A 55,664-nucleotide genomic window follows, 5' to 3' on the forward strand; every position below is an offset into this window, starting at 1 on the left:
CAGGGCAGTGGTCTCCATGGGATTTGCCTCCTCGTGCGTTGTGGATAGAGCAGTTGGACGAAGCGCGGCTCAGGTGATCGCTACGCCGATGAGCGTGCCGGCGGCGACGGTGCCGGCACCGGCCGCGACGCCCCACCAGAAGCCGGGGGCCTCGAGCGACTCGAGCTCCTCGACGAGAGCGGTGGTCTCGTTCATGGTTTTCCCTCCTTTCGGGCGTGCTGGGGGAGCTCACGGCGGGACCGCCGTGAGACGTTCTGTGGGGAGATGCCGCCGCGGGGCGGCGGGAGGTCAGGTGGCGGAGACCGTGACGTCTTCGCGGGCCACCTGACGGGCGGCGAGCACGAGCCCGAGCGCGCACCATGCGGCGAAGAGCAGGTAGCCGGCACCGGCCGACAGGTGCTCGGTCGCAGGGTCGTGCACGATCGCGGACTGGGCGCCGCCGGGGAGCCACTTGCCGATCGCGGGCAGGTACTGGATGACGGCGGCCTCGACCATGATCGAGTAGAGCGTCACAGCCGCCACGGCCACCATCTGGTTACGGATCAGCCCGCCCAGCGCGACGCCCCAGACCGCGGAGAACGCGCCGAGCGTGAGCGTTCCGAGGGTCATCTGCAGCATCGGGCCGCTCCAGAGGCCCACCGAGACCCCGTGCGAGGACAGCACCGGGACGCCGATGCCGAGGGCGACGGCCTGCCCCACGGCGGTGAACACCAGCCCGATCGGCACCGCGACGACCGCTTTCGCCAGCAGCCAGCTGCTCCGCGAGGGTGTCGCGATCAGGGACGTCCCCATCGTGCGGTAGCGGCGCTCGCTGGCGACCGACAGCACCCCCACGAGGGTGGCCATCAGCCCGGCGCTGAAGCCGAAGCTCAGCACCGTCAGCCGGCCGGCCTCGCTCGCGATCTCCTGGCCGTTCGGCTGGCCGATCGTCGCCGCGACCATCCCCGTCATCACCGCGGAGAGCAGCGCCCCGGCGAGGCCGAGCCAGAGCACCGTCCTCGTCGTGCGCACCCGGGCGACCTCCGCGGCCACCGCCAGGCGCAGCGCGCCGGGAGGCGCTCCTGCACGGCGTCGGGGCCCGGTGCGGTCGATGTCGTCCGGAGCGAGCGAGAGTGTGGTCACGAGGCCCTCCTCGAGCCGGCGGTGACGTCCTGGTAGAGCTGCTCCAGGCCGCCCTCCACGTCGAGCGTCGCGGCGCGGTCGCCGCTCCAGAGAACGGTGCGGTCGAGGACGACGACCTCGTCGACGACCTGCTCGAGCTCGCCGAGCAGGTGGCTGCTCACCAGGACGGTGGCGCCTCCCGCCGCGGCCGAGCGCAGCTGCTCGCGCAGCCACAGGATGCCGTCGGGGTCGAGCCCGTTGGTCGGCTCGTCCAGGACCAGCACAGCCGGCTCCGGCAGCAGGGCCGCGGCCAGCGCCAGGCGCTGGCGCATCCCGAACGAGTAGGTCTTGACCTTCTTGCGGCCGGCGCTGCCGAGCCCGACCTCCTCGAGCAGCGGGCGTACCCGGGCCGCGGGCGCCCCGAGCGCGGCAGCCTGCACCAGCAGGTGGCCCTCGCCGGTCCGGGCCGGGTGGGCACCCGGCTCGAGCGAGGCCCCCACCGTGCCCGGGGAGAGCTCGGTGACGGAGCGGCCGCCGATGGTGGCGTGCCCGGAGTCCGGCGCCGCCAGCCCGAGCAGGATGCGCAGGGCCGTGGTCTTGCCGGCGCCGTTGCGGCCGACGAAGCCCGTGACCTGCCCGGCCCGTGCGGTGAAGCTGACGTCCGCGAGGACGGGCCGGCCGGCGTACGCCTTGCTGACGCCGTCGAAGGCGATGTCGTGGCCGGTCACCGGGACCTCATCGACAGCGCGATCCCGACGCCGGCGCCGACGGCGAGCGCGAAGACCGCGATCACGACGACGGTCTGGGTGGCGATGGAGCCGCCGCGGACGGCGGCCAGGCTGCCACCGGCGACGACCACCAGGAGCATCGAGCAGATCGTCGCGAGCGCGGTGCTGGTTGTCGAGCTCATGGGGTCTCCCTTCGAGGTTCTCGTGCAGCTCCGGTCGGCCCGGTCTTGCGAGGCCTTCTCGTCGTCGGCCCCGCTTGCTGCACGAGAAGACTCCCCCGGCCCCGACAGCCCTGTCGATGGGTTCGACCTGTCACCAAGGTGCCTGGCAGCGAGTGTCCAGGGGATGCCCTTCCCGGCCTGCCGGCGCTACGCTCGGGCCATGACGCGCACGCAGCAGCAGTGGTGGTGCCGCCTCTAGGCGGCCTGCGCGTCCTCGTCCCAGCAGACCGCCCCGTCCGGGCGTCGTCCGCTGTGCCTTCCCCGTCGCCCGGGCCTTCCTCCCCCGGAGCCCGCCGTGACCGCTCTCGCCGACCACTTGGTCAGCGCTCGCACGCTCGACGAGTACCTCGCCATGTTCGCCCTGTCACCCGCCGACCTTCCCGGCCGGCACGTCCTCGACTGCCCCGGTGGCGCGGCGAGCTTCACCGCCGAGGCGTCCGCGCTCGGTGCGCACGCCGTGGCGGCCGACCCCGCCTATGTGATGCCGCCCGGCGACCTCGCGGTGCGCGCACTGGACGACGCCAGGCGGGGCGCGGACCACGTGGCGGCGAGCTCGTCGCGCTACGACTGGGAGCAGCTCCGGTCCCCGGAAGCCCACTTCGCCTCCCGGGTGGCCGCCGTCGGGCGCTTCGCCTGGGACCGGCGCACGCACCCGACGCGCTACGTGCCGGGCACCCTTCCCGAACTTCAGTTCCCCGATTCCTCGTTCGACCTCGTGCTGAGCTCCCACCTGCTCTTCACCTACGGCGACAGGCTCTCCCCCGACTTCCACGCCTCCTCCCTGCGCGAGCTGCTGCGGGTCTGCCGACCGGGCGGGAGCGTCCGTGTCTACCCGCTGCTCGAGCACTCCGGCGCACCGATGGCCGCGACGCCCGGGCTGCTGGACTGGCTGGGCGCCGTCGGCGTCGACGTGTCGCTGGTGCCGGTGCCGTACCGGTTCCTGCGCGGCGCGGACCGTGCGCTGGTGCTGCGGACGAAGTGACGTCCGCAGCCTACGCTCGTACCGTGGACACGTCCGGCCTGCCCGCCGCCTGGAGGGACGTGGTGCGCGCGCTCGGCGCGACGGCACCCGATGCGTACGTCGAGGCGGCCGGGCAGCGACTGCTGTCGGCGTACGCGGAGCCGCACCGGGCCTATCACGACACCGTGCACCTGGCCGAGGTCCTCACCCGCCTCGACGAGCTGGCGGTCGAGGCGGGCGACGCCGACGTCGTGCGGCTGGCCGCGTGGCTCCACGACGCGGTCTACGACCTGGAGCCCGGCGCGGAGGAGCGCAGCGCCCTGCTCGCGGAGGAGATGCTGCCCGGCCTGGGGCTCCCCGGGACGACCGTTGCCGAGGTGGCGCGGCTCGTCCGGCTGACCACCTCGCACGAGCCCGCACCCGACGACCTCGACGGCAGCGCGCTGGCCGACGCGGATCTGGCCGTCCTCGCGGCGCCCGATGCGCGTTACAGGCAATACGTTGCTGGTGTCCGTGCGGAGTACTCGCGGTACGACGACGTGGCCTTCGCCCACGGGCGTGCCGAGGTGCTGCGCGCCCTGCTCGCACGGCCCGCGCTCTTCCGGACCCGTACGGGCCGGCAGTGGGAGCAGGCTGCCCGGGCCAACGTCGATCGGGAGCTGCGGGAGCTGGCCGCCGGGGGGTAGGCGACCCGAGCCGGCTACGACCGCGACTGCCCGCGCTGCCGGCCGCGCTCGGCCAACGGCTTGCGCAGCCCGGAAGCGCGCAGCCGGACGATCAGCTCCCGCCCGCTCACCGGCTCCGCCCCGAGCTCGATCGCGCGCTCGCGCAGCTCGGCCGGGACGTCGTAGTGGTCGCCCTGGAACGCGCGCCGCGGGATCTCGAGCCGCTCGGCGAAGGCGTGCAGCTCCTCGTACGACTCGTCACTCACCAGGTGCGCCCAGAGCCGGTCCCTCCAGGGCCAGTTCGCGGGGTCGACGAGCACGGACACCCCCCCAGCGTAGAAGGCAGAATGTGCCGGTGACCGACCCGCTGCTCGCCGCCCGGGCGCTCCTGCTGCACGACCTCGCCGCCCGCGGCACCGCGGAGGAGGACGTTCTCGCCCTCGTCGAGGACGTGATCGAGGGACGGCGCTGGTGGGTCGGGACCTGGCCGCAGGGGGCCGAGTTCGTGGCCGGCCAGCTCGCGCAGGACCTGCAGGACCGGCTGCTCGACGAGGCCGGGCGGCGCTGGCCCGGCTGCCCGCTGCACGAGGAGGAGCACGAGCTGCGGGTGGAGCCCGAGCTCGGTCCCGACCCGCACTGGGTGTGCGCGGACGCGGGCGCGGTCGTCGCCCCGCTCGGCGCCCTCTGACGCGCCGCCCTGCCCCGCCCCGCAGCCGGGCCCCGTCCCTCACCCGCTTCCGTGCTCAGCGGGGGTGTGCGTGGGCGGCGCTGTGAGGCGCGTGGGCAGCGCGCCGCGGAAGGGGCGTACGGGCGGCCCTCCGACGCCCACGTCGACGGCGAACACGCGCCCCGCGTCCGGCTCGGCCGCGAGCTGCTCCGGTGACAGGCCCTGGCGGGTCGTGGTGACGAAGAGCGTCGTCCCTGGCCCGAAGCACGGCGCCGTCGGCTGGGACACGGGCATGGCCACCACCGCGAGCACGCGCCCGGACGGGTCGTAGCGACGGACCTCGCCGCCGCCGTACAACGCCGCCCAGACCGTCCCCTCGTCGTCGACCGTGATGCCGTCGGCCGGCGGGCCGTCCCCGAAGTCCACCACGACGCGCGGGTCGCCCAGGCTGCCGCCCTCGACGTCGAACGGGTACGCCCGCAGCACCTTGTGCCCGCTGTCGGCGTGGTACATCGTCCTGCCGTCCGGGCTCCAGCCGAAGCCGTTCGGGACGGTGAAGCCGTCCCCGACGATCTGCACCGACCCGTCCAGGTCGCAGCGGGCCAGCCGGCCCGCCCCGGCCCGCTCGTCGTACGCCATCGTCCCGGCCCAGAGCCGGCCGGCGGGGTCGCAGGCCGCGTCGTTCATGCGCACGTCGCGCCCGGCCTCGGGTTGGGCCAGCTCGCGTACGCCTCCCTCCGCCGACAGCCAGCTGAGCCCCGTCCCGGCCGCCAGCAGCCAGCCGCCGTCGGGCGACTCCGCCGGGGCCGCCGCGCCGAGCGGCACGTCCAGCCGGTGCTCGGCGAGCGTACGCAGCCGGCCGCCCTCCCAGCCGGCCCGCCGCAGCGTTCCCGCCGGGATGTCCACCCAGAGCAGCTCGCTGCGGGCCGCGTCCCAGCGCGGCCCCTCTCCCAGCTCGGCCACCTCGGCAGAGACGGGGTCGGGCCGCGTTGAGGCCGGCGGGGGCGCGTCGGTCGTCATGCCCACCAGCGTCCCCTTCCGTGGGCGAGGTAGTCGGCCCTGGAGCCACCGGGCCGGGACGGCGTGCCCCGCCCGCATGCCCGCTCCACCCCGTGCACCGGTGATCTAGAAGGTGAGGCATCCTGTCCTGCACCCGGCGGAGGGAGGAACCGCACAAATGACGCGCGGAGCTCTGGTCCCTGCGCGGCCGCACGGCTGAGCAGCGGCTCGCGATGCCCCACCGGAAGCGCCACGGCGACGACCCCGTCGAGCGTGCGGCCAGGGCCGCCCTCTGCGACGCCCTGCTCGCCGGCGACGAGCCGCAGGCAGAGGCGGCGGCGATGCTCCTGCTGCGGCGCGGCTGCCCCCTCGCGAGCCTCTACTCCGAGGTCGTGCAGCCGCTGCTCGAGGAGATCGGGGAGGGGTGGGCCAGGGGGGAGGTGTCCGTCGCCGAGGAGCACCGCGCCAGCACGACGGTCCGGGGCCTCGTCATCCGGCTGCGGGCCCACACCACCGCGGCGGCGCCGACCCGCGCGGGTCGGGCGGTGCTGCTGCCCGCGCCGGCCGAGACGCACCTGCTCGGCCTGTCGATGCTCGAGCACGTCCTGCTGGACGCGGGGTGGCGGGTCGACGTGCTCGACCCGCTGCCCGCGCACGAGCTCGGCGCCTACGTCCGCGCCCGAGGAGACGTCAAGGTCGTCGGGCTGGGCGCCTCGACACGGCGGGACAGCCGCGAGCTGACCCGGCTCGTCCTGCAGGTGCGCGGCGAGCTTCCGGACGTCCCGGTCCTGCTCGGCGGCGGCGCGGTCCGCGCGGACCCAGGGCTGCCGGCGCGGGTCGGCGCCGACGGTGGCGCCCGCACCCTGACCGACGCGGTTCAGGTCGTCGAGAAGCTGACCAACCCGCTGACGCCGCGCGAGCTCGACGTGCTCGCCGGAGTGAGCGCGGGCTGCTCGAACAACGAGATCGCCGCCGACATGGGGATCGCGCCGAGCACCGTCAAGTCACACCTGGAGCGGGTCTACACGAAGACCGGGTCCCGCGACCGCGCGGCCGCCGTCGCCACGGCGATGCGCCGGGGCTGGCTGAGGTGACGGCGCCGGTCGGCAGGCGACCGTCAGTCCTCGTCCTCATGCATCCTCCGGTCCGCGGCGTCGAGGAGGGCCGACGGGGTGTCACCGTCGTCGGGGAAGGTGGCGATGCCGGCCGCGGCACCGATCCTGACGCTTCCTGCGCCCGGCAGCTGGATCTCGCGGTCGAGCGCCGAGGTGATCTGGTCGGCGGCCCGGCGGGCGGGAGCAGCGTCGTGCAGCGGCAGGCGAGCCAGGACCGCGACGAACTCGTCGCCGCTGATGCGCGCCAACAGGTCCCCGGCCCGCAGGGTGGCCCGCATGCGACGTGCGGCCTCACGGAGCACGCGGTCACCGGCCGCGTGCCCGCGCGAGTCGTTGACCTGCTTGAACCCGTCGAGGTCCACGAACAGGACGGCCACGCCGTCGCCACGGCGCCGGGCGCGGGCCAGCTCGTGCTCCAGGTGGTCCAGGAGCTGGACCCGGTTGGCGAGCCCGGTGAGCGGGTCGTGGTAGGCGAGGTACGCCGCCCGCTCCTCGCGCTCGACCCGCTCGCTCACGTCGACCTGGTTGCCGATGAAGTGGGTGAGGGCCCCGTCCGGGTCGCGCACCGGCGAGATCGTGATCTCGTTCCAGAACGTCGATCCGTCGCGGCGGTAGTTCAGCAACGTGGCTCGGACCGGGCGGCCGGCAGCGAGCTGGCGGGCGATGGGGCGCACCTGGGTGCGGTCCGTGAGCGGCCCCTGCAGGATGCGGCAGTTGCGGCCGAGCACCTCCTCCGGGACGTAGCCCGTCATGGCCAGGAAGGCGGAGTTCACGTACACGAGCGGCAGGTCGCGCTGACGCGCGTCGGCGATGACGATGCCGTTGGACGCGGTGTCGATGGCGCGCAGCAACAGGCCCGGCAGGTCCTGCGGTGGGACACGCGCGGGGGCGCCGGGCACCGTCCGCGGCCGTGACGGCACGGGCTTGGGCACGGCAGCGGGGCTGCTGCGCACCTTGGCGAGCAGCAGCGCCGCGGCGTCGAGGACCCGCGCCCGATCGTGCGTGAGCACGAAGGCGAACCGCCGCTCCCCGTCCGGGCCCGGGTCGAGCTCGCGGGCGGCGATCGAGGCCGCGTAGTGCGGCGCAACGATCGCCACGACCCACTCCTCGGCCAGCGGGTCCCCCGGGGACAGCGCCGTCCCGCGCACGCCCGGCATCGGCTCGTCCGGCATGCCCGGCCCGAGCAGTGCGGTGAACGCCGTCACGTGGGCGACGGCCTCGTACCGTCGGCGCGTACCGTTCGTCAGCGCGGCCGCATGCTGGAACGACGCGAGCACCACCGTGAGGTCGTCCAGCAGCAGGGCCTGCCGCTCGAGCTGGCGGGAGATCGCCGCGAGCAGCGGGATCCCGGCCACTCCCGCCGTGCTCGTCGCGCTCAGCAGCCCGAAGGGGGTCCCCGTCGGGAGGCGGTGCGTGCCGACCGGGAGCGGCAACGGGTGGTCCGCCGCGGCCGGCTCGGCGGCGGGCCGACCGAACCGCCACCCCTGGCCCAGGCGTGCGCTCGTGGCCAGTGCCCGCTCGAGATGGCCCTCGGTCTCGATGCCCTCGGCCAGGATGAGGGCACCGGTGCGCTCGGCCTGCGCGTGCACCGCGTTGATCGTGGCGGCGAAGCCGAGCGAGGGCTGCTGCCGCACCAGGGCCAGGTCGAGCTTGATGACGTCCGGGGCGAGGAACGGCATGAGCGCAAGGGCCGCGGGCTCGGCCCCCACGTCGTCCAGGGCCACACCCCAGCCGCAGTCGCGCGCCCTGCGCACGCCCGCGAGCAGCTGCCCCGGGCGTTCCAGCAGGTCTCGCTCGGTCACCTCGACCACGACGCGGACGGTGGGCGGGACCAGCTCGGCGAGCTCGGTCAGGCAGGCGGCGCTCAGCTCGGCGAGGGTCCCGGGCTCCACGTTGACGAACAGGCTCAGCGGCTGCGGCACCAGCCGGGTCGCCGCGAGCGCGGCGCGCAGGCAGCGCTCGTCGAGCTCGCGTACCGCTGCAGGACCGATCGCCGCCGCTCGGGCGAACATCGCCTGCGGCGCGACCAGCCCCCCTTCGGCCCGGCCCCGGGCCAGGGCCTCGACCGCGACGACCCGGTTGTCCCGCAGGTCGACGATGGGCTGGAAGACCGGCACGACATCGAGGAGCGCGTCCTGTGGCCCGCTCTGCTCGTCGCCGCGGTGCATGAGCTGTGGCTCCCCCCCGCCGGCCCGCGCAAAACGCCGGACCCCGCCGGGACAGGACAGGCGTGCCGGCGAGGGGCCGTCAGGCAGTGGCTCGGGCACCACCACCCGATCGGCCGAGGGCGCCTACACCAGCACTGAAGTCCCGGGCCCGCCGAACGGCGGAGGCCGCGCTCCCGGCCGCAAGCGGCGCCTACCCCGTAGACCGCACCTTAAGAGGCCCCGTACGGCGGGTGCACCACCGCCGTTGTTGTCGGGCTGTCGAGAAATCCGCCTACATCGCGGGTTTGAGGCGTCGATCCCTCTTCTGCCGCGCCCGACAGGAGCGCGCCCCAGCCCCGGGGACCCACTCCCGCGGCTCGTCACGTCGAAGGAGTAGGGATGCCCCTCACCAAGAACAGTGCGTCGACCGGGGTCCCGGCACCGCGCTCGGCCCCCGTGGCCACCCGCAAGGACGCGCGCGAGTCCGAGGACGCCCGTCGCCGCGCCCGCTCCGTCGCCAAGCAGCAGCAGGCCGCCGAGCGGATCGCCGCGGCGACCACCGAGCTCGCCGCCCAGACCGCGCAGTCGACCGAGGCGTCGCGGCAGCTGCGCGAGGCCATGCAGCAGATCGCCGCGGGCGCCGAGGAGGCCTCGGGCGCGACGCAGGAGTCGCTCGCGGCGACGAACCAGGTCGTCGGCCGCATCCGCACGCAGCAGACCACCAGCAAGCTGGTGCAGGACACCACGACGAAGCTCCAGTCGCTGCTCGAGGACACCGCGGGGGGGATCGCCGGCCTCGTGAGCAACGTGGGCGAGGCCTCCCAGCGGCAGACCGCCTCCGTCGCCATGATCAGCGAGCTGGAGAAGCAGGCCGAGGAGATCGGCCAGATCGTGTCGGCCGTGGCCCGGATCGCGGACCAGACCAACCTGCTCGCGCTCAACGCCGCGATCGAGGCGGCCCGCGCCCGTCAGCACGGCAAGGGCTTCGCCGTGGTGGCGGACGAGGTGCGCACCCTTGCCGAGACCTCCGAGCGCAGCGCGAGCGAGATCCGTGAGCTCATCGACGCCATCCGCACCGGCGTGAACAGCGTCGCCGAGGGCGTCCAGGCGTCCGCGGAGACGTCGCGCGGCGAGGTCGAGAAGGGCAAGGAGATCACGGCGCAGCTCGCGCAGATCGCCGCGGACATGACCGTCATCCTCGAGGGCGCGACCGAGATCGCGACCGCGGCCGGGCAGGCCGAGCGTGCCTCGCAGGACGCCCAGCTGCGCGCGGAGGAGATCGCCGCCGCCGCCGAGCAGCAGTCCGCCGCCGCGGAGGAGTCCCTGCAGACCGTCGAGCAGCAGGGTGCCGCCCTGCAGCAGAGCGAGAAGGCCTCCGAGGAGCTCTCCGAGGTCGCGGACGAGCTGCGCACCAGCGCCGACATCGGCAAGAGCGCCGAGGAGGTGGCCTCCACCGCGGAGGAGCTGTCGGCCGCCGTCGAGGAGATCAACCGCGCAGCTGCTCAGATCTCCACCGCGATCGGGCAGATCAGCACCGGCGCGCAGACCGCCGCGGCCAAGTCGCAGGAGGCCGCCAGCGCGCTCAACCAGATCGAGCAGGGCGCACAGCTCGCCGAGTCGCGTGCCGGCACGTCCGTCGAGAAGGCGAGCACGATGATCGAGCTGCTCGCCGCCAACAAGAGCGCGGTCGACGCCATGATCGAGGCCATCAGCACCGCCGCCGCCTCGGCGAAGGACAGCGTGAAGCAGGTCGTCGAGCTCGAGGTGGTCAGCCGGAAGATCGACAAGATCGTCGACGCGATCGGCAACGTCGCGATCCAGACCAACATGCTGGCCGTCAACGGGTCGGTGGAGTCGGCCCGCGCCGGGGAGTACGGCAAGGGCTTCGCGGTCGTCAGCACCGACATCCGCAACCTGGCCCGGGACTCGGCCGACAACGCCGAGCGCATCAAGGACCTCGTGAAGGAGGTCCAGGACCGGATCACGGCCGTCCGCAACGACCTCGAGGACACGTCGCGGTCCGCCCTCGCCGAGGTCGAGCGGGCGAAGGCGACGACCGCCCGGCTCGTCGAGATCGAGCGTGACATGGGCCTGGTGCGCAACGGCAACGAGGAGGTCCGCGCAGCCTCGCAGGAGATCGCCTCCGCCCTCGCGCAGGTCAAGACCGCTCTCGACCAGATCGCGGCCGCGGCCAACCAGGCCGACTCGCTCACGGGCCAGGCGGCCGCCGCCGCCCGCCAGCAGAGCACCGGCGCCGAGGAGCTCGCGGTCGCCATCGAGGAGATCGCCGCGCTGGCCGACGAGCTGCAGAACGCCTGACCACGCTGAACTACGACGAAGGGCTGGTGCCATGAGCATCACCGAAGTGGGCTTCGTGGTCGAAGACACGGTGCCCGGCTCGCCCGTCGCCGCTCCTTCCGAGGACGCCGACGGCGAGCCGGACACCGGCCGGGACTACGTGACGTTCGAGATGCAGGGCGAGATGTACGCCCTGGAGATGGAGCGCGTCCAGGAGATCATCCGGATGCCGGAGCTGGTCCGGGTGCCGCTGGGCCCGTCCGCGTTGGAGGGACTCGCGAACCTGCGCGGCCGGGTGCTCCCGGTCGTGAGCCTGCGCAGCTGCTGCGGGCTCCAGGGCAGCGATCACACCGAGGCCACGCGCGTGGTCGTCGTGGAGTCGGCCGGCGCGACGCTCGGCTTCGTGGTCGACCGGGTCGCCGCGGTCATCTCCGTCGAGGACGAGCAGGTCGAGAGCGCGGAGGCCGTCCAGTCGACGCTCCGCTCGGACCTCTTGGCTGCGGTCCTCAAGGCCGGTGACGGCCGCATGACGACAGTGCTGGACGTCGAGCACCTCGTCGCGACCGAGTTCGCGGCTCTCGGCCGGCACACGTCCGCCGCGTCCACGAGCGCGGGCGCCTGGTCCCCGGGCGAGACCGCTGGGGAGGAGGAGTCGACCGACACCCTCGAGCTGGTGAGCTTCGCCGTCGACGGGCAGGAGTACGCGCTGCCCATCGACCGCGTGCAGGAGATCGTGCAGGCTCCGGAGCGGGTGACGGCCGTGCCGAACGCGGTGCGCCGCGTGCTCGGGGTCATGGACCTGCGCGGCGGGCTGCTGCCCGTGGTCAGCCTGCGCAGCGTGTTCGGGCTTCCCGTCACCGAGCTCGAGCCGCACAACCGCATCGTGGTCATCACGGTGGAGCGGGAGGGCCGCGAGTCCCTCGTCGGCGTGGTGATGGACACGGTCCGCGAGGTGCTCCGCGTCCCGATGGAGCTCGTCGGCGCCCTGCCGCACGTGGTCTCCGGCGGTGGGCGGCGTACCGAGGTGCAGGCGGTGTGCCGGCTGGAGGAGGGGCGCCGCCTGGTGTCCGTCCTGTCGGCCGACGCGCTCGTCGACGACCGCGCGATGCAGGCCGTGGACGAGCTGGCCGGTGACGCCGCGCAGATCCGTGAGAGGGAGGACCAGATGGCCGACGACGGCCGCGGCGACGACGAGCTCCTCGTCGTCTTCCGCCTCGAGGGCGAGGAGTACTGCGTCGACGTCGACGCGGTGCAGGAGATCATCCGCGTCCCGGAGACGCTCGTGCGGGTGCCGAAGACGCTCGACTTCGTCGAGGGCCTGGTGAACCTGCGCGGTGCCGTGCTCCCCGTGGTCGACCTGCGCACCCGGCTCGGGCTGCACAGGCTGCCCCGCGACGAGCGGCAGCGCATCGTCGTGCTCATCATCGGCGGCGTCCGCACCGGCTTCGTGGTCGACTCGGTCGCCGAGGTGGCGAAGGTCGGCGGCGGGCAGCTGGAGCCCGCTCCCGAGCTCTCCGACGAGCAGGCCCGCGTCGTGACCCGTGTCGCCAACCTCCCCGGCCAGGGGCGCATGCTCCTCGTCCTCGAGCCAGACGAGCTGCTCGGGGCGGAGCAGGTCGCACTCCTGGCCGAGGAGGTGCCGGCAGCCGGAGCTGCGGCATGAGCGCCGGCACCAAGGTGCTCGTCGTCGACGACTCGGCGCTGATGCGCAAGGCGCTCAAGTCGATGCTCGCGGACGCCGGCGGCTTCGAGGTGCACCTGGCCCGCAACGGCGAGGACGCCCTCGAGCAGATCCCGCGCCTCGAGCCCGACGTGGTGACGCTCGACGTCAACATGCCGGTCATGGACGGGCTCACGTGCCTTGCCGAGATCATGCGCGAGCACCCGCTGCCCGTCGTCATGGTCTCCTCGCTCACCGAGCGCGGGGCCCTCGTGACGCTCGAGGCCCTCGAGCTCGGCGCGGTGGACTACGTCGAGAAGCCCGGCGGCACCGTCTCGCTCAACATGCGGGACGCGGCGGACGAGCTGGTCGACAAGGTCCGGCGGGCGGCCCGGGCGCGCATGCGGGCGGGCGGCCTGGCCGCCCGCCTGCGTCGGGCCCGGGAGGAGTCGTACGCAGCGGCCTCCGCCCCGCGCGCGGCACCGGGGCGTGGGGCGGGCGTCGCGTCGGCTGCGGGAGCGGCCGACCTGGTCGTGATCGGGGCGAGCACGGGCGGGCCCGCACTGCTCTCCGAGCTGCTCGCGCAGCTGCCGGCGAGCTGTGCGGCGCCGGTCCTGGTGGCACAGCACATGCCGCAGTCGTTCACCGGGCCGCTCGCCCGGCGCATCGACCAGTCCTGCCCGCTCCCGGTGCAGGAGGTCACCGGGCTGACCGAGGTCCGCCCCGGGCACGTGTACGTCGCCCGGGGCGACGCGGACATGGTGCTCACCAGGCGCTCCGGCGGCCTGGCCGCGCGCCCCGCGCCGGCGGGGCCGAGCTACCGCTGGCACCCGAGCGTGGACCGCCTCGTGCAGTCCGCGATGGACGTGGTCGACCCGCGCCGCACGGTGGGCGTCCTGCTCACCGGCATGGGCGACGACGGCGCGGAGCAGATGGCCGCACTGCACGCCCGGGGCGGTCGCACGATCGCCGAGTCGGAGGAGTCGGCGGTGGTCTGGGGCATGCCCGGCCAGCTCGTCGCCCGTGGCGGGGCCTCGCGCGTGCTGCATGCCGACGACATCCCGGCCCAGCTGGCGGCCTGGCTCTGACGAGCCGACACACGAAGAGCGATTCGCACTACACGACTGGGAAGGCACGACGATGGGGCTGGTACGACGTACGGCGCAGGCGCCCGCGGCCGAGGAGCAGCGGGCGGCCCGCCGTGACTCGGCGGGGCTGCAGCAGCAGCTGCGTGCCGGGGACGCCGAGCAGCGCCGGCGGGCCGCCCTCGACCTGGAGGGCGATGCAGCGGCCGTCCCGGCCCTGCTCGCCGCGCTGCAGGAGGAGCGGGACGTCCCGGCTCGGGAGGCGCTCCTGACGACGCTCGCCGGGCACGACGTGGCCGAGGTGGGGCTCGCCCTCTCGGGAGAGCTGCGCAGCGAGGACGCCACACGCCGCAACGCCGCGGTGAACGCCTTGCAGGCCATGCCCCTCGCCGTCGAGTCGCTCGTCGGCCAGGGCATCCTGCAGGACGAGGACGCCGACGTCCGGGTGCTCGCCGTGATGGTGCTGTCCGCCGTCGCCCACCCGGGCGTCCCCGAGTGGCTGCGCCCGGTGGTGGCTGCCGACCCCGAGCCGAACGTCGTGGCGGCGGCGGTCGACGTGGCCGTCACCATCGGCAGCGGGATCGCCCACGAGCTGTCCACCGTGGCCACCGGCCGCTTCCCGCAGAACCCCTACCTGCACTTCCTGGCCCGGCAGGCGGCCCGCACATGAGCGTCAGCACGACCGGCACCGAGCCAGGTCTGAGCGAAGCTCAGTTCAGCCGTGTGCGCGAGTGGGTCTATCGCCGCACGGGGATCCAGTTCGCGGACAACAAGCGCTACTTCGTCGACAAGCGCGTCCAGGCCTGCGTGCGGGAGCACGGCGGCGGGTTCGACGCGTGGTTCGCCGGGCTGCGCCTCGGTGCCAACGCCGCGCTCGCCCAGGAGCTCATCAACGAGCTCACCGTCAACGAGACGTACTTCCTGCGGGAGGACCACCAGTTCGACGCGCTCGTGAAGAGCGTCCTGCCGCGCGTCGCCGCGGAGCGCAGGGCGACCGGGAGCACCGACCCGATCCGCATCCTGAGCCTGCCGTGCTCGACCGGTGAGGAGCCGTACTCCATCGGGCTCCGGCTGCTCGAGGACTGGGGCGACATCGAGGACTTCGACGTCGAGATCGTCGCCGGCGACATCGACACCCGGGTCCTGCAGTTCGCCCAACGGGGCGAGTACGGGCCGCGTTCGATGCAGCGGGTGCCGCTCGCCGTGCGGACGCGGTGGTTCGACCGGGTGAAGGCCGACACGCACCGCGTCAAGCCCGACCTGCGCGACGCCATCGACTTCCGCATCGTGAACGTCTGCGACACCGAGTCGATGCGCGCCTACCGGGACTTCGACGTCGTCTTCTGCCGCAACCTGCTCATCTACTTCGACGAGATCTCCTCGCGCCGAGCGGCCGAGAACCTGTTCGGTGCCCTACGGCCCGGTGGCCACCTGTTCCTCGGCCACTCGGAGTCGATGAGCCGCATCTCCCCCATCTTCACGCCCGTCCGTCTGCCGGAGGGCATCGTCTACCAGCGCCCGCCGATCGGAGCAGCACCGTGACCGTCGAGACCTCCAACGACCGCCGTGCCCTCGTCGTCGACGACGCGCCCACGGTGCGCCTGTACCACGGGGAGATCCTGCGCTCGGCGGGCTTCTCCGTCGACGAGGCGGGCAACGGGCTCGAGGCGCTCGAGCTGGCGCTGTCGGCGCGCTACGACCTTCTCGTCGTGGACGTGAACATGCCGCAGATGGACGGCTACGAGCTGGTCCGCCGGCTGCGTGCCGAGGAGCCGGGGCTCGACTGCCCGATCGTCACGATCAGCACCGAGGCCGACGACAGCGACGCCGAGACGGCTTACCGGGCCGGCGCCAACCTCTACCTGGTCAAGCCCGTGGCACCGGGCCTGCTCGAGCAGGTCGCTTCCCTGCTCACCACGCCTCTTCCCGCCCCGTGGAGCCTGACGTGAACAACCCACTCCTCGCCCAGTTCATCGCCGAGGCGGCGGACCTGCTCGCCGAGGTGGACCAGGGCCTGCTCCGCCTGGAGCAGGACCCGGGCGACGGCGACCTCGTCAACGCGGTCTTCCGGGCTGCCCACACGTTCAAGGGCTCGTCCGGCCTGTTCGACCTGCCGGAGCTGACGCGGCTGACCCACGCCGCCGAGGACCTGCTCGACGCGGTACGCAGCGGCGCGCTGGCGCTGAACGGCGACATGGTGGACGACCTGCTCGCCGCGTTCGACGCCGTACGCGCCTGGATCCCGGTCATCGAGGCCACCGGCAGCGCGCCCGCGGGTGCCGCCGCGACCGGCGAGAGCCTGGCCCGTCGGCTGCGCGCCCCGCTCGGCCCGTCCGGCGACAGCACGCCGGGTGGCGCGGTCCCCGGCACGGCGGCCCCCACCAGGCCGTCCGAGCTGCCGTCCGAGCTGCCCTCGGAGCTGCCGGCCTGGGTGCTGGGCCTGGGCGAGGAGAGGCTGCGCGGCCTGCTGCCGTGGCTGGAGGCCACCGGGGCGAGCATCCGCGCGCTCGACTACCGCCCCGACGCGGGCTGCTTCTTCCGCGGGGAGGACCCGCTGCACCTGGTCCGCCAGGTGCCCGCCCTGGAGCTGCTGGAGGTCGGCGTCCCCGCCGACCTGCCGCCCGTGGCCGACCTCGACGAGTACGAGAGCGTGCTGCGCTTCACTGCGCTCACCCGAGCCGCGATGCAGGAAGTTCGTTACGTCTTCCGCTACGTCCCCGACCAGGTCGAGGTCGTGGAGGTCACCGCCGAAGGCCTCGCCGGGCTGCTGGACCCTGCAGCCGTCAGGCCTTCGGAGCAGGGTGAGGAGGCGAGGGACACCGCACCGGCGACCGGTGACGCATCGGTCGCCGGTGCGGTCCTCACCGCGCAGCGGAAGGCCCTGAGCGGGGCGTTCACCCCCGCGACCAGGGCCTCCGCCGTCGCCGCCGCCGTCCGTGCCGCGGCCGCCGCCGGTCTCGACGCCGGGCCGCCGGACGAAGGGCTGGGCGACGCCGAGCTGCTGTCCTGGCTGGACGGGCTGGTGCAGGTGCAGGGTGACGCGACGTCCGCCGCTGTTCCCGCCCAGCGCACCGCGCCGCCCGGGGAGCAGAGCGCTCCGGCCGCCACGGCCGGTGACCCGGTCCCGGACGAGGCCGGCTCCGGGAGCCGCGTGCTGAAGATCGAGCAGGCCAAGGTGGACCGGCTGCTCGACCTGGTCGGCGAGCTCGTGGTGGCCAAGAACTCCCTGCCCTTCGTCGCTGCGGCGGCGGAGGAGGAGGGCCATCGGGCGCTCGCCCGGCGCATCAAGGACGAGTACGCCGTCGTCAGCCGGGTCAGCGAGGAGCTGCAGCAGGCCGTGATGGACGTCCGGATGCTCCCGGTGGCCACGGCGTTCGCCAGGGCGCCCCGGCTCGTCCGGGACCTGTCGCGCAAGCTCGGCAAGCAGGTGCGCCTGGTCCAGGAGGGCGAGGACACCGCGGCCGACAAGGACGTCATCGAGATGCTCGCCGAGCCGCTCGTGCACCTCGTCCGCAACAGCCTGGACCACGGCATCGAGTCGCCGGCCGACCGGGAGGCCGCCGGCAAGCCGGCGGAAGCGACCCTCGTCCTGCGTGCGGTGCCGGACGGCGACGCCGTCGTGGTGGAGGTGATCGACGACGGGCGAGGGATCGACGTCGACAAGGTCCGCCGCAAGGCGTACGAGCGCGGCATCGTGGAGGAGGCCGCCCTGGAGTCGATGAGCGATGCACAGATCGCTGATCTCATCTTCGCCCCGGGATTCTCCACCGCAGATGCGATCTCCGACGTCTCCGGGCGCGGCGTGGGTATGGACGCCGTGCGCAGTGCCATCGAGCGGCTGGGTGGAAGCGTGGCGACGGACTCGCGCCCCGGCGAGGGCCTGACGATCCGGCTCCGGCTCCCGCTGACGATGGCGGTGTCCCGGGTCCTGCTGCTCACGGCCGGTGGTCAGCGCTTCGGCGTCCCGATCGACGACGTGGTCGAGACGGTCCGGGTCCCGTGGAGCGAGGTGACCCGCGTCGCGGGACGGCAGGTGCTCGTGCTGCGCGACGAGGTCGTGCCGCTCGCGTCCCTCGCGGGCCTGCTCGACCTGCCCGCCGGGGAGCGTCGGGACGAGGTCAGCGTGCTCGTCGTCCGCACGACGACGGGCCCGCTGGGGATCCTCGTGGACCGGTTCCACCAGAACACCGACGTCATCCTCAAGCCGCTCGATGGGCTGCTGGCCGGCACTCCCGGCTACTGCGGCACGGCCTTGCTCGGTGACGGCCTCGTACTGCTCGTGCTCGACGTGAAGGAGTTGAACAACCGTGCCGCTGCAGCTGGGTAGCCGTACCGCCGTCCTGGAGGGCGTTCTCACCGTCGAGGAGGCCGAGCCGTTGGCGGCCTGGCTCCGCGAGACCCCCGGGGCGCGCGTGAACCTGCGGAACTGCACGCATCTGCACACGGCCGGGCTCCAGGCATTGCTGGCTGCGCGCGTAAAGGTGAGCGTCCCGCCGGTCGATGAATTCCTCAGGGCCTGGGTCGCGCCGCTGCTCGAGCGTTCTGCCACCTCCCCGGACACCCCGAAGCCCCGCGACGACTCTGCGAAGGAAACACCATGAAGACCGTCATGCTCGTCGACGACTCCCCCACGATGCTCATGAGCATCAAGTCCGTGCTCACGAAGGCCGGCCTGTCCGTCGAGACGGCGAAGGACGGCCAGGACGCGCTGGACCAGATCAAGAAGGGCCTCAAGCCCAACCTCGTGATCAGTGACGTCAACATGCCGCGCCTCGACGGCATCTCCTTCGTCCGGGAGGCACGCAAGGCCGGGCTGCGCTTCGTCCCGATCCTCATGCTGACGACCGAGTCCGAGCAGTCCAAGCGCGAGGAGGCCAAGAAGGCCGGCGCCACCGGATGGCTCGTCAAGCCCGTGCAGCCGGACGCCCTGCTCGGCGTCGTCCGCCAGGTCCTTCCCGGAGCGTGAGCGATGCGCTGGCCATGGCAGGAGCCCCAGGGCGCCCGGTCCCCGGACCTCCCCGACACCACTGAGGTGGCGCGCGTCCTCGAAGCCGCGCAGCCGCTGATCGACGTCGTCTCCGCGCAGCTGCGCGACGTCGTGACCCACACCGAGGACGCCGCCTTCGGCGTCATGAACGGGGCGCAGGACGCCGACAGCGAGGCCGAGGCACTCTCGGCCTTCGCCCGCGATCTCGCGCAGCGGACCGGCGAGGACGCCGAGCGGGTCGCCACGGCCACGCGGACCAACGCCGAGTCGGTCGAACAGCTCGTGGCGCTCGTCAGCGAGCGGGACCGCGCGCTCCTGGGCCTGGTCGAGGAGGTGCGCGGGCTCGACCGGTACGTGGCGGCCATCGCCGAGGTCGCGCGGGCCACCACGATCCTGGCCCTCAACGCGAAGATCGAGGCGGTGCGGGCCGGCGCGGCAGGGCAGGGCTTCTCCGTCGTCGCCGACGAGGTGCGCGAGCTCTCGCGCGAGTCGGCGGCGGCGGCCGAGGACATCCGGCAGGGCATCTCCCGGGTGACGGGCCTCATCGAGCAGCGCCTGGGCAGCGACGCGGCGAGCGCGTCGAGCTCGGCGGCGATCAACGCCCGGCTGGAGGCGATCGCGGAGGCCCAGCACGACATGGCCTCGATGCTCACCGAGACCGTGGCCGGGACCCGGTCGGCCGTGGAGCAGGTGGAGGCGTCGGCCGAGTCCCTCAGCGCGCGGACGAACGGCATCCTCGCGCAGACCCAGTTCCAGGACATCACCCGGCAGACGGTCGAGGCCGTGATCGGGGCCCTGACCGGGCTCGGCGGGCGCGTGACCACGGTGGTCGGGCACCTGCGGGGAGAAGCGGACGCGGCCGCGGTGCGCGGCCTGGAGGACGCGGTGGACGCCCTCTCCACGACGTACGTGTCGCAGCGGCAGCGCGCGGTGCACGCGTCGGCCTCCGGAGCCGCGTCCGGCACGGCGAGCGCGCCGGCGATCGAGCTCTTCTGAGCCGCCGGGCCGGCGAGCCGCGCTCCTCGTTGTCCAGGCGGGAACAAAGTCGCTCACGCAAAGTGCTCAGCAAGTTACTAGAATGGTCGACCTGGGGTTGCGGGCACCGGCTGACGGTGCTCGATCGGGGCGGGCGGGCAGGACTGCTGCGGGGGCTCCGACCGCCCCCGCCAAGCGCGGCCGTGGCCTACGCGAAGAGATGGGGAGAGCATGCCGCCGAGCAGCGTGACCGACCCGGACGCCACCTCGAGCGCGCCCGCGCGGCCGACGCGGGAGGCCGCTGCGCCGCTGCACGCGCTGCTCGAGTGCGCCGAACGCAGTGCGGCGGTGGAGCGGGCGCTGCTGCACGCGGGCAGCCGCAGCGCTGACCTCGACGCCTTCGCCCGGCTCGCCGCCGAGGTGGGCGGCACCGAGATCGGGCTGGTCAGCCTGATCTCCTCGCGCGGACAGGCCTACGTGGGGCGCAGCGACCGAGCGCTGCCGGAGAGCCTCGCGGTGCCCGCCGCGCTCGTCCAGTGCACCGCGGTGGTGTCCTCGGGCGACACCGTGGTCGTGCCGGACGTGCCGGCCCACCCCACCTTCGGCGCCCATCCCGCGGCCCGGGCCGGCCTGCTCGGCTACTACGCCGGCGCCCCCGTCGTGGACGAGGACGGGCAGGTGCTCGGCGCGGTGTGCGCCATCGACCCCTCGCCGCGCGCAGGGGCCAGCCCGCGCCAGCTCGCGGCGCTGCGGGACGTCGCGGCCGAGGTGTCGGCGCTGCTCACGCTCGCCCGCCGCGAGGCCGAGCAGGCCGCCCAGGCACGGGTGCTCGCGGCTGTGGCGGCCGACGAGCCGCTGGCCACGAGCCTCACCCTGCTCGCCTCCGAGCTCGAGCAGTTGATCGCGGGCGGTGTGGCCTGCTCGGTGATGCTGGTGGACGACGACCGCGCGGTGCTGCGCGTCGGGGCCGCCCCCACCTTCCCGGCCGACGTCGTCGAGCTCCTCGACGGGCTGCCCATCGGCCCGGGCAACGGCGCGTGCGGGGAGGCGGCGTACACCGGGCAGTCGGCGTCGATCGTCGACGGGGTCGACTACCCGGACGACTTCGTCCGCAGCCTGCTCGCCCAGGTCGGCATGCGCGCCGTCGCCTCGATGCCCGTGCTGACCTCGGACGGCTCGGCCGTGCTCGGCGCCTTCGCGGTCTACCGCCGCCACCCCGGCGTGCCGAGCCGCTACGAGTGGTCCCTGCTGAGCAGCTTCCGCGACCTCACCCGGCTCGTCGTGGAGCAGTCGCGCGCCCGGGACCGGCTGACCGAGCTGGCCACCCGTGACACCGTCACCGGCCTGCTCAATCGCAGCGCGTTCCTGCAGCAGGCCGAGCAGGCGCTGCGCACGCCCCCGGTCCCGGGGCGCGAGCACGTGCTGCTGTTCTGCGACATCGACCACTTCAAGCTCGTCAACGACACCCGCGGGCACGCGGCGGGTGACGCCTACCTGCGGGCCGCCGCCGACGCGCTGTCGGAACGGCTGCGGCCGGGTGACCTCGCCTGCCGGTACGCCGGCGACGCCTTCACCATCCTCGCCCGGGACGTGCCCAGCGGGGCGGTCCAGGCCCTCGCCGACCGCGCCGTCTCGGCGTTCGCGGTCCCGGTCACGGTCGCCGGCCACGACCTGCGGCTCACGGCGAGCGTGGGCGCCGCCGGCAGCGCGGTGACCGGCACCTCCGTCGGCGCGCTGCTCATCGACTCCGACCTGGCGATGCACGAGGCCAAGGCCGCCGGCCGCTCCCGGGCGATCGTCTGCGACGCCTCGCTGCGCGACCGGTCGCACGCCGACAACGACCTGGCGCTCGCCCTGCGCGACGCCATCGCGGCCGGGGAGCTCGAGGTGGCGTACCAGCCCGAGATCGACATCGCCACCGGCCGGCTGATCGGGCTCGAGGCGCTCGCCCGGTGGAACCGGCCAGGCCACGGCTTCGTGAGCCCCGGCGTCTTCATCCCGCTGGCCGAGCAGTCAGGGCTCATCGAGCAGCTGGGCCGGTCGGTCCTGACCCGCGCGCTGCTCGACCTCGCCGCCTGGCGGGAGGAGTTCTGGGCCGCGCGGGACCTGAGGGTCTGGGTCAACGTCTCGGCCCGGCAGCTGGACGGGGCGCACTTCGCGCACGAGGTCGACCGGCTGCTCCGGCGGGCGGGCCTGCCGGCGTCGGCGCTGGGGCTCGAGGTCACCGAGAGCGCGGTCCTCGGGGACGGGACCGCGACCCTGGAGGCGTTGCGTGCACGTGGCCTGCGGGTCGCCATCGACGACTTCGGCACGGGCTACTCGAGCCTCGGGGCGCTCAGCGAGCTTCCCGTCGACGTGCTGAAGGTCGACCGCTCGTTCGTCATGCGGCTCGACACCGAGAACTCGGGGCTGCAGATCGTCACGGCCATCCTCGCGATGGCGAGGGCGCTCGGCCTGTCCGTCGTGGCCGAGGGCATCGAGACCGACGCGCAGCTGGCCGCCCTCGCGTCGCTGGGGTGCGAGGTCGGTCAGGGCTACCTGCTCGGCCGGCCGCAGCCGGCCGCGGCGATCGCAGCCCTGCTCGGGGACCGGCAGCAGGCTGCCCTGGCCGGCTGACGAGGCCTGCCATGCTCGGTGTCGTGGCCGCCCACGACACCGCTCACCCCGCCGCAAGCCCCCCGGCCGACAGCGTCCCCCCGACGGCACCGGAGCTCGCAGGGGTGCTCGCCGAGCTACGGGACCGCGAGCCGCTCTTCCACCGGCCCGAGCTCGGCGTCGCCGAGCAGGACCTCGAGCGCCAGCTCGCGCCCGACTTCTTCGAGGTCGGGGCCTCGGGCCGGCGCTACGGACGTCAGCACGTCAAGCGGGCCCTGCTCGAGCGGTACGCCGCGGGCGGGGACGACCCGTGGGAGACGTCCGGGTTCCACTGCCGCGAGCTCGGCCCGGGCACCTACCTGCTGACGTACACCCTGCGTCAGGGCGACCGCGTCACCCGGCGGTCGACGGTCTGGCGACGCGCCGGGGGCAGCTGGCAGGTGCTCTACCACCAGGGCACGCCGGTCAGCGGCTGAGCGCTAGCCGACGAAGATGCAGAACGGGTGGCCCGCCGGGTCGGCGTAGACGTACAGCGGCTCGTCGATGTCGGCCGCCCGGTCGAGCAGCAGGCGGGCGCCCAGGGTCAGGGCCCGCTTGTGCTGCACGAGCAGCTCCGAGCCGGACGGCACGGTGAGGTCGAGGTGGAGCTGCTGCGGCACCTCGCCCTCGGGCCACGTGGCGCGGGGCAGGCGCGGCACCTGTTGGAAGGCGAGCCGGACGCCGGCCCCGACGAGGACGAGCCAGTCCGCGTCGTCGGGCTCCCCCTCCGCCGGTGGCTCGTCCCCGGGCCGGTAGCGCAGCCCCAGCAGCTGGCGGTAGAACTCGGCGAGCGCCCGGGCGTCCTCGCAGTCGAGGACGGTCGACTGCAGGGTCGGGACGCTCTGCTCGGGGGTCGGCTGCGCGCTCACTCGGCACCTCCACGTCGTCGTCGACAGGGCCATGCTGGCGTACGCACCCCGCCGGCGTCACGGGCTGCCGGCCGACAGGGCGCGGCCGGTCAGCGGGCTGCCTCGTAGACGAGCTTGGTGACGCCGTTCCCGTAGGTCTCGGACTCGCGCACCCGGAGCAGCTGCTTGTCCTTGTCCGCGGTGCTGAACAGCCGCTTGCCGGCGCCGAGAAGCACCGGGAAGACGAGCAGGTGGTAGCGGTCGACGAGGCCCGCGTCGGTCAGCGAGCGGGCCAGGGTCGCGCTGCCGTGCACTGCGATCGGGCCGCCCTCGGTCTCCTTGAGCGCCGCCACGTCGTCGAGCGAGCGCAGGATCGTCGCCGGCCAGCGCTCGTCATCCTCGTCCAGCGTGGTCGAGACGACGTAGCGCGGCATCGCGTTGTAGCCGGCGAACTCCTCGGTCATCGTCGGCCACACCGGCGCGAACGCCTCGTAGCTCACCCGGCCGAGGAGCAGTGCGGTCGTCTCCTCCTGTTCGCGTCCCTTGATCTCGTACGCCGCCTCGTCGAACTCGATGTCCTGGAAGGTCCAGCCGCTGTTCCGGTATCCGGGCTCACCGCCGGGGGCCTCGACGACGCCGTCGAGCGACATGAAAGCGGTGACGATGAGGGTTCGCACGGTTCTCCTCCGCATTCTGCGTCCGCGCAATCGGCGCGCGGCTCCGGGAGGCACTGTCTCGCATTCGCCCCTGGCGCCGCACCCGCCGGCCCCCGGTCGGCGCGCGTGCGCGGGAGACGCGCTCGCAGCGCACCCCGGCACGGCACCGAAAGATTTGCGTAAGGACCGAGCCCGGTGACCGCGCACCTGGCGACCACTAGCGTTCGGGTCCTGAGGGCCGATACGGCCCGAGGAGCGGGAGGCCGGCCGGGGCCTGCGCATTGCGCGGGAATTCTCCGGTCGCACAACCGAGGTTGAGCCACGCCGAGGGGGCGGCGTGTGCCTGCCGGGCCGACCGGCTCGATCGTGAGCTTCCCGCTGCGGATGCGCTATCGCTCACCGGAAGGCAGAGATCGATGTCCAGAATTCTGACGCGAACGGCAGCCCTGGGGTCGGCCGCCGCACTGGCCGGTGCGGCCGTGGTGGGGTCGGCAGCACCGGCCCATGCTGCGCCGGACGTCATGGGAACGACGCTCACGGCGAAGGCGGGGGTGATGTTCGGGGCGTCCCTGGCGACCGTCTCGTCCTACTCCGGCCCCCGCGCCGGGATGTCGGCGCTGATCCACTGGGGCGACGACACGATGACGACGGCCGGCACCCTCGCGGGCCCGGCTGGCGCGCCGGGCGTGTTCGGGGCCCACCGCTACACCGCGCCCGGCACGTACACGGTGTCGGTCCTCGTCGCCGACGCGTCCGGCGTACGGGCGGTGACGTCCACGGTCACGGTCGGCTGACCCCCCTCAGCCCACCGCCGAGCAGGCCGTGGAGGCTCTCCCCGCCGAGAGCCGCGAGGGGCGGCTCTCCCGTCCGGGAGAGCCGCCCCTCGCTGAAGGTCGTGCTGGAGCTGGGCTTCTCAGAAGTCCATCTCGCCGCCACCGGGGGCAGCCGCGGCAGCGGCCTTCTCCGGCTTGTCGGCGATGACGGCCTCGGTCGTGAGGAACAGGCCCGCGATCGAGGCGGCGTTCTGCAGCGCCGAGCGCGTCACCTTGGCCGGGTCGATGATGCCCTCGGCGACCAGGTCGACGTACTCGCCGGTCGCGGCGTTGAGGCCGTGGCCCGACTCGAGGTTGCGCACCTTCTCCGCCACGACGCCGCCCTCGAGGCCGGCGTTGACCGCGATCTGCTTCAGCGGGGCCTCGAGTGCCGACTTGACGATGAGCGCGCCCGTGAGCTCGTCACCCTCGAGGTCGAGCTTCTCGAACGCGACGACACCGGCCTGGATGAGGGCCACGCCACCACCGGCGACGATGCCCTCCTCGACGGCGGCCTTGGCGTTGCGGACCGCGTCCTCGATGCGGTGCTTGCGCTCCTTGAGCTCGACCTCGGTGGCCGCGCCCGCCTTGATGACGGCGACGCCGCCCGCGAGCTTGGCGAGGCGCTCCTGGAGCTTCTCGCGGTCGTAGTCGGAGTCGCTGCGCTCGATCTCCTGGCGGATCTGGTTGACCCGGCCGGCGATCTGGTCGGCGTCGCCCGCACCCTCGACGATCGTGGTCTCGTCCTTGGTGACGACGACCTTGCGCGCGCGGCCGAGCAGCTCGATGCCGGCGTTCTCCAGCTTGAGGCCGACCTCCTCGCTGATGACCTCGCCACCGGTGAGGATCGCGATGTCGGCGAGCATCGCCTTGCGCCGGTCACCGAAGCCCGGCGCCTTGACGGCGACGGAGCGGAACGTGCCGCGGATCTTGTTGACGACGAGCGTCGCGAGGGCCTCGCCCTCGACGTCCTCGGCGATGATCGCGAGCGGCTTGCCGCCCTGCATGACCTTCTCCAGCAGCGGGAGCAGGTCCTTGACCGCCGAGATCTTCGAGTTGACGACGAGCACGTACGGGTCGTCGAGGACGGCCTCCATGCGCTCGGGGTCCGTCACGAAGTACGGGGAGATGTAGCCCTTGTCGAAGCGCATGCCCTCGGTGAGCTCGAGCTCGAGCCCGAAGGTGTTGCTCTCCTCGACGGTGATGACACCTTCCTTGCCGACCTTGTCCATCGCCTCGGCGATGAGCTCGCCGATCTGCGGGTCGGCGGCCGAGATGGAGGCCGTGGAAGCGATCTGCTCCTTGGTCTCGACGTCCTTGGCCTGGTTCAGCAGCTGCTCGCTGACGAGGCCGACGGCCTTGTCGATGCCGCGCTTGAGGGCGATCGGGTTGGAGCCCGCGGCGACGTTGCGCAGGCCCTCGCGGACGAGAGCCTGAGCGAGGACGGTCGCCGTCGTCGTGCCGTCACCGGCGACGTCGTCGGTCTTCTTCGCGACCTCCTTGACGAGCTCGGCCCCGATCTTCTCGTACGGGTCCTCGAGCTCGATCTCCTTGGCGATCGAGACACCGTCGTTCGTGATCGTGGGGGCGCCCCACTTCTTCTCGAGGACGACGTTGCGGCCCTTGGGGCCGAGCGTCACCTTGACCGCGTCGGCGAGCTGGTTCATGCCCCGCTCGAGCCCGCGGCGAGCCTCTTCGTTGAAAGAGATGATCTTGGCCATGCGGTACAGGTCCTCCCGGATGAGGGTGGGTGCCCGCGGCGAGACGATGCCCGCGACGGAGGGCTTCGCGCGCTAGCGCTCGGCCTCATCGCCTCTGAGCCGCGTGATGTTCGGTTCTGTCACTCACTACTGCAGAGTGCTAACGACATGATTAGCACTCTGCCCGCCCGAGTGCAAGCCTGCCGGGCCCCGGCACCTCCCCCGGGAGCAGGCCACGGGCGTCGTGCTCGTCCCGCCCGGGGTGCACCCGAGGGTTGGCCGCGGCACCGGAAGGCACACTGGAGGCGATGTCGCAGTACAGCAGCCCCGACCACGGCCCGCAGCAGCCGGCGAACCGGCCGCACCGGCCGCTGCCCTTGCCCGCCCCCGGCCTCTGGCTGCCCGCGCCCGACGCCGACCCGGTGGCCAAGCGCGAGCGGGCGTACGCGACGGCGAGCGCGCTGCTCGCCGCCGGCCGCGACGACCCGGGCCTGGCTGCGGAGCTGGTCCGGCTCGACGAGACGCTCGGGCTGGACGCGCTGCGCGAGCTGTGGGCCGAGCCGGAGGAGGACGGCCTGCCGGCCGCGCTCTGGTCGCTCTACCTGCTGCGCGCCTGGCTGACCCGCCAGTCGGCCGAGGCGGCCCGCATCTACCGCTCCGGGCGCGGCCACGCCCCCGTGGCGGACGCGGTGTCGGGCGTGCCGGAGACGCCGACGGCCGAGGACCTGGCCGCGGTCGGGGACGCCGTCGTGACCACCGCGCTGCGGGGCGACCCGCCGGCCGCCATGGAGCGCGCGGCCGCCGTGCACCGGGTCGTGGCGTGCGGCCGGTTCGCGGTGAGCGAGGTGGGCGACGACGAGGAGGCCCGCAAGCACGAGGCGCGGCTCGCCGAGGGCAACCTGCGCGCGGCCGCCCGGCTGGAGACCGCCGCGGCGGCCTGGCGGGCGGGTGCCCACCCGGGGGCGGCGACGGGCCCGGAGGACGCCGACGGCGCCGGCGCCCCTCGGCCCTAGGGACGCGCGCAGGCCGGGCCCGCGCGCCCTAGTCGATCAGCCCGCGCCGCCGCGCGAGGTAGGCCGCTTCGTTGCGCGTCGCGGCCTGCAGCTTCGCCATGGCGTTCGAGACGTGCACGCTGACGGTCTTGGCGCTGATGAACAGCCGCTGCCCGACCTCCCGGTTGGTGAGCCCCCGGCCGACCAGCGCGAGCACCTCGACCTCGCGGGCGGTCAGCCGCTCCGGGTCGTCCGCGGCCTGGGCCACGGCCCCGGCCGCCTCCAGCTCGCGGCGCAGCGGCTCCGCGCCCAGCCGGCGGGCGACGGCGAGCGCGTCGGAGGCGCAGGCCGCCGCCTCCTCGATACGCCCGTCGGCGCGCAGGGCTAGGGCCAGGCGGGCACGCGCCCGCGCCGTCTCCGGCACGTGCCCGAAGGCCGCGAGCGCGTCGACCGCCTCCTGCCAGGACGCCACGAGGGCGCCTGCCCCGGCCTCGGGGCGACCCGCGGCGTGCTGCAGCCGCTGGTGCTCGGCGCGCGCCCGGGCGAGCCAGGCGACGCTCTCGGGGCCGAACCGGGTCGCGGCAGCGGCGGCCTCCTCCACCTGCGCGAGCACGTCCCGCCCGGCGCGCGCCAGCCGCTCGCGCTCCCGGGGCGTGGCCGCCGCGGCCGCGGCGTACTGGCCGAGCAGCAGGGCCCCGAGGCGGATGCGGGCGCTGAAGAGCCGGGTGCCGATCATGGGCTCCACGGCGTCGACGAACTCCTCGTGCAGTGCGGTCGCCGCGTCCGGCCCGGCGGCGGGCCCCACCAGGTCGATTCCGGCAGCGGCGAGGTTGATGCCGGTGAGGATGTCGGTGTGCCACCACGGGCGCAGCCGGTCCAGGACCGCCGGCCCCGCCGGGTCTCCCCGTCCCGCGAGCACCATGAGCGAGACCGACTCCAGGACCGCTCGGGCCAGCGCCGGAGGCTGCTCGTCCTCGACGTCGGTGACCCGCAGCACGGCGTCCCAGTCCCCGCGGGCGTAGGCGACCAGCCCGGCCATGACACGGCTGTCGAGGCCGTACGGCGCCCACGGCCGGTGCATCTCGCGCGCGCGCCCGGCCGCCAGCAGGTACGCCTCCTGCGCCTCGTCCAGCCGCCCGCTCTCGTAGAGCACCAGCCCCAGGCTGTGGGCGCTGCGCAGCTCCGCGACCGCGTCACCGGCGTCGCGCCCCTCCGCGACGCTGCGGCGCAGCGCCGCCTCGACCTGGGCCCCGGCGGGCAGCTGGGCGAGGCGGGCGAGCGTGGTCGTCGCGTCGGCGAGGACGGCCGGCAGCCGCAGCCGGACCGCCAGGTCCGCCGCCTCGCGGGCCCACCGCGCGCCGTCCTCGTCCCGGCCCCAGTCCACGGCGGCGATCGCGTGCGTGGCGAGCAGGCGGGCCCGCAGCTCCCCCGGCTCGGCGGCCGGCGCGAGCCGGAGGGCGCGGCTGGTGACGCTGAGCGCGTCGAAGGGCGCGTCGAGCATCAGCGCGGTGCGGGCCGTGGCGTGCAGGAGCAGGGCGAGGCGCTCGTCGTCGAGGCCGGCCCGCGGCGCGGCGACCGCGTCCTGCAGGAGTGCGACGGCGCGGTGCAGCAGTCCGGCGGCGACGGCGCTCTCGGCGGTCCGCAGCACCAGGTCGGCCCAGACGGCCGGCGACTCGCGCTCCGGGTGCTCGGCGAGCAGCTGCAGGACGTTCTCGAAGTGGCGCGTCGCCTCGGCCGGGCCTCCGGCGGCCATCGCCTCGTCGCCCGCGCGCGTCCCCGCCTCGATCGCCGTGGCCGCATCGCCCGCCCCGTGGGCGTGCCGGGCCAGCTCGGCCGCGGCCCCCGGCCCGGTGCGCTCGCGCAGTACCGCGACGTAGCCCCGGTGCCAGCGCACCCGCTCGCCCGGCAGCAGGTCCTCGTAGACGGCCTCGGCGAGGAGCGCGTGCCGGAAGGCGTAGCCGTCGCGCTCGGCGACCACGAGGTTGGCGTCCAGCGCCTGCCGGAGCGCGGCCTCGAGCGCCGGCCCGTCGCCCCCCGGCGTCGCACCGCTCGCGGTCAGAGCAGCGGCCAGCAGCGCGTGGCCCACGTGCGGGCCGCCGACGGACATGGCCCGCAGCACGGTGCGGGTCGCCTCGTCGAGCTGGTCCAGCCGGAGCAGGAGCAGGTCGACGAGGTCCGCTGACAGGTCGCGCTCGCCCGCCCGCGCGGCCGCGACCAGCTCCTCGACGAAGAACGGGTTGCCCTCGGCCCGCGCGACGATGCGCTCCACGAGCTCGGCGTCGGCCGCCCCGGGCGCCAGCTCGTGCACGAGGCGCCGGGCCGCGGCGGCCGGCAGCGGGCGCAGCACGAAGCGGGCCACCCGGTCCAGCCGCGACCACTGGAGCACGTCCTGGCGCAGCGGGTGCCGGCGGTGCAGGTCGTCCGTGCGGTAGGTCACCAGCACCGTCACGCGGGCGTACGCGGTGCGCGGCAGCAGGTAGCTGAGCAGCTCACGCGTGGAGGTGTCGGCCCAGTGGGCGTCCTCGACGACCAGCAGCAGGGGGGCCTCGGCCGACAGCTGCTCGAGCGCTGACCACACCGCCTCGAAGAGCTCGGCTCGTGCATCGGCTCCCGAGGGCGCGCGCGCCGGGCCGGCCGCGTGCCCGGGCAGCAGGCGGCCGAGCACCGGCCAGCGCTCGAGCAGGCCCCCGACGGCGGCGGCCGGCAGCCGCCCCAGAGCCTCCGAGACCGGCAGGTAGGGCAGGGCGTTGCCGCCGAGATCGATGCAGTGGCCCTGGAGCACGGTCCGGCCGGCGTGCAGGGCCGCGCTGCGCAGCTCGGCCGTGAGCCGGGTCTTGCCGACTCCGGCCTCCCCGCCGAGCAGGACGGCGGCCCCGGGCTCCCGGCGGTCCGCCGCCCCCGCGGCGTGCGTGGCCGCTTCGGGCCCGGTGGCCTCGACGGCCTGCGTGGGCCGCGTCGCCCGAGCAGCCTCCGGGCCGAGGCCGAGCAGGGCGGACAGCTCGGCCAGCTCGGCGTCGCGGCCCACCAGCGGGGCCGGGCCGCGCGCGCCGGCAGGCGTCCGGGGGCCGTTCAGCACAGGCACGGCCTCATCCTGCCCAGAGGCAGCGACGAGCCGCGGCCCCTGCCCGCCACCGGGTCGGGCCGCAGCCCCTGGCCCTGCCGTCCGGGGCGGGCCGGGGCGGGCGGCACGCAGCGCGGCCCGGCAGTCCACGAGGACGTGCCGGGCCGGGCCTGGGTGGTGCGGAGGGGGTCGGCTCCCCGTGGCTCCCGACCTGCCCGGCGAGCTCGGGTGACCGGTCGGGGACCACGGACGGTTGCGCCTGCTCGCGCAGGAGCCGCCACGGCAGGTCAGACCACGCGGACCTTGTCGGCCTGCGGGCCCTTGCTGCCCTGGGTGATCTCGAACTCGACGCGCGCGTTCTCCTCGAGCGTCTTGAAGCCGGGCATGTCGATCGCGCTGTAATGCACGAAAACGTCCGCTCCACCGTCGACGGCGATGAAGCCGTAGCCCTTCTCGCCGTTGAACCACTTGACGGTGCCCTGAGGCATTGCCACTCCCTGTGCTGTGCCTTCACAGGACCCGCGGTGTTGCGAGCCCCGGGTCGACACTTCCGCTGACCGCTGGCGCAGGGCTGGACGAGGTGGACGACCGGCGCGAACTCTAGTGACGTTACGACCCCGTGACCATCCCTCTAGAGCAACGTCTACAAGCTGTCACGCGCGCGCAACGAGCGGCTAGCAGCCTCCGGCAACGGCCGGGATGACGGAGACCGAAGCGCCCGCAGGAGTGGGCGTCGCAAGACCTTCCGCAAATCGGACATCCTCGTCACCGACGTAGACGTTGACGAAGCGCCGGAGGTTGCCCGCGTCATCGAGCACGCGGCCCTTGAGGCCCGGGTAGCTCTTGTCCAGCGTCTCGAGCAGGTCGGCCAGCGTGGCGCCCTCGCCCGGGTCCGCGGTCACCTCGGCCGCACCGTCGGTGTAGGTGCGCAGGATGGTCGGGATACGGACACTCACGCTCATGCGAGGCCTGCCTTCTGGAACGCGTCGTAGGACGGGGCGATGGTCGCGGTCGGGCCGACCACGGGGGCGACGGCGTCGAGGGTCTTCAGCCCGTCGCCGGTGTTGAGCAGGACGGTCTCGGCGTCGGGGTCGAGCAGGCCCTCGGCCAGCAGCTTCTTGGCCACCGCGAGGGTGACGCCGCCCGCGGTCTCGGCGAAGATGCCCTCGGTGCGCGCGAGCTGGCGGATGCCCTCCACGACCTCCTCGTCGCTGACGTCCGCGATGGCCCCGCCGGTGCGGCGGACGACGTCGAGCGCGTAGGGGCCGTCGGCCGGGTTGCCGATGGCGAGGGACTTGGCGATGGTGTCGGGGCGGACCGGCTTGACGATGTCGGCCCCGGCGCGGAAGGCCTGGGCGACCGGCGAGCACCCCGTCGCCTGGGCACCGAAGACCTTGTACGGCGTGGGCTCCACGAGCCCGGCCTTGCCCAGCTCGGTGAAGCCCTTGTCCACCTTGGTCAGCAGCGAGCCGGACGCCACCGGTGCCACGACCTGCTCGGGCAGGTGCCAGCCGAGCTGCTCGGCGACCTCGTAGCCGACCGTCTTCGAGCCCTCCGCGTAGTACGGCCGGAGGTTGATGTTGACGAAGCCCCAGGGCTGGTCGCCCGCGACCTCGCTGCAGAGCCGGTTGACGTCGTCGTAGTTGCCCTCGACCGCGACGAGCGTGCCGCCGTAGACGGCCGTGGTCACGGTCTTGCCGGCCTCGAGGTTGGACGGGACGAAGACCACCGAGCGCAGCCCCGCCCGAGCGGCGGCCGCCGCGACGGCGTTCGCCAGGTTGCCGGTGGAGGCGCAGCCGACCGTGGTGAAGCCCAGCTGGCGGGCGGCCGACAGGGCGACCGCGACGACCCGGTCCTTGAACGAGTGGGTCGGGTTGCCCGAGTCGTCCTTCACCCACAGCGAGCGGACGCCGAGCTCCCGGGCGAGGTTGTCGGCCTTGACGAGCTTGGTCCAACCGGGCTGGAGGCCGGGGTGCGCGGCGACGTCGGCCGGGACCGGCAGCAGGTCGCGGTAGCGCCAGATCGACTGCGGGCCGGACTCGATGCGCTCGCGGGTCAGCCGAGGCACGTCGTAGAGCACCTCGAGCGGGCCGAAGCACTCCTCGCAGGCGTAGGCAGCGCCGAGCTCGAAGCGGGTGCCGCACTCGCGACAGGACAGCGCGACGGCGTTGCCGAAAGCGGTGGCGCTGGGCGCAGGGGCGTTCAGGAGCGTCATGAAGCGAGGCCTCTCCTCATCTTCGCCTGGCGGACGTTCCGCAGGCCGGAGTTGGCACCTACTGCGCAGCGGGCCTCGCGATCACGAGACGCTGCCAGGGTTGCCGGGACGTCGACGGGCCGTTCCCTCAGTCCCTCTGGATGAGCTGTGTTCAGTTGTTGTGCGGCAGCCATCGTAGACGATCGCCGACGACCCCGGCAGGCGGGTGAGCGGCATCACGCGCCGCTCACGCGGTCCCGAAGTACGTCTCCTCCACCCCGGCGCCCTGCCGGACCACCCGGACCGCGGTGGCTCCGAGGGCCGTCCAGGTCTTGGGGCCGACAACTCCATCGGCCACGAGGCCGCGCTCCTTCTGGAAACCGCGCACCTTCTTCTCCAGGGCTGCGTTGAAGTTGCCCGAGACCGGCACGCCGAGCCGGCGCTGCAGGGCGCTGACCCCCGCGCCGCGGTCGCCACGGCCGAGGACCAGCCCGCGGTACGGCGCGAGGTCGCTCGCCGCGACCGTGACCGCCCCGTGCATGCGGGCGCAGGTGACGTCGGAGTCACGGACGCTGTCGTACCACTGGGCGATCATGACCGGGCCGCCGGAGAAGGACGGGGTGTCGCACATCGCCTCGGCGGCGGCCCGGCCACGGCGGCCGGCCGTCGCCCACACCGGCAGCGCCGAGCGCATGCCGCCGGTGATCTCCCTCCAGCCGTTGGCGTAGGAGTAGAACCCGACGCCGTACCCGGCGTCCTGCAGCGCCTTGACCGCGCCCGCGATCACCGCCCGGTTGCCGGCCTGGTCCGTGCGCGGCCAGTTCTGCACCCGGCGCGGCTCGATGTCCAGCCAGACGAACGGGACCTGCGCGCTGCGCTTGCCCAGCGTCGCCGCCGACCACTTGCCCTGCGCGTACCCGGCGTTGGAGAGCCGGCCGAGCCGGGTCGACGCGTCGTACGGCCCGCTCCCCCCGCTCGCGGCCAGCTGCCCCTTGGTGGGGTAGGCGGCGAAGGAGTAGACGGCCAGCCGGGCCGACAGCCGTGCCACGTGGGCCAGCTGGGCGTCCAGGCACGGGTTCTCCTGGAACGGCAGCCCCTTCGTCAGGCCCACGACGACGAAGCCGGCCCCGCGCGAGGGCAGCGGGAGGTCGTACCCGCCCTGCTTCCTCGAGCACTGCGGCCAGGAGACGTCGCCCCCGGTGAGGGTGCCGGCGGCCGTCGCGGCGGGGCGCGCCGGGGACGCGGACGGCCGTGCCTTCTCGGCCTTCTCGGCCTGCTCGGCCTGCTCGGCCTGCTCGGCCTGGGCGTTCGGCAGCGCCACCAGCCCACCGACGACGGCGGAGACCAGAAGCAGCGGGGTCAGGGTCGACAGCCGGCAGGGCAGGCGCACGAGGCGAGCTCCTCGAAGGTGCGGTGGACGCGGGGCTGCCGCGTGCTTCGGCGCGGCGGCGCCCGCTCTTGAGCGGCGTGCGGCCCCTGGTCGGCTCGCGGCCTGGGAACCGTAGCCGACGCGGTGCCCGGTCTGCCCGGCTCGCGCGACGATCGGTCGTAGGCTCGGGCGGTGCCAGCATCGCTGCTCGTCGCCTCCAACCGCGGGCCGCTGTCCTTCGTCCACGACGAGGACGGTGGACTGACCGGACGCCGGGGCGGAGGCGGCCTGGTCTCGGCCTTCACCGGCATCGGGAGCGACGCGCACGCGCTCTGGGTCTGCTGCGCCCTGGGCGACGCCGACCGCCAGGCCGCGACGGCCGCGCCCGGCGGCCGGCTGGACCTCGCCGGCCACGACACGGACGGGCTGCAGGTGCGGATGCTGGCGGACGCCGACGGGATCGACGCCTTCACCTTCGGCCGGGCCTACAACGCCGTCGCCAACTCCACCTTGTGGTTCCTGCACCACCTGCTCTACGCGACCGCGACCACGCCCTGCTTCGACACGGCGTTCACCCGCGAGTGGGAGTCGTTCACGGCGTACAACCGTGCCTTCGCCGCGGCTCTGGCCGAGGACGCCGCGCCGGGGGCGAAGGTCCTCGTGCAGGACTACCACCTCACGCTGACCCCGCGGCAGCTGCGCGAGCTCCGGCCGGACCTGCGCATCGCACACTTCTCGCACACCCCGTGGGCGCCGGTGGACTACTTCCGGCTGCTGCCGGACGCGATCGCCCGGGAGGTGCTGCTCGGCGTGCTCGGTGCCGACCACGCCGGGTTCCTCGCGCCGCGCTGGGTGAGCGCGTTCCTCGACTGCTGCGAGCAGGTCCTGGGGGCCACGGTCGACCGTGGCGGGTGCACCGTGACCTACGCCGGGCGCACCACGCGGGTCGCGGTGCACGCGCTCGGCATCGACCCGGCGGAGCTGCGGCAGCGCTCCCAGCGCCCGGACGTCGCCACCAAGGAGCAGGCGTTGCGGGCGCAGATCGGCGCGTGCAAGGTCGTCGCCCGGGTCGACCGGACCGAGCTGTCGAAGAACATCGTCCGCGGCCTGCTGGCCTACCGTGAGCTGCTTCGTCGGCACCCGGAGTGGCGGCGCCGGGTCGTGCACATCGCGGGGGCGTACCCCTCGCGGCACGACCTGCCCGAGTACCGCGAGTACACGGCCCACGTGCTCCGACTCGCGGACGAGATCGAGGAGGAGTTCGGTGAGCCGGGATGGTCGCCGCTGCTCGTCTCGGTCGAGGACGACTTCGCCCGCTCGCTCGCGACGTACCGCGTGGCGGACGTGCTGCTCGTCAACCCGGTCCGCGACGGGATGAACCTCGTCGCCAAGGAGGGCCCGGCCCTCTCGGACCAGGCCTGCGCGCTCATCCTCTCGACCGAGGCCGGCGCGGCCCACGAGCTCTCCGAGCACGCGCTCATGGTCAACCCGTACGACGTGTCGGCCACCGCCGACGCCCTCCACCGGGCGCTGTCCATGACCCCGGACGAGCGCCGCGAGCGGGCGCGCGGACTGGTCGCCGCCGCGTGCGCGCTGCCGCCGCAGCGGTGGTTCGGCGACCAGGTCGACGCCCTCGACGCCTGACGCGGGAGCCGGCTGGGGCCATCAGCCCAGGGCGAGCGCCAGCCCCTCGAGCCACTGCACGACCCCCGCCGGCCCGTCCACCACGACGTCGGCCCGCCGCGCCAGCTCGACGACCTCGTCGGAGCCGCTGCAGACGAGCAGCCCGGGAACGCCCTCGGCGCGCAGCGCGTCGACCGCGTCGTAGGCCGCCAGGTCGCCGAGGTCGTCGCCGACGAACACCACCGCGGACGGGCCGGGGGCCGCAGCCTCCGCGGCGAGCGTGCGGAGCGCGCCGCCCTTGTCCACGCCGGGGGGCCGCAGCTCGAGCACGTGCCGCCCCGGCTCGACGACCAGCGCGTTGGCCCCCGCGAGCGCGCCGAGCGGCTCGCGCAGCCGGTCCATCGCCGCGGCCGGGTCGGGCGACCGGCGGGTGTGGACGGCGACCGCGCTGCCCTTGTCCTCGAGGTACGCCCCCACCACTCCCAGCTCGGCGAGGAGGGCGGGCAGCGCCGCGCGGGCCACGGCCACTCCGGGCGCCGGCTCGGGGGCCGTCAGCTCGTCGGTCTCCGCGTCCCAGCGCTCGCGCCCGTAGTGGCCGAGCACGGACATCCGCTCGAGCCCCGCCCGGCCCCGGATGCCGGAGTACTCGACCGCGCGCGCGGCCGGCCGGCCCGTGACGATCGCGAGCCGGCCGAGGCGGGGCGCGACGAGCGCGAGCCCGCGCACCGCGCCCGGATGGGCACGGGCGTCCTCCGGGTCCGGGACGATGGGCGCGAGCGTCCCGTCGAAGTCGAGCCCGATCACCGCACGCTCGGGCGCGGCGAGCAGGGCGGCGAGACCCTCCCGGCCGGCGGTCGTGGTGGGGGCCCCGGTGGGTGCGGGCCAGAGGTCAGCGGTCATGGGGCGCTTCCCCTGCGGTCAGGAGGCGAGGACGACGGTCAGCTTGGACGAGGAGAGCGTGCTGAAGCGCGGCCGGACCCGGTCGGGGCCGTCGAGGTCCGCGGCGAGGGCACGAGCCGCGGCCTCGGCGCCGTCGGGGTAGTAGACGGTCGTGGAGGGCACCGTGCCGCGGAAGTTGCCGACGCCGGTGACCGACCAGCCGGCCGCGCGCAGCCGCGCAGCCGTGCCCGCGGCCAGGCCGTTGCGGCCGGTCTGGTTGAGCACGATGACCTGCAGGTCCTGCGGGTCCGCAGCCGACGGCTCCGGCGTCGGTGTGGCCGCGGGCGTGGGCGCGGGCGTGGGCGTGGCGGTGCGCGCCGGGGTCGCGCGGGGCGTACGGGGCGCCCGCGGCGGCGCCGTCCCGGTGCTCGCCTCGCTCGTCGGCTCCGCGTCGGCCGCCTCGTACGTGGAGCCGGCGGACACCGAGTCGTCGGCGCTGCTGGTGTCGACCGCGTCGCGCCCGAGCAACGCCCAGAGCCCGCCGACGATGGCGACGACGGCGAGGACGGCCACGAGCGAGCCGAGCGCGGCGCGCGCGGCCGCGCCGCCACCGCGGTGCGCGCCGTGGCGCGGGCGGGCCAGGGCGTCGGGCTGCTCTCGCGAGGAGGACCTGCTCATGTCGGGTACGAGGCTATGCCGGAGCTGGCCGGCCGGCCGCTACGCCTCGAAGCCGAGCCGGCGCGCCGAGCGCTGCCGCTGCCGGGCCGAGCGCAGCCGGCGCAGGCGCTTGACGAGCATGGGGTCGTGCACGAGCGCCTCGGGGCGGTCGAGCAGCGCGTTGAGCAGCTGGTAGTAGCGGGTGGCCGACATGTCGAACAGCTCGCGGATCGCCTGCTCCTTGGCCCCCGCGTACTTCCACCACTGCCGCTCGAAGGCGAGGATCTCGCACTCGCGCTCGGTGAGCCCCTCGGCCCCGACGGACGTGGCGGCGGACCGACTCGTTGCCCTCGCGGCGTCCATGCGCACTCCCTCGGATACGGCGTCGTCTCCGGGCAGTCTAGCCAGCGAATGACAACGGTGTGGTTCAGCGCCGCGCGCCCCTTTCGGGGGACCCGAGGTCCCGCCGCCGCCCGCCGAGCGCTCCGCTCAGGGCGCGCCCAGCCAGGCCAGCACCGCAAGCACCCGGCGCGAGTCCGCCGCGTCCGGCTGCAGGCCGAGCTTCGTGAACAAGCTGGTCACGTGCTTCTCGACCGCGCCCTCGGAGACGACGAGCCGGTCGGCGATCGCGACGTTGGACCGCCCCTCGGCCATCAACGCGAGCACGTCGCGCTCGCGCGGGGTCAGGGCGGCCAGCCGGTCGACCGAGCGCCGGCGGACCAGCACCTGGGCGACGACCTCGGGGTCGAGCACGGCCTCGCCCGCCGCGACCCGGCGCAGCGCGTCGAGGAAGTCCCCCACGTCCGCGACCCGGTCCTTGAGCAGGTAGCCGACGCCGCGCCCGTCCCCCGACGCCAACAGCTCGGCGGCGTACGTGTCCTCGACGTACTGGGAGAGCACGAGCACCGGCTGCCCCGCGACCCGCTCACGGGCCGCGACGGCGGCACGCAGCCCTTCGTCGGTGTGGGTCGGGGGCATGCGCACGTCGACCACCGCCACGTCCGGGCGGTGCTCCTCGACGGCGGGGACGAGGGAGTCGCCGTCCCCCACCGCCGCCACGACCCGGTGCCCTCCGTCCTCGAGCAGCCGGGTGAGCCCCTCGCGCAGGAGCACGCTGTCCTCGGCGATCACGATGCGCACGGCCCCGGAGCCTAGGGCCACGGCCTTCTGCGTACGCGCCGGCGCTCCCGGACGTGCACGCTCGCTCGAGGGGGGTCAGCCCGCGGAGTACGCGACGAACGACACGGCGATGTAGTGGACGACGAAGGCCACGAGCGTGAAGGCGTGGAAGACCTCGTGGAACCCGAACCAGCGCGGCGAGGGGTCGGGGCGCTTCGCCGCGTAGACCAGGCCACCGACGGTGTAGAAGAGGCCGCCCACGATGAGCAGGACGAGCACCGCGACGCCGCCGTGGCGGAGGATCTCCGGCAGGTAGAACACCGCCACCCAGCCGAGCGCGAGGTAGACCGGGGTGTAGAGCCAGCGCGGCGCGTCGGACCAGAAGACACGGAACACGACGCCGGCCAGCGCGCCCAGCCAGACGATCCAGAGCAGCGTCCTGCCCCCGCCACCGTCGAGCAGCAGCGCCGCGAAGGGCGTGTACGTGCCGGCGATGATCAGGAAGATGTTGGAGTGGTCGAGCCGCTTGAGCACCGCGTGGGCACGCGGCCCCCAGCTCCCGCGGTGGTACGTCGCGCTGACGCCGAACAGCAGGATGGCCGTCAGCGCGAAGACCGAGGTCGCGAGCCGGGCCTCCAGGGTCGGGGAGAAGGCGACGAGGACGAAGCCGGCGACGATCGAGGCCGGGAACGTCCCCAGGTGGAGCCAGCCACGCAGCTTCGGCTTGACGCTGTCGACCGTCTCCCGGACGTTGTCGCGGACCGTGTCGACGGTCTCCCGCACGTTGTCCCGGACGGAGTCGACGGTCTCGCGGACGTTCTCGCGCACGTCGGCCGCCCGGCTCGGGGGGCGCTCGACCGCGCGGGCCTCGACCTGCTTCTGACGCCTGCGCACCCCCTCACTGTAGGAGCAGGAGCCAAGCGAGGGCGAGAGCGGCGGACGCGCCCGGCCGCGTGGGCGGGCCGGGTGCCGATGGCGCCGATGACCGGCCGATCGACGCGTGAGCCTCCACCAGGCGGGCACCAGGGCGGGGACGCAGGCACGCACGGACGGCGAGGAGTGTGACGTGGCGCAGTACGCGTACGACGACGACATCAAGGCAGCCCTGAACGACGTCGACTTCCCCGCGGGCAAGGACGACATCGTGCGCCACGCCGAGCAGGCGGGGGCCACGCAGGAGGTGCTCGCCTCGCTGCGCACGCTGCCGCTCGCCGACTACCGCAGCCTCGACGAGGTGCTCCGGTCCACCCCGGACCGCTGAGCGATGCGCGTGTTCGGGCCGGGCACGGCGCGGGTAGACGCGGCCTCATGACCGAGACACCGTTCTCCCCTGACGAGGCGCCCGACACCGTCGGCCCCGGGGCCGGGTCGGCGCCCGACAACCCCGAGCAGGGGTCGGGCACCGCCCCGGCCGCCCCCGACACCGGCGGCGGCGCGGAGGTCTCCGCAGCGGGCGCACCGGTCGGGTTCACCGCCACCGTCGGCGACGCCGCCCCCGGCACCACGAGCGACCCGGAGGAGGCCCGCGACCTCGCCGCCGGCCCGGGCGCCGGCCCGCCGGACGACTAGGGCCGCTACCTCAGCGGGCCCGCGGTCGACCGACCGCGGGCCCGCTGCGCTCTGCGAGGCCGGCCCTGGGGACGGCGCGGCCGCGCCGTCGGTGCCCTGGGGCAGGCTGGCCCCGTGCCGAACACCGCAGCTCTCGCCCCCGAGTCGCTCGACGCCGCCGCTCGCGAGGTGGTCGGGCGGCTCGCCGGGCCGGCCGCGACGCCGCGCCCCGACCAGGTCGCTGCGGCGTCCGCCCTCGTGGTCGACCGGCGTCGGGCCCTGGTGGTGCAGGCGACCGGCTGGGGCAAGTCCGCGGTCTACCTCATGGCGACGGTCGCCGAGCGGCAGGCGGGCGGGGGCCTCACGCTCGTCGTCTGCCCGCTGCTGTCGTTGATGCGCGACCAGGAGGCGGCCGCGCGGCGGGCGGGTGTCCGCGCTGCCGCGCTGCACTCGGGCAACGTGGACGACTGGCCGGCGATCGAGGCGGCGCTCGCACGCGACGAGGTCGACCTGCTGCTCGTCTCGCCGGAGCGGCTCGCCAACCCCCGTTTCGCCGAGTCGGTCCTGCCCGGGCTGCTGGCCCGCGTCGGGCTCGTCGTGGTCGACGAGGCGCACTGCCTGTCCAGCTGGGGGCACGACTTCCGGCCGGACTACCTGCGCCTGAGCCGTGAGCTGCTCGACCGGGTCCCCGCGGTGCCGGTGCTGGCCACCACCGCGACCGCCAACTCGCGGGTGGTCGACGACGTGGCCGCGCAGCTCGGCGCCGGCACGGTGACCTTCCGCGGCCCGCTGGCGAGGGCGTCGCTGCGGCTGGCCGTCGTCCCCGGGCTCGGGGCGCTGGAGCGCTACGCCTGGGCCGCCGCGGCGCTCGCCGCGCTGCCCGGCTCGGGCATCGTCTACGCGCTCACGGTGGCCGAGACCGAGCGACTGGCCGGGTTCCTGCGGGCGCAGGGCTTCGAGGTGGCGGCGTACTCCTCGAAGCTCGACCCCGACGAGCGCCAGCAGGTGGAGCAGGCGCTGCGCGACAACGCCCTCAAGGCGGTGATCGCGACGTCCGCGCTCGGGATGGGCTTCGACAAGCCTGACCTGGCGTTCGTGCTTCACGTCGGGTCCCCCGCCAGCCCCGTCGACTACTACCAGCAGGTCGGGCGGGCGGGCCGGGGCATCGACGACGCCGTCGCCGTGCTGCTGCCGGCGGCCGAGTCCGACCCGCGCATCTGGGAGCACTTCGCGACCGCGACGATCCCGGACCCGCAGGTCGCCGACCGGGTGCTGGCCGAGCTCGCCGCGACGCAGGACGCGCTCACCGTCCCCGCGCTGGAGGCCTCGACCGGCGTGCGCCGGGGCCGGCTGGAGGCGCTGCTCAAGCTGCTCGCGGTGGACGGCGCGGTGGCGCGCGTCGGCTCCGGCTGGCGGGCCACGGGGGCGGGATGGTCCTTCGACGCCGAGCGCTTCGCCCGGCTGCGCGCCGCCCGTGCGGCCGAGGCCGAGCTCATGAGCCGCTACGCCGCGGGCGCGGGCTGCCTGATGGCGTTCCTGCAGGAGGCGCTGGACGACCCGGGACCGGAGCCCTGCGGGCGGTGCTCGGTGTGCACGGGGACGCTGCCGCCGCCGGGTGCCGACGCCCCCGCCGAGCTGGTGGACGCGGCCCGCCGCCACCTGCGCGGGCGCGACGTCGTCCTCGAGCCGCGCAAGATGTGGCCCTCGCTGCCGGGGCGACGAGGCCGCATCCCGCGGGGGTCGCAGGCCGAGCCCGGCCGAGCCCTGGCGTACGCCGACGACCCGGCGTGGGCGGACGCCCTCGCCGCCCTCGGCGCCGGCGACGGCCCGGTGCCCGCCGAGCTCGCGGACGCGGCGGTGAGCGTGCTGTCGCGCTGGCGGCGCGAGTGGGGCGAGCGCCCCGTCGCGGTCGTGCCGGTGCCGTCGCGGTCGAGGCCGCAGCTGGTCGCCTCGCTGGCCGCGCACATCGGGGCGGTCGGGCGGCTGCCGGTCCTCGACCTGCTCGAGGCGCAGGGGCAGCCGGCTCCGCGTGACGTCGCGTCGGGCGCGCGCGCCGCCGGGGTGCTTGCCGGGCTGCGGCTGCGCCCGGGCGCGGAGCCGCCGGGCGCGCCCGTCCTGCTCGTGGACGACGTGTGGCAGTCCGGGTGGACCGCCACGGTCGCCGCGGCACTGCTGCGGGAGGCGGGCGGCGGCCCCGTCCTGCCCTTGGTGCTTCACCAGCGCCCGTGACCGCGGGGAGCCTGCGGGCGCTGGGAGTCGAGGATGCGGGCGGTGCGGCCGGAGCGCGCTCGCAGGTGCGCGCTCCGGCCCACCGCTTCCGGAGGCGTCCGGCTTCTGGGGGAGGGCCGGCCGCCGATGGCGCCGCGGCGGTCGGACGGGGGTCAGCCGCTGCTGCGCCCCCACCGGGCGGGGTGCCCGCTTCTGACGGGCCCCCGCGGCCCTCGCGCCGACCTGCTGGGGGACGGGGCGGGCGAGCCGGCGGAGTAGACAGGCACGAGGATCTCCTGGGATTGCGGGGTGTTCAGGTCGGCACCCGCTCCGGGCGCCGGTCAGAACTCTGCTCCGGCGGGGGCACGGGATCGACCGTGCTTCCCGGCAGGTCGCAGGTGGGGTCACCACCCCTGTCGGGTGCGGGTGCCTCCCGCCCCGCCGCTCATCCGTGTGCGGGAACCTCGGGGGCTGCGCTGCCGAGGCGGGGAACGGGACGGAAGGGCTGGGCGGGGCGGGGAGCGGGCTTGCGGGTCGCGCGGCCTGCGGAGTAGCTGGGCATGGCTACACAGTGCAGGACCCGGCTTGTCGTCCCCTTGCAACGGGCTTGCGCCCGGCTACCGCGCTCGGCAGCGTCACTTGCGGGCCGCTGCAACACCGCCCACCCACCGCGCGGGCGCCGCTCAGGCTGCGCCCGCAGGCACCGGGCGCGCCCAGGCCTGCGCGATCAGCTCCAGGCTGCGCGCCCGGTCCTCGGCCGAGTGCGCCGACGTGGCGAGCATCAGCTCGTCGGCACCGGTGCGGTCGACCAGCGCGTCCAGCTCGTCGACGACGTGCTCCGCCGTGCCCACCACCGGCTGGCTGGGCCAGCGGGCCAGCAGATCGCGCTCCGCGTCGGTCCAGGGGTACGCCGCGGCCTCCTCCGGGGTCGCGATCGGCCCGGGCCGGCCCGTGCGCAGCTGCAGCAGCATGAGCCGGCCGGGCAGCGCCAGCCGCTCGGCCTCGGCGGCCGTGGGGGCGGCCAGGGCCGAGGCCACCACCATCGCGTGCGGCTGCTGCAGCGCCCGCGAGGGGGTGAACGCGTCGCGGTACAGCGCCAGGGCGGGCTCCGTGTTCTGGGCGGAGAAGTGGTGGGCGAAGGCGAACGGCAGCCCGAGCGCCGCGGCGACCTGGGCGCTGTAGCCGCTCGACCCGAGCAGACACACCTGGGGCGAGGACGTCGCGGCCGGCGTGGCGCTCAAGCGGGTCTGCCGGGGCTCGGCGCGTGTCGGGTCGCCGAGCAGCGCCAGGAGCGTGTCGAGCTCCTGCGGGAAGTCCTCGGCACCGAGGCCTTCGGGCGTGCGCCGCAGCGCCGCCGCGGTCACCGGGTCGGTCCCGGGCGCCCGGCCGATGCCCAGGTCGACCCGGCCAGGGTGCAGCGCCTCGAGGATCGCGAACTGCTCCGCCACCACGAGCGGGGCGTGGTTGGGCAGCATGACACCCCCCGAGCCCAGCCGGATGCGCTCGGTAGCGGCCGCCAGGTGGGCCAGCAGGACCGCCGGGCTGGTGCTCGCCACGCTCGGCGTGTTGTGGTGCTCGGCGACCCAGAAGCGGGCGTACCCCAGCTGCTCGGCCCGCCCCGCCAGCTGCGCGGAGGCGAGGAGGGCGTCGCGGGAGGTCTGCCCGCTGCCGACCGGCGAGAGCTCGAGGACGGAGAGGGGTACGCGGCGCACGGTGCTCACGAACGTGGTGAACGCCCGGGAGAGGGGCTCCGCTTCCTCCGCCGATCGCCGATCTCGGGCTTCCGGGGGATCGGGGCCGTGACTCGGGGGAGAATGTCTCCTGTGACGAACCCCGCGCCGCGGCGCGTACTTCCGGGAAGCCCGTTCAACGTCCCCGCTCCCCCGCCTGCCCCCAAGGTCCTCTTCGAGCCGGGCAACCTCGTGAGCCACGACCGGCACGGCCTCGGCCGCGTCTGCAGCATCGAGAGCGAGGACTCGGTCACCGTCGACTTCGGCGAGGGCCCTCGGCGGGTGACGAACCCGTCCACGCGGCTGACCAGGCTGTGAGACCTCTAGACTGACCGCCGTCGCGCGCCCGCAGGAGCCCCGCCCGGAATTCCTGCGAGCGTCGGTGGTGCGCCCTCGTAGCTCAGGGGATAGAGCAACGGTTTCCTAAACCGTGTGTCGGAGGTTCGAATCCTCTCGGGGGCACAAGCGCGGCAGCGCCGACCGTGCCCTGCTCACCGGCACACGCTGCTCACGGGGACGCCCGGTACCTCGCCTCCACCTCGGCCCGCAGCACCTGCGGGACGGGCTCCAGATGCGGCAGGCCGCCGGCGTCAGGCACCCCTCGGCCGGACATGGCGAACGCCTGCTCCGTGTCGTACGCGCCCCGGGAGTGCTGCGGGTCGCCGAGCAGGCCGGCGTCGGCCAGGTGCTCGAGCTCGTCGAGCGCCGCGCCGACGGCCGCGGCGTAGTGCTCGGCCCGGGTGCGCGCAGCGGCCACGGCGAGCGCCCTGGCCCGGGCCCAGCCCGAGTTGTCCTCGTCAACCTGCCAGGTCAGGCCGTCCAGGGACGCCCCCTCGACCTCGGCCAGCAGGCCGGTGACGACCGGCAGCAGCGCCCAGTCGCGGACGACGACCTCGAGCAGCAGCTCGGCGGTCACCGGGCCGTACGCGATCTCCTGCCCCTGCTGCTCGTCCCAGCGCATGGGCCGGCGCAGGGTGAGCTGTCCGCGGGTGAAGCCGAGCGCCGGCCGCGCTTCCGGCTCGAGCGGCACGCCGCCCCCGGCCCGCAGCAGCTCGACGGCACGCTCGGAGGAGGCGCGCACGGTGGTCAGCGCCGCGCCGTTGTCCGGGCCCTTCCCGGACATCCCCAGCAGGAGACGGGCGGCGTCGGGCGGCACCGCGAGGCGTGCAGAGCCCCGGACGGAGAGCAACGGCATGCGGGCAGCGTAAGGGCCGAAAGGGCCGGGAGGCGGCCACCATGCACATCTGCCATTCGGTACCGGCGAATGTCCGGTGACGCTCGCTGGACAAAGGCTTTCTCTTGACCCCCCGTCCGGTCCACGCCTAGGGTCCGGACGTCGGCGTGCCCGCCCCTTCCGGCACGCGGCACCCCCTCAACGACGAGGAGACGCACGCTGTGAATCACACTCCCGGCTTCCTGCCGGTCGAGCCCAGCACCTCCGCGGCACGCCCGCCGCACGTGCCGTGGAGCCCTCCTCGCGTCGGCCACCGCCGCCGGCACGCGAGCTAGCCGCCCACCCTCGCGTACCCATCTCTCGGCAGCCGGGCCACGTGCCCGATCCCAGGCTGCCGTGCAGCGTCACCGCTTCCGAGTCTCCCCACGAGAACAGGATGATCCTGATGGCTCAGTCTCCGTTCGGCCGCCGCGGCTTCCTCGGCCTGGCCGGTGGCACCGCGCTCGGCGTCGCCTCGACGGCCGCCCTCGGCCCGCTCGCGGGCACGGCCAACGCCGCGCTGGGCGTCGCGGCGCCCGACACCCCCTCCCCCGCGCTGGGCCTTCAGCTCTACAGCGTCCGCAACCTCATCAACAGCCTCGGGTTCCGCGTGGTGTTCGAGGAGCTGGCCCGGCTGGGATTCAAGGAAGTCGAGTTCGCTGGTTACACCCAGGGCAACGCCGGCCCGATCACGATCCCGCAGCTCAAGCAGCTCCTCGAGGACAACGGGCTCAAGGGCGTAGGGAGCCACATCGGCACGAACGCGCTCGTCAACGCGGGGCAGCGCGAGCAGCAGTACGAGACCGCCCGCCAGCTCGGCCTGCCCTACCTCGGCACCGCCGACGACATCCCCGGCGGCAACACGACCGCCGGCATCCAGGCGGCCGCCGACCGCTACAACCAGGCCGCGGAGGTCGCGGCGACGTACGGGCTGAAGATCTACCAGCACAACCACAGCAACGAGTTCGCCTTCACCTCGGACCAGCCGACGGTGCGCCGCTACGACGTGTGGATCAACAGCCTTGACTTCAGCAAGGCCGTCTTCCTCGAGATGGACATCCTCTGGGCCTTCGGCGGCGCCCGGAAGTTCGCGCAGCCCGGCGGCACCAACGGCGTCCCGCTCCCCAACGGCGCCTTCGGGTTCGACCCGGCCGACTACGTCGCGGCCCACCCCGAGCGCTACCACCTGTTCCACGTGAAGGACGGCCGGCCCAACGCGAACCCCGCCCAGGGCAACTCGTACGCCGACGTCGAGATCGGGCTCGGGAACATCCCCTTCCGCGCCTTCTTCGACAAGGTGGGCGCGAAGGCGATGCACCACCCGCTGTGGGAGCAGGACGCGGCCCCCAACACCCCGGCTTCCGCGGGCGGCGCCATGGGCGCGGCGATGCGCAGCTACGAGAACCTGTTCGTGATCCGCACGCTGACGTGGCTCGACGAGCTGCGCGACCAGGTCGATGCGATGGTCGCCGCCGGCCGGGTGAAGGCGGCGGTCGGCGAGGACCTGCAGGGGCGCCTCGCGAACGCCGTCAAGCGCTACGAGGGCGGCCACGAGCAGTCCGCGATGGGCTACCTGGGCCAGTTCATCGCCAAGGTGAACAACCAGGTGCGTGGGGACGAGGAGGCCAAGATGCTCCTCATGGCCAACGCCCAGGTCGTCCTCAACTGGCTGCAGGAGTCCGAGGACAAGGAGAACGGGGTCGACTGACCTCGCGCTGGGGGACCCGGCTCAGGCGTCGGGCTCGTCGCTGAACAAGGTCAGCTGCAGCCCGCCCGGCGCCGCGAGCCGGGCGTTGAGCGAGCCCCACGGCGTACGCGTCGGCCCGGCGATCACGTCCGCGCCGCCCGCTGCCAGCGCCTGCGTCGCCGCTGCGGAGTCCGGTACCTCGAGCGCGACCCGGACGTGCCCTGCCACCCGGCGCCCGACCTCGACCCGGTCGATGTGCTCGGCCTGACGGGCATCGAAGAGCTCGAGGCGGGCTCGCCCGACGTCGAGCAGCACGGCGCGGCCGTCGTCGGAGCTGTAGTCGGCGACGACGGGGAGCCCGAGCACGGTCCGGTAGAACTCGAGCGCGGCGTCGTAGTCCTCCGCGGTGACGACCAGGCGCAGCTCGCTCACGTGCATGTCTCATCCCTCGTGCCGACGACCGGAGAAAGGGGCAGGCCCCGCCCCCGCACCGTAGTGCGGGGACGGGGCCTGCAGCTCGCCGACTACTTGTTCAGGCCCCACGTCGCCTCGTACGCCTCACGGGCCGTGAGGTACGCGAGCCGGGCGGTCGCCTCGTTCACCAGCATGTCGCGGGCCTCCACGTCGCGGGCGTCGCCCTTGACCTGGTTCCTGACCTTGTCCACGAACGTCTGCAGGTAGCCGATCGCGCGGGCCTCGCTGCCGAGGTAGTTCTGCTCGACCGCCTTCTGCAGCGCGGCGCCGATGTTCGCGGTCGTCTTGTCGGAGACCGTCCCGTCGGCGTTGAACCGCTCGACCATCGACTCCAGCTCGAAGAGCGAGATCAACGGGTCACCGGGGTTGCACAGCTCCGCGGTGAAGAAGGTGCTGCCCGGGACGCACCGCCACATCGAGGGGTTGGTCCAGCTCGGTGCCTTGCGGACGTTCGTCGCCTGCTCGAAGGCGTAGCCCGCGGCGAGCAGCTTCGCCTCGCTGAAGGCCGAGCCGATGAACGTCACGCCGATCGGGTTGCGGCCCGCGCTGCCCGTGCCGTAGCCGGCCGGGACGGTGAGGACCGGGTAGCCCGCGCGGTCGGCGACGTTGACCAGCGCGCTGCCCGCGGGAGCCATCACGACGTCGAAGTCGTCGCTCGGGTCGCCCGGCGTGCCGTTGTCGAGCACCGTGTCGATGACGGCCTTGTTCGACGCCAGGCCCGCGGCCTTGTCCGCCTCGTACGCCGCGGCCGTGGCCGGGTCGGTCAGGTCGACCGCCTGGGCGGCGAGAAGGTCGCGCTGCTGGTACTTCAGGCCCTCGACCGGGTTCGCCGAGTTGTAGGCGACGACCTCCGCCAGCGACTTCGCACCCGTGCCGGCGGTGTCGGCGAGGTAGGCATCGAGGTCGCGCTCGAGCTCGCGGGTGACGATGCTCGCGGGGTTGGGGCTCGGGGTCCCGGCGGTCTTGGTGACCGTCGTGGCGCCGAGGCCCTGGACGGTCGTGACCGCCGCGGGGAACGGCGCTGCCGTGCTGCTGACGACGGCGACCCGCTTGCCGGAGAGCGCCGTCGGCGTGAGCCCGGACAGGTAGTCCGCAGCAACCGGGGCACCTGCCGTCGCGGGGTCCGCCGCGTCGGCGCCGGCCATGGCCTGCAGTGACAGGGCGGCGTCGTAGACGGTCTTCGTGATCGGGCCCGGCGAGTCCTGCGTCCTGGACACGGGAAGGACGCCGTCCCGGCTGACCCGGCCGACGGTGGGCTTGAGGCCGACGACGCCGGCCGCGTTCGCCGGGGCGATGAGCTGCGCAGTGTCCGTCGAGGACTCCAGGCCGACCGTGAAGGCGGCGAGCCCGGCGGCCGTCGCCGCGGCCGAGCCCGCGGAGGAGCCGGCCGGGGTCTTGTCAGTGTCGGAGGGCAGGAGCACCTGGCCGCCGAGCGAGGAGTAGCCCTCCGGCATGTTGGCGTCGACGACGCCGTTCAGCTCCGAGACGTTGGTCTTGCCGAGGACGATCGCGCCCGCCGCCTCGAGCTTCGCCACGACCGCCGAGTCGTTCTTGGGCATGGAGCCCTGCAGCGCGATCGAGCCACCCGTGGTGGGCAGGCCGGTCGCGTCGATCGTGTCGTCGAGCAGCACGGGGATGCCGTGCAGCGGTCCGCGCGTGCGGCCGGCGGCGCGCTCGCCGTCCAACGCCCTCGCCTCGGTGAGTGCCGCGGTGTTGAGCGACCGGACCGCCTGCACCGCGGGGCCCGCGGCGTTGACGGAGGCGATGCGGGCGAGGTACGCCTTGGTCAGCGTCTCCGCGGTGAGCGTCCCGGCGGTCATGCGCGCCTGCAGGCTCTGCGCCGACTCGGTCTCGAGGCTGAAGCCGAGATCAGGCATTGCGTATCCGGTGAGCGTCATGGCGTCGGTGTAGTCGGGGTTGCAGCTGCCCCGGTCACCGTACGGCTGCGGCGTCGCGGTGTCCGCGCAGCGGTACATGCTGGGGTTGACGTCGGAGACGCCCTGGGCCAGCTTCGTGGCCTGCTCGATGACGTACGCGACACCGATCAGGTTGCGCTCGCTCATGTTGTTGCCGTGGATGGACACGGCCTGCGTGCGGCGGGTCGTGGCGTTGTAGCCCATGGGGATGGTGATCTGCGGCGTGCCCGCGGTCGGGCCGCTCGGCACGGTGCCCAGGATGGCCAGGACGTCGTCGCTCGGGTCGTCCGGCGTGCCACCATTGATCATGGTGTCCATGGCTTTCCACTGCGCCGCGCGCCGGATCGGCATCGCCTCGCGGTAGGCCGTCTCGTTCGGGCCGCCCGGCGTCGTCTCCGCGGCCAGCGCGTTCACGTGGTTCTGGTTGCCGAACTTCAGCGCCTGGTGCTCGTTGGCGTGGTTGTCCGCGACCTCCTCGGCCAGGCTCTTGATGGGCGCGTTCGGGCCGAGGTTCTTGTAGTACTCGTCGATCGCCTTGTGCTGCTGGTAGGCGCTCGGGATCGCCGGCACGGTGCCGACCGCGACGGTCGGGCGCTCGACCATGACGGCGCCCGCCGCGACCAGGGCGTCGTACGCGATCCTCGCGGGGGTGCCCTCGGCGAACGTGCCGTTGTAGCCGATCTTCTTGCCCCGCACGAAGTTCAGGTCGAGCGCGGACATGTAGTCGGGCACGGCCTCCGGCGCGCGCTGGATCGACTGCTGCCAGTTCGGGCCGAAGACGGCGGCGTAGCCCGCCTCGTTCTTCGGGTCACGCCCGGCCATCGACTGCAGGTTCATCGCGGCGTTGGCGACCGTGCGGTCCATCGGACCCGCGGTGTCCTGCGAGGAGGAGATCGGGCCGATGCCGTACGCCGGCACGAGGCCGACCGTCGGGCGCAGGCCGACGAGCCCCTGCGTGCTCGACGGGCTGATGATCGAGCCGGAGGTCTCCGTGCCGACGACGAGCATCGAGAGCGCGGCCGCGCCCGCCGCGCCGCTGCCCGAGGACGAGCCGCTCGGGTTCTGGTCCGCGTCGACCGCGTTGAGCACCTGGCCGGTCAGGTTGGAGAAGCCCGACGGCTGGCTGCCGAAGCTGTTGGCGAACTCGGACAGGCCGAGCTTGCCGAGGATGACCACACCACGGGCCTTGAGCTTCTTGACGATCCCCGCGTCGTCCGCCGGGTAGGAGTGGCGCAGCGAGTAGTTGCCGTTCGACGTGTACATGCCCTTCACGTCGATCAGGTCCTTGAGCAGCACGGGAAGGCCGTGCGCAGGCCCGCGCACGATGCCCTGCGCGCGCTCCGCGTCGGCCTTCGCGGCCTCCCTGAGCGCGTTCTCGTTGAGCTGGGTGACGGCGTTCAGGCCGGGGCCGCGCTTGTTCAGCGCCTCGATGCGGTCGATGTACGCCTGCACCAGCTGGACCGAGGTCAGCTGGCCGGCCGCCATCATGCGCTCGGCGGTCACGCCGTCGAGCGTCTCGAGGTCGAGGACGGGAGCGGGCGCGGCGGCGGCGATGGCGGCACTGGTGGTTGCGGCGGTGGAGATGGGCACCGCGAGCGCGGCGGTGACGGCCATGGCCGCCACGAGAGAGCGGACGACGGGTCTGGGCACTACGGCTCCTCAGCAAGGGCGGGAAAGCGGCCCGATCGTGCCGAGGCGCTGTTTCGCCCGCGTGAAGCCGCGAATTCCGTCCCGTGAAGCCGTTGGCGAGTCTCAGGCCACGAGCAACGAGCCGGCATGCCGGCGCATCAGCAGGCGCGGGACGCTCGGGGCGAGCAGGTGCACCAGGCGCCGCCGGAGCGTACGCCGCGGGCAGCCGACGACGATGACCGCGGCGTTCAACTGGGCGGCCAGCTCGTCGAGCGCGGCTCCGACCGGGCCGGACAGGACGACGAAGCGCCAGCGCACCTCCTCGAGCTCGAAGAGGGCGGCGAGCTGCTGCTCCATCTCGCGGACCTGGAGCTCCTCGGCCTCCTGCAGCACGAACCCGGCCCCCATGAGGCCGGCGAACGAGTGCACGGGGGAGGGTGTCGGGACGTGCGCCGCGACGACGGTCGCCCCGAGCTCGCGAGCGGTGCCGGCGGCTGCCAGCGCGGCGCAGCGCGACGACCGGCTGCCGTCGACCCCCACCACGACCACCGGGCCGTACGGCCCGTTGCCGGCCAGGCCGTCGTCCTCGCTGCGACGCTGCAGCCACTCGCTCATCGCGCCCTCCTGGAAGGGACATCCCACGTGCCTTGCCAGGCTATGCGCACGATCGCGCGCAGCACGTCGCGTGACGCGATCGTGACCTCGACGGCGCCCGCCGGGCTGCCCGCCGGCGCCGGTGGGGCTACTCCTGCACCGGTGTGCCGCCGTCCGCGGGCTGCATGCGCCGCACGTACGCGTCGAGCAGCGTCGAGTCGGCCAGCAGCCCCTGGGTGTAGAGCTCGAGCGCGGGCAGCGCGAACGTCCGGTAGTAGGCCTGCAGCGCTCCGGCGAGGTCGCCGTCGACGGGCGGGTGACGGCGCAGGTGGACGAGGAGGGCGCCGATGCCGACGTAGCCGAGGTACTGCGCCCGCGCGGCCTCGTCCCGGCTCCTGCGCAGCCGCCCCTCGGCCACGCCCTCGCGCAGGTATGCCTGGGCGTCCTCGACCATGCGGTCGAAGAGCCGGGCGGCGAGGTCGCCACCGGCGAGCAGCGCGTGGACGACGTAGCCGACGACGGGGACGTACTCCTCGATCGAGGCCAGCGCGGAGAGCAGGCTCGTGGGGTCCCCGCGGGTGAGGGTGGTCGTCCGGGCCTCGCGGACGATCCGCAGCACCTCGTCGTCGCACTCGGCACGAAGGCCAGCCTTGCTACCGAAGTGGTGGATCACCAGTGCCGGGCTTACGCCTGCGGCTGCTGCGATGGCGCGCAGCGACGCGTCGAACCCCTCGCGCCCGAACTGCCGAATAGCGATGTCACGTATCCGCGCCCGGGCCGACGCGTCCGTGCCTTTCACCGGGTCAACTTGCACAGTCGCGGCCGCTGCCGTCAAGCCGGGTCAGTGGTGGACGGCGTCCTCGTGGGCACGGTGGCCCGCCGGCTCGAGCTGGAACGTGCTGTGCTCGACGTCGAAGTGCTCGGCCAGGCAGTCGCGCAGCGTGTCGAGGATGCTGGCCTCGCACCCCTGGGCTGCTCCCGCGCAGTCGGGCGTGGACCGCCCCGGCTCCACCACGATGTGGGCGCTCATGACCGGCAGGCCGCTGGTGATGGTCCAGACGTGCAGGTCGTGCACGTCGAGCACCCCCGGCGTCCGCAGGATGTGGTCGCGCACGTGGCCCACGTCGACGCCGCGCGGAGTCGCCTCCAGCAGCACGTCGATCGCCTCGCGCAGCAGCGACCACGTGCGCGGGAGGATCATCAGCGCCACCGCGACCGAGGCCACCGCGTCCGCCCGGCGCAAGCCGGTGGTGAGCAGGACGACGGCGGCCACGATGACCGCGGCCGAGCCGAGCAGGTCCCCGAGCACCTCGAGGTAGGCGCCGCGGACGTTCAGGCTCTCCTTGGCCCCGCGCGACAGCAGCAGCAGGCCGACGGCGTTGGCCACCAGGCCGACCAGCGCGAACGCGAGCATCGTGCCGCCCGCGACCTCGGGCGGGTCGGACCAGCGCCGCCCGGCCTCGATCAGCACGAAGACGGCGACCACCGCGAGCAGCGTCGCGTTGACCACGGCGGCGAGGATCTCCAGCCGCAGGTAGCCGAAGGTGCGCTGGGTCGTGGCCGGCATGGACGCGAAGGTGACGGCGAGCACGGCGATGAGCAGCCCGGCGGCGTCGGTGAAGGCGTGCCCGGCGTCCGCGAGCAGCGCGAGGCTGCCCGAGAGCACGCCCCCGATGACCTGGACGACCACGACCGTGGCCGTGATCGCCAGGACGACGAGCAGCCGCGCGCGGTGCGCCTGCGCCGAGCCGTGGCCGTGGCCGTGGCCGTGCGAGTGCCCCGCGCCCACGTCAGGCGCTCTCGCAGTCGACGGCGATGACGACCTCGAGCAGGTCGGCCAGCGCGTGGGTGAGGTGGCCGTCGACGAGCTCGTAGCGGACCTGGCGTCCCTCCGGCGTGCCGACCACCAGGCCGCAGCCGCGCAGGCAGGTCAGGTGGTTGGAGACGTTGGATCGGCTGAGGCCGAGCTCGGCCGCCAGCTGCGCCGGGTACGCCGGCCCGTCGGCCAGCGCGACGAGGATCCGCGACCGGGTGGGGTCGGCCAGGGCACGCCCCAGCCGGGTCAGCACGGCGGTCCGGGTCTCGAGCGTCAGCACGGTCAGAAGATACAGCCGTCGCTGAACCGTGCGCCAACCCTGCCGCACGGCCCGCCACACCTCGACAGGGGCGCTCAGGCCGGGCGCTCCTCGCCCTCGCGCACGGCCGGCGCGGCGTTCCGCCGTGCCCTCCGGCCGCGCGCCACCTCGGTGGCGAGGGCGTCGAGCGGCTGGTCGAAGCCCCCCAGCGGATCGGCGAGCGCGGCGAGCCACGCCTGCGCGGCGCACAGGCCCTCCGGCTCGAGTGAGTAGAGGCGTCGCGTGCCCTCGGCCCGCACCGCGACCAGCCCGGCCTCGCGGAGCACCCGCAGGTGCTGGGAGACGCTGGGCTGAGTGATGGGTGCCTGCGCCTGCAGCGAGGACACGATGGCCCCCGCCGGCTGCTCGCCGGCGGCCAGCAGGCCGAGGATGCGCCGCCGCGTGCCGTCCCCGAGGGCCTCGAACACGGCGTCCACTCAGCTGCCGGACGTGTCCTCGGGCACGGTCGTGTAGAAGGCGAGGGTGCGCACGGCCGCCTCGTGCGCCGGGCCGGGCTCGTCCCCGTCGGCGACGGCGGCGTGCGCCCACCCCGTGGCGGCGGCCCGGACGTACTCGATGCCCTCCGGCGAGGTGGCGAAGGCGGCCGCCTCCGCAGGGTCCACCGCAGCGCCGGTCTCGAGGTGCAACCCCAGGCCCATGAGCGCGAGGTCCCAGCCGACGCCCACCGCGCCCGGCCCGAACTGCTCCCAGAACACCGGGTCCACCGGCGACTCGTGGGTCAGCTCGAGCAGCGTCCCCTCGCCCGTCTCCGACAGCGAGACCGCGAGCCAGGACACGACGTCGCCGAACTCCCACGTCACGTCGAAGCGCTCCGGCGCCACGCAGCTCTCGATGCTGCCGCTCGCATTGCCCTCCGTGCGGTACGTGCCGCCGACCCGGAGGTCCCCGCTCACCGGCAGGAACCACCGCACGATGCGCTCGGGCTGCGTGAGGGCCTGCCACAGGTCCTCGCGGCCGGTGGGGTAGGTGCGCCGGGCCACGGCGACCCTCGTCGGCGCTCCGTCGCGGGTGCCGCTGCGGACCTCGCGGGCGACGAGGCCGGCGGTGGCGACCGGGTCCTTCAGCATGCGCGCTCCTTGTATAGGTGATGGCCTATGGAAGACCCTGGCACGGCAGGGCGGGCGACGCAAGGGGCCTGCCGACCCCGACGACCACCCGCGCCGTCATGCTGACGGGAGAGGCACCGGAGTCGGTGGTCGTCGTGTCGCAGGCTTGTCGTGTCGGGGGCTTGTCGTGTCGGAGGCTGTCGTGTCGGAGGCTGTCGTGTCGGAGATCGCGTCGGTCAGCCAGGCGTTCCACTGGGGCCTGCTGGAGCTCAGCGACGCGGACTCCCTCGACGAGCTCCCGGACTGGGACAGTGACTCGGGCTGGGTGGTCGGGCGTCACGGGTTCCTCCTGCGGGTGCGACACGCCGACGACATCGAGGTCCCGGACGACCTCGAGGTTCCCGAGGACCTCGGGGACGACGAGGACCTGCCCGAGTTCCTGGTCGAGCTCACGTTCCTCCGTGGCGGCGCGCCCGGCGCTGCCGTCACGAGGGACGTGTCCCTCGAGGTCCCCTCGGGCCGGCTGCTCATCGGGGACTCCGACGGCGGGACGGAGATCGAGCTGCCGGCTCCGGGCCGGTGGCGGGTGCAGGTCCAGGCCGTGCCCGAGGACGTCCCGGAGCAGGTCAGGTTCTACATAGCTCCGGACGACGGAGAAGCTGCTTCCTAGAGCTCAGTAGCGGCATCGACGTGCGAACCTCAGGCGCGCCGCCGTCGCCGGGACCGGGGACCTCGCGTCGTCTTCTCCGCCTGGCCCGCGCTGGCTGAGCGGTCCGGAGCCATGTGGCCCGTGGCGCCGGACAGGCCCGGCCGAGACCTGGTCGCGCTGGACATCGCTCACGCAGCCGCCGCTCGGGACGGCCGGCTCGCCTGGCTCGAAGAGGCCGCCGACTCGGCGGACCACGACGGTTGCCGTCGCCCGCCCGGACGGGACGCAGCGTCGCGCGATGGCCGCTGTGCGCTCCGGCGGGGAGAACCCGATGTCACCTGCTCCAGCGTCACCTGGGTGCCCGACGGTTCAGCTCTGCTCCTCCTACGGTCGTTCGGGGAGCTCGGGGGGGTAGCCCCGCGGCTGTCGGACGTCCATCGCATCGCCGTTGACGGCTCGTCACGACCTGAGCGGCTGACGGCGAGGTCGGACACCTACGCGACGCCGGTGGCGGACCCGAGCGATCCCACCCGGGCCTACGCCGGGCTGTCCACCGGTGTGGTGGCCCTGGTCGCGGGTGCAGCACCACGACGCATTCCAGGGACCGAAAGCCTTCGTCCGTTCGATCTTGCCGTCACGCCGGACGGTGATCATCTGGTGGTCGGGCACCGCTCGGAGGTCG

56 protein-coding genes, 1 tRNA gene and 1 riboswitch (1 of these 58 only partly in view) are annotated in these 55,664 nt (G+C 74.2%); of the genes, 26 read left to right on the forward strand and 31 right to left on the reverse strand.

Features of this window, described 5'->3' with window-relative positions:
* Positions 1-69: 69 nt before the first annotated feature.
* The 4 genes from G9H72_RS22520 to G9H72_RS21860 all read right to left on the reverse strand — a co-directional run bounded on the left by G9H72_RS22520 (position 70) and on the right by G9H72_RS21860 (position 2,011).
* Positions 70-195 (reverse strand): daptide-type RiPP, encoded by a 126-nt coding sequence (locus tag G9H72_RS22520; protein ID WP_269205307.1) that lies wholly within the window; start codon positions 193-195, stop codon positions 70-72.
* Between the two features lie 93 nt (positions 196-288).
* Positions 289-1,122, reverse strand: coding sequence for a hypothetical protein (locus tag G9H72_RS15950; RefSeq protein WP_166172877.1), 834 nt, complete (start codon positions 1,120-1,122; stop codon positions 289-291).
* Positions 1,119-1,829 (reverse strand): ATP-binding cassette domain-containing protein, encoded by a 711-nt coding sequence (locus G9H72_RS22525; RefSeq protein ID WP_331272357.1) that lies wholly within the window; start codon positions 1,827-1,829, stop codon positions 1,119-1,121. Before G9H72_RS22525 ends, G9H72_RS15950 begins: the two co-directional genes overlap by 4 nt.
* A complete protein-coding gene (locus G9H72_RS21860) occupies positions 1,826-2,011 on the reverse strand; it encodes a hypothetical protein (protein WP_166172879.1) in 186 nt (61 codons plus the stop codon). The genes G9H72_RS22525 and G9H72_RS21860 overlap by 4 nt, the downstream gene beginning before the upstream one ends.
* Before the next feature lie 334 nt (positions 2,012-2,345).
* Here G9H72_RS21860 and G9H72_RS15965 point away from each other — a divergent pair, with 334 nt between their 5' ends.
* Both G9H72_RS15965 and G9H72_RS15970 read left to right on the forward strand, forming a co-directional pair.
* Positions 2,346-3,032 (forward strand): methyltransferase domain-containing protein, encoded by a 687-nt coding sequence (locus G9H72_RS15965; protein ID WP_331272358.1) that lies wholly within the window; start codon positions 2,346-2,348, stop codon positions 3,030-3,032.
* A gap of 23 nt (positions 3,033-3,055) precedes the next feature.
* Positions 3,056-3,697, forward strand: coding sequence for an HD domain-containing protein (locus tag G9H72_RS15970; RefSeq protein ID WP_166172881.1), 642 nt, complete (start codon positions 3,056-3,058; stop codon positions 3,695-3,697).
* 14 nt (positions 3,698-3,711) lie between these two features.
* Here G9H72_RS15970 and G9H72_RS23110 read toward each other — a convergent pair whose 3' ends face one another.
* Positions 3,712-4,002, reverse strand: coding sequence for a DUF4031 domain-containing protein (locus G9H72_RS23110; protein ID WP_166172883.1), 291 nt, complete (start codon positions 4,000-4,002; stop codon positions 3,712-3,714).
* A 23-nt stretch (positions 4,003-4,025) separates the two neighbouring features.
* Here G9H72_RS23110 and G9H72_RS23115 point away from each other — a divergent pair, with 23 nt between their 5' ends.
* Positions 4,026-4,364, forward strand: coding sequence for a hypothetical protein (locus G9H72_RS23115; RefSeq protein WP_166172885.1), 339 nt, complete (start codon positions 4,026-4,028; stop codon positions 4,362-4,364).
* Between the two features lie 39 nt (positions 4,365-4,403).
* Here the strand turns inward: G9H72_RS23115 and G9H72_RS15985 are convergent, their stop codons facing one another.
* Positions 4,404-5,363, reverse strand: a complete 960-nt coding sequence (locus tag G9H72_RS15985) for an SMP-30/gluconolactonase/LRE family protein (RefSeq protein ID WP_166172887.1) — start codon at positions 5,361-5,363, stop codon at positions 4,404-4,406.
* A gap of 212 nt (positions 5,364-5,575) precedes the next feature.
* On the opposite strand from G9H72_RS15985, the gene G9H72_RS15990 reads away from it, so the two are divergent.
* On the forward strand, positions 5,576-6,436 hold the full coding sequence (locus G9H72_RS15990) for a LuxR C-terminal-related transcriptional regulator (protein WP_166172889.1): 861 nt from the start codon (positions 5,576-5,578) through the stop codon (positions 6,434-6,436).
* Positions 6,437-6,459: 23 nt separating this feature from the next.
* Here G9H72_RS15990 and G9H72_RS15995 read toward each other — a convergent pair whose 3' ends face one another.
* Entirely contained in the window at positions 6,460-8,625 is a 2,166-nt protein-coding gene (locus tag G9H72_RS15995) for a diguanylate cyclase domain-containing protein (RefSeq protein ID WP_166172891.1), read from the reverse strand.
* Positions 8,626-9,003: 378 nt separating this feature from the next.
* Here G9H72_RS15995 and G9H72_RS16000 point away from each other — a divergent pair, with 378 nt between their 5' ends.
* The 12 genes from G9H72_RS16000 to G9H72_RS16055 all read left to right on the forward strand — a co-directional run bounded on the left by G9H72_RS16000 (position 9,004) and on the right by G9H72_RS16055 (position 22,680).
* Complete coding sequence (locus tag G9H72_RS16000) at positions 9,004-10,923, forward strand: methyl-accepting chemotaxis protein (RefSeq protein ID WP_166172893.1); 1,920 nt, start codon at positions 9,004-9,006, stop codon at positions 10,921-10,923.
* A 31-nt stretch (positions 10,924-10,954) separates the two neighbouring features.
* A complete protein-coding gene (locus G9H72_RS16005; RefSeq protein WP_166172895.1) occupies positions 10,955-12,565 on the forward strand; it encodes a chemotaxis protein CheW in 1,611 nt (536 codons plus the stop codon).
* Entirely contained in the window at positions 12,562-13,650 is a 1,089-nt protein-coding gene (gene cheB, locus G9H72_RS16010) for a chemotaxis-specific protein-glutamate methyltransferase CheB (RefSeq protein WP_166172897.1), read from the forward strand. Before G9H72_RS16005 ends, cheB begins: the two co-directional genes overlap by 4 nt.
* 52 nt (positions 13,651-13,702) lie before the next feature.
* Complete coding sequence (locus G9H72_RS16015; protein WP_166172899.1) at positions 13,703-14,317, forward strand: HEAT repeat domain-containing protein; 615 nt, start codon at positions 13,703-13,705, stop codon at positions 14,315-14,317.
* Positions 14,314-15,189: a CheR family methyltransferase gene (locus G9H72_RS16020; protein WP_166172901.1), complete on the forward strand. Its 876-nt coding sequence runs from the start codon at positions 14,314-14,316 to the stop codon at positions 15,187-15,189. The genes G9H72_RS16015 and G9H72_RS16020 overlap by 4 nt, the downstream gene beginning before the upstream one ends.
* Positions 15,186-15,596, forward strand: a complete 411-nt coding sequence (locus G9H72_RS16025; protein ID WP_166172903.1) for a response regulator — start codon at positions 15,186-15,188, stop codon at positions 15,594-15,596. Before G9H72_RS16020 ends, G9H72_RS16025 begins: the two co-directional genes overlap by 4 nt.
* A complete protein-coding gene (locus G9H72_RS16030; RefSeq protein WP_166172905.1) occupies positions 15,593-17,974 on the forward strand; it encodes a chemotaxis protein CheA in 2,382 nt (793 codons plus the stop codon). The genes G9H72_RS16025 and G9H72_RS16030 overlap by 4 nt, the downstream gene beginning before the upstream one ends.
* A complete protein-coding gene (locus G9H72_RS16035; RefSeq protein ID WP_166172907.1) occupies positions 17,955-18,248 on the forward strand; it encodes a hypothetical protein in 294 nt (97 codons plus the stop codon). The genes G9H72_RS16030 and G9H72_RS16035 overlap by 20 nt, the downstream gene beginning before the upstream one ends.
* A complete protein-coding gene (locus G9H72_RS16040; RefSeq protein WP_166172909.1) occupies positions 18,245-18,613 on the forward strand; it encodes a response regulator in 369 nt (122 codons plus the stop codon). The genes G9H72_RS16035 and G9H72_RS16040 overlap by 4 nt, the downstream gene beginning before the upstream one ends.
* 3 nt (positions 18,614-18,616) lie before the next feature.
* A complete protein-coding gene (locus tag G9H72_RS16045) occupies positions 18,617-19,630 on the forward strand; it encodes a methyl-accepting chemotaxis protein (protein WP_166172911.1) in 1,014 nt (337 codons plus the stop codon).
* A gap of 210 nt (positions 19,631-19,840) precedes the next feature.
* Positions 19,841-22,225 (forward strand): sensor domain-containing phosphodiesterase, encoded by a 2,385-nt coding sequence (locus G9H72_RS16050; protein WP_166172913.1) that lies wholly within the window; start codon positions 19,841-19,843, stop codon positions 22,223-22,225.
* A 23-nt stretch (positions 22,226-22,248) separates the two neighbouring features.
* Positions 22,249-22,680, forward strand: coding sequence for a nuclear transport factor 2 family protein (locus tag G9H72_RS16055; protein ID WP_331272359.1), 432 nt, complete (start codon positions 22,249-22,251; stop codon positions 22,678-22,680).
* 3 nt (positions 22,681-22,683) lie between these two features.
* Here the strand turns inward: G9H72_RS16055 and G9H72_RS16060 are convergent, their stop codons facing one another.
* Both G9H72_RS16060 and G9H72_RS16065 read right to left on the reverse strand, forming a co-directional pair.
* Positions 22,684-23,112, reverse strand: a complete 429-nt coding sequence (locus G9H72_RS16060; RefSeq protein WP_331272360.1) for a VOC family protein — start codon at positions 23,110-23,112, stop codon at positions 22,684-22,686.
* Between the two features lie 89 nt (positions 23,113-23,201).
* Entirely contained in the window at positions 23,202-23,768 is a 567-nt protein-coding gene (locus G9H72_RS16065) for a dihydrofolate reductase family protein (RefSeq protein ID WP_166172919.1), read from the reverse strand.
* A gap of 395 nt (positions 23,769-24,163) precedes the next feature.
* Between G9H72_RS16065 and G9H72_RS16070 the strand changes: the two genes are divergently transcribed.
* Entirely contained in the window at positions 24,164-24,541 is a 378-nt protein-coding gene (locus G9H72_RS16070) for a hypothetical protein (RefSeq protein WP_166172922.1), read from the forward strand.
* A gap of 119 nt (positions 24,542-24,660) precedes the next feature.
* Here G9H72_RS16070 and groL read toward each other — a convergent pair whose 3' ends face one another.
* Positions 24,661-26,280 carry a chaperonin GroEL gene (gene groL / locus G9H72_RS16075; protein WP_166172924.1) on the reverse strand — a complete coding sequence of 540 codons (1,620 nt, stop codon included), beginning with the start codon at positions 26,278-26,280 and terminating at the stop codon, positions 24,661-24,663.
* 287 nt (positions 26,281-26,567) lie between these two features.
* Between groL and G9H72_RS16080 the strand changes: the two genes are divergently transcribed.
* On the forward strand, positions 26,568-27,272 hold the full coding sequence (locus G9H72_RS16080; RefSeq protein WP_166172926.1) for a hypothetical protein: 705 nt from the start codon (positions 26,568-26,570) through the stop codon (positions 27,270-27,272).
* Between the two features lie 28 nt (positions 27,273-27,300).
* Here G9H72_RS16080 and G9H72_RS16085 read toward each other — a convergent pair whose 3' ends face one another.
* The 5 genes from G9H72_RS16085 to G9H72_RS16105 form a co-directional block, all read right to left on the reverse strand.
* Complete coding sequence (locus G9H72_RS16085; RefSeq protein WP_166172928.1) at positions 27,301-30,333, reverse strand: helix-turn-helix transcriptional regulator; 3,033 nt, start codon at positions 30,331-30,333, stop codon at positions 27,301-27,303.
* 266 nt (positions 30,334-30,599) lie between these two features.
* The gene (locus tag G9H72_RS16090; RefSeq protein WP_166172930.1) at positions 30,600-30,800 is read right to left on the reverse strand and encodes a cold-shock protein; all 201 of its coding nucleotides are present in this window, start codon (positions 30,798-30,800) and stop codon (positions 30,600-30,602) included.
* Positions 30,801-30,986: 186 nt separating this feature from the next.
* A complete protein-coding gene (locus G9H72_RS16095) occupies positions 30,987-31,274 on the reverse strand; it encodes a MoaD/ThiS family protein (protein WP_166172932.1) in 288 nt (95 codons plus the stop codon).
* Entirely contained in the window at positions 31,271-32,527 is a 1,257-nt protein-coding gene (gene thrC / locus G9H72_RS16100; protein ID WP_166172934.1) for a threonine synthase, read from the reverse strand. The genes G9H72_RS16095 and thrC overlap by 4 nt, the downstream gene beginning before the upstream one ends.
* A 13-nt stretch (positions 32,528-32,540) precedes the next feature.
* A riboswitch (SAM riboswitch) is annotated at positions 32,541-32,674 on the reverse strand.
* A gap of 79 nt (positions 32,675-32,753) precedes the next feature.
* Positions 32,754-33,896: a peptidoglycan-binding protein gene (locus G9H72_RS16105; protein WP_166172936.1), complete on the reverse strand. Its 1,143-nt coding sequence runs from the start codon at positions 33,894-33,896 to the stop codon at positions 32,754-32,756.
* A 171-nt stretch (positions 33,897-34,067) separates the two neighbouring features.
* On the opposite strand from G9H72_RS16105, the gene G9H72_RS16110 reads away from it, so the two are divergent.
* Complete coding sequence (locus tag G9H72_RS16110) at positions 34,068-35,519, forward strand: alpha,alpha-trehalose-phosphate synthase (UDP-forming) (RefSeq protein WP_331272361.1); 1,452 nt, start codon at positions 34,068-34,070, stop codon at positions 35,517-35,519.
* A 21-nt stretch (positions 35,520-35,540) separates the two neighbouring features.
* On the opposite strand, the gene otsB is transcribed toward G9H72_RS16110, so the two are convergent.
* From otsB to trhA, 5 genes are all read right to left on the reverse strand, one after another.
* Complete coding sequence (gene otsB, locus G9H72_RS16115; RefSeq protein ID WP_166172938.1) at positions 35,541-36,398, reverse strand: trehalose-phosphatase; 858 nt, start codon at positions 36,396-36,398, stop codon at positions 35,541-35,543.
* An 18-nt stretch (positions 36,399-36,416) separates the two neighbouring features.
* The gene (locus G9H72_RS16120; protein WP_166172940.1) at positions 36,417-37,055 is read right to left on the reverse strand and encodes a LytR C-terminal domain-containing protein; all 639 of its coding nucleotides are present in this window, start codon (positions 37,053-37,055) and stop codon (positions 36,417-36,419) included.
* A 39-nt stretch (positions 37,056-37,094) separates the two neighbouring features.
* Positions 37,095-37,397 carry a DUF3263 domain-containing protein gene (locus tag G9H72_RS16125; protein ID WP_166172942.1) on the reverse strand — a complete coding sequence of 101 codons (303 nt, stop codon included), beginning with the start codon at positions 37,395-37,397 and terminating at the stop codon, positions 37,095-37,097.
* A gap of 126 nt (positions 37,398-37,523) precedes the next feature.
* Positions 37,524-38,174: a response regulator transcription factor gene (locus G9H72_RS23120; RefSeq protein WP_166172944.1), complete on the reverse strand. Its 651-nt coding sequence runs from the start codon at positions 38,172-38,174 to the stop codon at positions 37,524-37,526.
* A 75-nt stretch (positions 38,175-38,249) separates the two neighbouring features.
* Positions 38,250-38,936: a PAQR family membrane homeostasis protein TrhA gene (trhA, locus tag G9H72_RS16135; protein WP_407939597.1), complete on the reverse strand. Its 687-nt coding sequence runs from the start codon at positions 38,934-38,936 to the stop codon at positions 38,250-38,252.
* Between the two features lie 283 nt (positions 38,937-39,219).
* Here trhA and G9H72_RS16140 point away from each other — a divergent pair, with 283 nt between their 5' ends.
* The 3 genes from G9H72_RS16140 to G9H72_RS16150 all read left to right on the forward strand — a co-directional run bounded on the left by G9H72_RS16140 (position 39,220) and on the right by G9H72_RS16150 (position 41,930).
* Positions 39,220-39,414, forward strand: coding sequence for a DUF2795 domain-containing protein (locus G9H72_RS16140; RefSeq protein ID WP_166172948.1), 195 nt, complete (start codon positions 39,220-39,222; stop codon positions 39,412-39,414).
* Between the two features lie 47 nt (positions 39,415-39,461).
* Positions 39,462-39,722 carry a hypothetical protein gene (locus tag G9H72_RS16145; RefSeq protein ID WP_166172950.1) on the forward strand — a complete coding sequence of 87 codons (261 nt, stop codon included), beginning with the start codon at positions 39,462-39,464 and terminating at the stop codon, positions 39,720-39,722.
* A gap of 114 nt (positions 39,723-39,836) precedes the next feature.
* A complete protein-coding gene (locus G9H72_RS16150) occupies positions 39,837-41,930 on the forward strand; it encodes a DEAD/DEAH box helicase (protein WP_166172953.1) in 2,094 nt (697 codons plus the stop codon).
* Positions 41,931-42,592: 662 nt separating this feature from the next.
* On the opposite strand, the gene G9H72_RS16155 is transcribed toward G9H72_RS16150, so the two are convergent.
* Complete coding sequence (locus tag G9H72_RS16155) at positions 42,593-43,630, reverse strand: LLM class flavin-dependent oxidoreductase (protein WP_331272363.1); 1,038 nt, start codon at positions 43,628-43,630, stop codon at positions 42,593-42,595.
* Positions 43,631-43,732: 102 nt separating this feature from the next.
* Between G9H72_RS16155 and G9H72_RS16160 the strand changes: the two genes are divergently transcribed.
* Both G9H72_RS16160 and G9H72_RS16165 read left to right on the forward strand, forming a co-directional pair.
* Entirely contained in the window at positions 43,733-43,957 is a 225-nt protein-coding gene (locus G9H72_RS16160; RefSeq protein WP_231127179.1) for a hypothetical protein, read from the forward strand.
* Positions 43,958-44,028: 71 nt separating this feature from the next.
* A tRNA-Arg gene (locus tag G9H72_RS16165) sits at positions 44,029-44,101 on the forward strand.
* 46 nt (positions 44,102-44,147) lie between these two features.
* Here G9H72_RS16165 and G9H72_RS16170 read toward each other — a convergent pair.
* Positions 44,148-44,834: an SIMPL domain-containing protein gene (locus G9H72_RS16170; protein WP_166172957.1), complete on the reverse strand. Its 687-nt coding sequence runs from the start codon at positions 44,832-44,834 to the stop codon at positions 44,148-44,150.
* Between the two features lie 424 nt (positions 44,835-45,258).
* Here G9H72_RS16170 and G9H72_RS16175 point away from each other — a divergent pair, with 424 nt between their 5' ends.
* Positions 45,259-46,560 (forward strand): sugar phosphate isomerase/epimerase family protein, encoded by a 1,302-nt coding sequence (locus tag G9H72_RS16175; protein ID WP_166172959.1) that lies wholly within the window; start codon positions 45,259-45,261, stop codon positions 46,558-46,560.
* 21 nt (positions 46,561-46,581) lie between these two features.
* Here G9H72_RS16175 and G9H72_RS16180 read toward each other — a convergent pair whose 3' ends face one another.
* The 8 genes from G9H72_RS16180 to G9H72_RS16215 form a co-directional block, all read right to left on the reverse strand.
* Positions 46,582-46,977 carry a VOC family protein gene (locus G9H72_RS16180; RefSeq protein ID WP_166172961.1) on the reverse strand — a complete coding sequence of 132 codons (396 nt, stop codon included), beginning with the start codon at positions 46,975-46,977 and terminating at the stop codon, positions 46,582-46,584.
* An 86-nt stretch (positions 46,978-47,063) separates the two neighbouring features.
* Entirely contained in the window at positions 47,064-50,579 is a 3,516-nt protein-coding gene (locus G9H72_RS16185) for an amidase family protein (protein ID WP_166172963.1), read from the reverse strand.
* 102 nt (positions 50,580-50,681) lie between these two features.
* Positions 50,682-51,173 carry a universal stress protein gene (locus tag G9H72_RS16190; protein WP_166172965.1) on the reverse strand — a complete coding sequence of 164 codons (492 nt, stop codon included), beginning with the start codon at positions 51,171-51,173 and terminating at the stop codon, positions 50,682-50,684.
* Positions 51,174-51,300: 127 nt separating this feature from the next.
* Positions 51,301-51,951: a TetR/AcrR family transcriptional regulator gene (locus tag G9H72_RS16195; RefSeq protein WP_166172967.1), complete on the reverse strand. Its 651-nt coding sequence runs from the start codon at positions 51,949-51,951 to the stop codon at positions 51,301-51,303.
* Between the two features lie 42 nt (positions 51,952-51,993).
* A complete protein-coding gene (locus tag G9H72_RS16200; RefSeq protein ID WP_166172970.1) occupies positions 51,994-52,941 on the reverse strand; it encodes a cation diffusion facilitator family transporter in 948 nt (315 codons plus the stop codon).
* A gap of 1 nt (position 52,942) precedes the next feature.
* Positions 52,943-53,248, reverse strand: a complete 306-nt coding sequence (cmtR, locus tag G9H72_RS16205; protein ID WP_166172972.1) for a Cd(II)/Pb(II)-sensing metalloregulatory transcriptional regulator CmtR — start codon at positions 53,246-53,248, stop codon at positions 52,943-52,945.
* Between the two features lie 74 nt (positions 53,249-53,322).
* Positions 53,323-53,703: an ArsR/SmtB family transcription factor gene (locus tag G9H72_RS16210; RefSeq protein WP_166172974.1), complete on the reverse strand. Its 381-nt coding sequence runs from the start codon at positions 53,701-53,703 to the stop codon at positions 53,323-53,325.
* Positions 53,704-54,354: an SRPBCC family protein gene (locus G9H72_RS16215; RefSeq protein WP_166172976.1), complete on the reverse strand. Its 651-nt coding sequence runs from the start codon at positions 54,352-54,354 to the stop codon at positions 53,704-53,706.
* Positions 54,355-54,535: 181 nt separating this feature from the next.
* On the opposite strand from G9H72_RS16215, the gene G9H72_RS16220 reads away from it, so the two are divergent.
* The gene (locus tag G9H72_RS16220) at positions 54,536-55,003 is read left to right on the forward strand and encodes a hypothetical protein (RefSeq protein WP_166172978.1); all 468 of its coding nucleotides are present in this window, start codon (positions 54,536-54,538) and stop codon (positions 55,001-55,003) included.
* 438 nt (positions 55,004-55,441) lie between these two features.
* Here G9H72_RS16220 and G9H72_RS16225 read toward each other — a convergent pair whose 3' ends face one another.
* A protein-coding gene (locus G9H72_RS16225; RefSeq protein WP_166172980.1) for a TIGR04222 domain-containing membrane protein crosses the window boundary here: on the reverse strand, positions 55,442-55,664 show its final stretch. Its footprint extends 581 nt past the window's final position; 223 of the gene's 804 nt are visible here — the last part of the coding sequence; its start codon lies off the right edge, out of view — the gene reads right to left on this strand; its stop codon occupies positions 55,442-55,444.

Source organism: Motilibacter aurantiacus (assembly GCF_011250645.1).
In the GTDB taxonomy this organism is placed as follows: domain Bacteria; phylum Actinomycetota; class Actinomycetes; order Motilibacterales; family Motilibacteraceae; genus Motilibacter_A; species Motilibacter_A aurantiacus.

Excerpts from the sequence above, each read along its gene's own strand:
- G9H72_RS22520 (WP_269205307.1), bottom strand. The coding sequence starts at position 195 with ATGAACGAGACCACCGCTCTCGTCGAGGAGCTCGAGTCGCTCGAGGCC.
- G9H72_RS21860 (WP_166172879.1), bottom strand. The coding sequence starts at position 2,011 with ATGAGCTCGACAACCAGCACCGCGCTCGCGACGATCTGCTCGATGCTC.
- G9H72_RS15985 (WP_166172887.1), bottom strand. The coding sequence starts at position 5,363 with ATGACGACCGACGCGCCCCCGCCGGCCTCAACGCGGCCCGACCCCGTC.
- G9H72_RS15990 (WP_166172889.1), top strand. The coding sequence starts at position 5,576 with ATGCCCCACCGGAAGCGCCACGGCGACGACCCCGTCGAGCGTGCGGCC.
- G9H72_RS15995 (WP_166172891.1), bottom strand. The coding sequence starts at position 8,625 with ATGCACCGCGGCGACGAGCAGAGCGGGCCACAGGACGCGCTCCTCGAT.
- G9H72_RS16000 (WP_166172893.1), top strand. The coding sequence starts at position 9,004 with ATGCCCCTCACCAAGAACAGTGCGTCGACCGGGGTCCCGGCACCGCGC.
- G9H72_RS16005 (WP_166172895.1), top strand. The coding sequence starts at position 10,955 with ATGAGCATCACCGAAGTGGGCTTCGTGGTCGAAGACACGGTGCCCGGC.
- cheB (WP_166172897.1), top strand. The coding sequence starts at position 12,562 with ATGAGCGCCGGCACCAAGGTGCTCGTCGTCGACGACTCGGCGCTGATG.
- G9H72_RS16015 (WP_166172899.1), top strand. The coding sequence starts at position 13,703 with ATGGGGCTGGTACGACGTACGGCGCAGGCGCCCGCGGCCGAGGAGCAG.
- G9H72_RS16020 (WP_166172901.1), top strand. The coding sequence starts at position 14,314 with ATGAGCGTCAGCACGACCGGCACCGAGCCAGGTCTGAGCGAAGCTCAG.
- G9H72_RS16040 (WP_166172909.1), top strand. The coding sequence starts at position 18,245 with ATGAAGACCGTCATGCTCGTCGACGACTCCCCCACGATGCTCATGAGC.
- G9H72_RS16045 (WP_166172911.1), top strand. The coding sequence starts at position 18,617 with ATGCGCTGGCCATGGCAGGAGCCCCAGGGCGCCCGGTCCCCGGACCTC.
- G9H72_RS16050 (WP_166172913.1), top strand. The coding sequence starts at position 19,841 with ATGCCGCCGAGCAGCGTGACCGACCCGGACGCCACCTCGAGCGCGCCC.
- G9H72_RS16070 (WP_166172922.1), top strand. The coding sequence starts at position 24,164 with ATGTCCAGAATTCTGACGCGAACGGCAGCCCTGGGGTCGGCCGCCGCA.
- groL (WP_166172924.1), bottom strand. The coding sequence starts at position 26,280 with ATGGCCAAGATCATCTCTTTCAACGAAGAGGCTCGCCGCGGGCTCGAG.
- G9H72_RS16080 (WP_166172926.1), top strand. The coding sequence starts at position 26,568 with ATGTCGCAGTACAGCAGCCCCGACCACGGCCCGCAGCAGCCGGCGAAC.
- G9H72_RS16090 (WP_166172930.1), bottom strand. The coding sequence starts at position 30,800 with ATGCCTCAGGGCACCGTCAAGTGGTTCAACGGCGAGAAGGGCTACGGC.
- G9H72_RS16095 (WP_166172932.1), bottom strand. The coding sequence starts at position 31,274 with ATGAGCGTGAGTGTCCGTATCCCGACCATCCTGCGCACCTACACCGAC.
- thrC (WP_166172934.1), bottom strand. The coding sequence starts at position 32,527 with ATGACGCTCCTGAACGCCCCTGCGCCCAGCGCCACCGCTTTCGGCAAC.
- otsB (WP_166172938.1), bottom strand. The coding sequence starts at position 36,398 with ATGACCGCTGACCTCTGGCCCGCACCCACCGGGGCCCCCACCACGACC.
- G9H72_RS16120 (WP_166172940.1), bottom strand. The coding sequence starts at position 37,055 with ATGAGCAGGTCCTCCTCGCGAGAGCAGCCCGACGCCCTGGCCCGCCCG.
- G9H72_RS16125 (WP_166172942.1), bottom strand. The coding sequence starts at position 37,397 with ATGGACGCCGCGAGGGCAACGAGTCGGTCCGCCGCCACGTCCGTCGGG.
- G9H72_RS16145 (WP_166172950.1), top strand. The coding sequence starts at position 39,462 with ATGACCGAGACACCGTTCTCCCCTGACGAGGCGCCCGACACCGTCGGC.
- G9H72_RS16170 (WP_166172957.1), bottom strand. The coding sequence starts at position 44,834 with ATGCCGTTGCTCTCCGTCCGGGGCTCTGCACGCCTCGCGGTGCCGCCC.
- G9H72_RS16175 (WP_166172959.1), top strand. The coding sequence starts at position 45,259 with ATGGCTCAGTCTCCGTTCGGCCGCCGCGGCTTCCTCGGCCTGGCCGGT.
- G9H72_RS16180 (WP_166172961.1), bottom strand. The coding sequence starts at position 46,977 with ATGCACGTGAGCGAGCTGCGCCTGGTCGTCACCGCGGAGGACTACGAC.
- G9H72_RS16190 (WP_166172965.1), bottom strand. The coding sequence starts at position 51,173 with ATGAGCGAGTGGCTGCAGCGTCGCAGCGAGGACGACGGCCTGGCCGGC.
- G9H72_RS16215 (WP_166172976.1), bottom strand. The coding sequence starts at position 54,354 with ATGCTGAAGGACCCGGTCGCCACCGCCGGCCTCGTCGCCCGCGAGGTC.